Source organism: Stenotrophomonas sp. YJH_SMC_101-4, from assembly GCF_059370395.1.
In genome coordinates this window covers 618,540-675,137 of sequence record NZ_JCAFTP010000003.1, presented here as the reverse complement: position 1 = coordinate 675,137, position 56,598 = coordinate 618,540, and the positions used below count along the sequence as shown (strand labels likewise).

Sequence of the window (56,598 nt, the reverse complement as noted above, 5' to 3'; positions counted from 1 at the left end):
CTGCTGGTATGGGGCGATGTGCTGCACTTCCATGCGGTGCAGTTCGCGCACCCGGAGGCGGCATTCGAGGCCGATTCGGACCGCAAGGCGGCCATCGCCAGCCGTCGCGGGCTGCTGCAGCAGGCCACCGTCAACGGTTGGTGGGTGGCCGGTGCGCACCTGCCGTTCCCCGGCCTGGGCCATGTGCGTGGCGAGGGCAAGGCCTATGCGTGGGTGCCGGCGGAGTATTCGCCGTTGAAATGAGCCGATGAGCCCTTGTAGAGCCGAGCCCATGCTCGGCAACCTGGGCCTGGCCGCGCTGCGCGCGGCAGCCGAGCGTTGGCTCGGCTCTACAGGAAAACCGGAAGCCTTATTCCAGCCCCAGCCAGCCGCCGATCACGCCGCGGGCTTCGTCCACGCCGGTACGGTCTTCGCCGGAGAACACCTGCACGCTCACGCTGTCGCCATAGGCCGATTGCAGCTCCTTGCGCACCTTCTGCAGGGACTGCATCTGCTGGCTGCGGCTGAGCTTGTCGGCCTTGGTCAGCAGCGCGTGCGCCGGCAGGCCACGCTGCACGGCATAGGACAGCATCTGCCGGTCGTAGTCCTTCAGCGGATGGCGGATATCCATCACCACCACCAGGCCCTTCAAGGCTTCGCGGGTACGGAAATACCTGTCGATGAAGGCCTGCCAGTGCGCCTGCAGGTCCAGCGGCACCTTGGCGTAGCCGTAACCGGGCAGGTCGACCAGATGCGCTTCCGGGGTGACCTGGAAGAACACCAGCTGCTGGGTACGGCCGGGGGTCTTGGAGACACGGGCCAGGGCGTTCTGGCGGGTCAGCGCGTTGAGCGCACTGGACTTGCCGGCGTTGGAGCGGCCGGCGAAGGCCACTTCGGCCCCTTCGTCGGGCGGCAGCTGCCGCACGTTGTGGGCCGAAAGGTGGTAACGGGCGCGTTCGATGAGCAATGACATGTGCCTAGGATCGCATGTTGCGGCGCCGCGCGCCCGTGCCGGCGGCCGTTGCGGGCATTTTGCTGCACTGCTGCGTTGACCGTGTGCGGAAACGGCGTTGATAATCCGGGCGATGCCGGCGGCCACCGCCCGGCCCGGTCCATACGGAGCTTCAGCATGCGCCACGCTCGCGTTCTTGCCGTATCCGCCCTTGCCACTGCTGTAGTCGTTGCCGCTGCTGCGTTCGCGCAGACCACGTTGACCCCGCTGCCCGACAACGGGCCGATCCGCACCGCCTCGCTGGAAGTGGATTTCAGCAAGACCACCTGGGGCGACGCCAAGGCCGGCCAGACCAAGGCCTCGGCCTGCGCGGCCTGCCATGGCGCCGACGGCAATTCCACAGTGGAGATGTACCCGTCCATCGCCGGCCAGAGCGAACGCTACGTCGCCCAGCAGATGGCCCTGATCGCCAACGGCCAGCGCAGCTCCGGTGCGGCGGTGGCGATGGTGCCGTTCGTGCAGAACCTCACCCCGCAGGACATGCGCGACATCGGCGCGTTCTTCGCCACCCAGAAGGCCACCGCCGGCATCGCCGATGACACGGCGGTCACCGACGGCCCCTACAAGGGCATGAAGTTCTACGAGATCGGCCAGCAGCTGTACCGCGGCGGCGACGCCAAGCGCGGCCTGCCGGCCTGCATGGCCTGCCACGGCCCCAGCGGCGCCGGTAATCCCGGCCCGGCCTATCCGCACATTGGTGGCCAGCACGCCAGCTATGTCGCGCGCCGCCTGCAGGAATACCAGGCCGGCCAGACCAACGAAACCGACAAGGCGCACTTCCAGATCATGGCCACGGTCGCGCAGAAGCTGAGCGAGCAGGAGGTGCAGGCACTGTCGAGCTACCTGCAGGGTCTGCACAACAAGGCCGACGACGTGGCCGTTGCCACCACGCCGGCACAACCGGCTGCCGCCCCCTGACCACCATTGGTCGGCCGGGGCCGCCACCGCGGCCCTCGCCTGCGGTATGTTTCCTTCACGCCGGCGACCGCGCCGGCGTTGCTTTTTTCAACGGAGATGCGTGTCGATGAGGTTGATTTCCCGCCTGCTGTTGTCTGTGCTGGTGCTGCTGCCGCTGGTAGCCTGCGCCGCAACCCCTGCCAATGCCCCGCTGGTCGAGGGCAAAGACTACGAGCGCATCGCCCAGCCGGGCCCGTTCCAGCCGCTGGCCGGCAAGATCGAGGTGGTCGAAGTCTTCGGCTACACCTGCCCGCACTGCGCCCGTTTCGAGCCGCAGCTGGAAGCCTGGGCAGCCAAGCTGCCGGCCGACGTACGCTTCACCCCGGTTCCGGCGGCCTTCGGCGGCGCCTGGGACGCCTGGGCCCTGGCCTACTACGCCGCCGACGAAGTCGGCGTGGCCAAGCGCAGCCACGGCGCCGTGTTCAAGGCCCTGCACCAGGACGGCTCGCTGCCGATGCAGAACGTTTCGGCCGATGAGCTCGCCACCTTCTACAAGGCCTACGGCGTGACCCCGGACCGTTACCTGCAGGCCCTGCGCGGCGATGCCGTACAGAAGAAGGTCGATGCCGCCCGCGCGTTCGCCCAGCGCACCAGGATCCCGGGGACCCCGGCGCTGATCATCAACGGCCAGTACCTGGTGCGTGGCGACAGCTTCGACGACCAGCTGCGCATCGCCTCGGCGCTGATCGCTCAGGCCCGCGCCGCCCGCGGCCGCTGAACCAACACCCACCACCGACACGGCGCTATCGCCGCCGCGTGTCATCATTTCCCCCTGGCCGGCGCATGACGCCGGCCCCACCTTTCCAGATGCTGGAGACGTTTCCATGAAGATCCGTTACGCCCTCGCCCTCGCAGCGCTGCTGCCAATCCTGGCTGCCTGCAAGGCCGACGACGGCAGCACCAACACCACCGCGGCCCCGGCCGAACCGGCTGCAGCTCCGGCGACCACCGAACCGGCTGCGCCGGCCGCGGGTACCGAAGGCGCCGCACCGGCCGCTGCCGAAGGCGAGAAGGCCGCGGCTGAAGCCGCCCCGGCCGCTGCACCAGCCCCGACCACCGCCGCGCTGACCGGCCCGGCCCCGGTGGAAGGCGCCGACTACCAGGTGATCCCGAACGGCCAGCCGTTCCAGCCGGCCGCCGGCAAGATCGAAGTGACCGAGATCTTCGGCTACGTCTGCCCGGCCTGCGCCGCGTTCCAGCCGCTGGTCGGCCCGTGGAAGGCCGGCCTGCCGAGCGATGTGAACTTCGTCTACGTGCCGGCCATGTTCGGCGGCACCTGGGACAACTACGCCCGTGCCTTCTACGCCGCGCAGACCCTGGGTGTGCAGGAGAAGACCCACGAAGCCCTGTACGCTGCCATCCATTCGCAGAAGACCCTGAAGGGTGAGCGCGGCACCGATTCGGTTGACGACATCGCCAAGTTCTACGGTGCCTACGGCGTGGATCCGAAGCAGTTCGCCGCCACCATGGGCAGCTTCGCAGTGAATGCCAAGACCAACTCGGCCAAGCAGTTCGCCCAGCGCAGCCAGATCAGCGGCACCCCGTCGATCATCGTCAACGGCAAGTACCTGGTGAAGGGCAAGAGCTTCCCGGACATGCTGCGCATTGCCGACCACCTGATCGCCCGCGAACGCGGTGCGGCCCAGGCTCACTGATCCAAGAGAAGCGTTTCCCGGCCGTGAATTCCCCCCGTACACGGACCCTGCGCTTGCTGACGGCCAACATCCAGGCCGGCTCAAGTACCCGCCGCTACAGCGACTATGTGACCCGCAGCTGGTCACATGCGCTGCCGGCGGGTCGCAAGCGCAGCAGCCTGGACGCGATCGCCACCCTGGCGCGCGAACATGACATCGTCGGCCTGCAGGAGGCCGACCCGGGCAGCCTGCGCTCGGGCTTCACCAACCAGACCCACTACCTGGCCCAGCGTGCCGGCTTCAACTACTGGAGCCACCAGCCGAACCGGCGCATGGGTGGGGTCGCCTCCAGCGCAAACGGCCTGCTGAGCAAGCTGGAACCGGTGGAAGTGCAGGACCACGCCCTGCCCGGCCGTATCGGCGGGCGCGGCGTGCTGCTGGCCAAGTTCGGCGATGGCGCCGACGGCCTGGCGGTGGCGGTGGCCCATCTGTCGCTGGGTGCAGGCTCGCGGATGTCACAGCTGGGCTTCATCGCCGAGCTGTTGTCCGACCACCCGAACGCCGTGTTGATGGGTGACTTCAACTGCCTGGCCGAGCGCCCGGAAATGCAGGTGCTGTACCAGAAGACCCGGCTGCAGCCCCCGGGCTGCATCGTGCCGACCTTCCCCAGCTGGCGCCCCGACCGCGCCATCGACCACATCCTGGTCAGCAGTGGCCTGCAGACCCGCACCGTGGAAGCCGTACCGGCCGCGTTCTCCGATCACCTCGCCCTGGCGATGGCAATCGACGTCCCGGCTGACGCCCTGCGCTGAACGCTCCTGGCAGGTGCCAACCTTGGTTGGCACGCCGCTCTGGTGGGTGCGGACCGTTGGTCCGCACGCTCTCTGCCGCTACCCGGCCTGCACCACCGGCACCTTCAACCGCCGCGCGGTCATCGTGCTGCCCACCGAGGCCAGCACCGTGCAGCCGATCGCCAGCCACTGCAATCCATGCAGGTGCTCGTGCAGCAGCAGCATCGCCCACAACGCGGCCACCGCCGGTTCCATGCTGATCAGGATGCCGAACGTTTCCTTCGGCAGGCGCTTGAGCGCCATCATCTCAAGCGACATCGGAATCGCGCTGGAGACCAGCGCCACCAGCAGGCCGGCCGCCAGGATCTTCGGCTCGAGCAGCGCGGCGCCGGCATGCACCACGCCCACTGGCACCACCACCAGCGACGCGGCCAGCAGCCCCAGCGAGACCGAGTGCCCAGCGTGCAGATGACCGGCACGCTTGCCGAACACAATGTACAGGCCCCAGCACGCCGCTGCGCCCATCGCATACAGCACGCCAGCCGGATCCAGCGCCGGGCCACCGCCCAGCGGCAGCAGCAGCAACAAACCCACCACCGCGCAGCCCACCCAGACGAAGTCGATGGGGCGTCGTGACGACAGCATCGCCACCGTCAGCGGCCCGGTGAACTCGATGGCCACCGCGATGCCGAAGGGAATCGTGCGCAGGGCCATGTAGAACAGCAGGTTCATCAGGCCCAGGGTGAGCCCGTAGCGCAGGATGGTGATCGCGTCCACGCGGCTGGTCTTCCAGCGCCATGGCCGCCAGAACATCAGCAGCAACAGTGCCGAGAAGCCCACACGCAGCGCGCTGGTGCCCTGGGCGCCGATCAGCGGGAACAGGTGTTTTGCGTAGGAGGTGCCGATGGCCAGCGAGGTGACCGAGCCGAGCACCGCCAGCGCCGGCAACATCGGCGCGAGTCGTGAGGTCTGCATGCGCAAAGTCTATTGCGCCGGCGCCGAGCACTTGGCTCAATTGACAGCCTGTTCGTGCAACTTCTGCTCGCCATGGCCATCGCTCCCGTGCTCGACAGCTTCGATCGCGCCATCCTCGACCTCCTGCAGCGGAATAACACCCTGCCGCAGCGCGAAATCGCCGAGGCCGTGCACCTGTCCACCCCGGCCGTGCAGCGCCGCATCAAGCGCCTGCAGGACAGCGGCGTGATCGAGGCCAATGTGGCGGTGGTCGCCGCAGCCAAGGTCGGGCGACCGCTGACCATCATCGTCGAGGTGCGCGTGGTCAGCGAACAGCGCGAACGCGTGGCGCCGTTCAAGCGCCGCGTGCAGGAGGACCCCGCCGTGCAGCAGTGCTACTCGATCACCGGCGATGGCGATTTCCTGCTGCTGCTTTCGGCGGCGTCGATGGAGGAGTACGAAGCGATCACCGAGCGCCTGTTCGGTGGCGATGACAACATCGAGCGCTTCCGCACCTCGGTAGCACTGGGCACGCTGAAGCGGAGTTTCGAGGTTCCGCTGCTGCCGGTCCTGTAGCGTCGAGCCATGCTCGACTGCCTTTTGACCGCAAAACTGCAGCAGTCGAGCATGGCTCGACTCTACACTCCGAAACCATGAGCACATCGCCCTCCCCCGCCCACCGCCTGCGCCGCTGGTTGCTGCGCGGCCTGTGGCTGGCCATTGCCGTCGTTGCGATGATGGCGTTGTGGAACAGTCCCTGGGCCGCCGCACCGAAGATGCTGTGGGCAATCTCACGGATGCCGCCAGCCGCCGAACTGCCGGTGCCAGTGGACGGCGTGCGGCCACGCCAGATTGCCGATACCTTCGGTGCGCCGCGAGGCCGTGACCGCTCGCACGCCGGCATCGACATCTTCGCCAGCCGTGGTACGCCAGTGCGCAGCGCCACGGCCGGTGTCATCGCGGATGTCAGCGAACGTGGGCTCGGCGGGCGCCAGGTGTGGGTGATCGGGCCCGGACGCGAGCGCTACTACTACGCGCACCTGGAAAGCTGGGCCGATGGCCTGGCGCGTGGCCAGGTGGTCCAGCCCGGCGACCTGCTCGGCCATGTGGGCGACAGCGGCAACGCCAAGGGCACGCCCCCGCACCTGCACTGGGGCATCTACGGCGCAGACGGCGCCCGCGACCCGCTGCCACTGCTGCGCTGACCGCCATTGCGCACCCGCGCATCGATCTGTTCATGGTTTGTAAATAGGAATAGTTCGTATTACCATTTCTTTCGTTTCCGGTGGTGCCAGGACGGCCTGCCCGTCCTCTCCCTACCCGTAGCGCCTCGCCTCCTGGATGCCGGCCGATCGCGCGTGCTCGCCCAGGACCCCCATGAACCGTTCCGCCTTCCGTACCCCGCCGCCGCAGCGGCTGTCCGTTGCCGTGTTTGCCGTTCTCTGCGCCGTGGCCCCGGCCGCCTTCGCCGACACCGCCGCCGACCCGACCACGCTGGACAAGGTCGTCGTCAAGGGCGAACGCGCCGAAGGCTACTCGGTGCGCCGCACCTCGGCCGGTACCCGCTTCGATCTGGCGCCGCGCGAGATCCCGCAGTCGGTCAGCATCATCAGCCACCAGCGCATCGAAGATCAGAAGCTGGACGACATCATCGACGTGCTGGCCAACACCACCGGCGTCACCAGCACCCAGTCCGACAGCGAGCGCACCGAGTTCTACGCGCGCGGCTTCTACATCGATGCCTACCAGTTCGATGGCCTGCCGACGCAGATGGTGCAGAACTGGAGCTACGGCGATTCCGGCCTGGACCTGGCGCTGTATGACCGCGTGGAAGTGGTGCGCGGTGCCACCGGCCTGCTCAGCGGCGCCGGCAATCCGTCGGCGTCGGTGAACCTGATCCGCAAGCATGCCGACAGCGCCGAACTGACCGGCAGCGTCTCAGTGAACGTCGGCAGCTGGGGCCGCACCCGCACCACCGTGGACGTGGGCAGCGCGCTCAACGCCAGTGGCACGGTGCGCGGCCGGGTGATCGGCAGCTACCTGGACACCGACGGCCAGATGGACCGCTACAACCAGCGCAAGACGCTGGGCTACGCCGTCATCGACGCCGACCTGACCCCGGACACGCAGCTGAGCGTGGGCTACGACTACCAGCAGAAGCGCGCCAATGGCGCGACCTGGGGCGGCTTCCCGATGTGGTACGCCGATGGCAGCCCGACGAACTATCCGACCTCGTTCAATCCGTCGCCGGACTGGACCTACTGGGACACCACCAGCAAGCGTGCGTTCGCCACCCTGCAGCACGCCTTCAGCAACGGCTGGAAGTTCAAGATCGGCGCCACCCACGACCGCACCAAGGCCGACGACAAGCTGTTCTATCCGGCCTATACCGCATTCAACAAGACCACGGGCGCCGGCATCACGCCGATGGCCGGCTTCTACAACACCGAGCGCAAGGTCGACGGCATTGATGGCTACATCGACGGTCCGTTCCAGCTGTTGGGCCGCGAACACCAGTTCATGGCCGGCCTGAGCTACAACAAGCGCGAATTCGCCAACTACGGTGACTTCCAGATGGGCGGTCCCGGCACCGGCTGGAATCCCTTCAGCTCCTATCTCGACTGGACCGGCAACATCGCCCAGCCGAACTGGAACCCGCTGGCGCTGGCCAGCCAGGGCACCATCACCCAGAAGGCCGGCTATGCCGCCGCGCGCCTGTCGCTGGCTGATCCGCTGAAGCTGATCCTCGGTGCGCGCTACACCCACTGGAAGAGCGAAGGCGAGAACGACGACCGCGAACACAAGGTGACCACCCCGTACGCCGGCCTGGTGTATGACATCAACGACACCTACTCCGCGTACGCCAGCTACACCGAGATCTTCCAGCCGCAGACCGCGCGCGACCGCAACGACCGTTATCTCGATCCGGTAGACGGCAAGAGCTACGAGGTGGGCGTCAAGGGCGCCTGGTTCGACAACCGTCTGAACGCCTCGTTGGCGGTGTTCCGCATCGAGCAGGACAACGTCGCCCAGGTCACCAGCGAACCGATCATCGGCCGCCCGGGCGAGTTCGCCTCGATCGCTGCGCGCGGCACCGTGAGCCGTGGATTCGAGTTCGAAGTGAACGGCGAACTGGCCCCGGGCTGGAATGCGACCTTCGGTGCTTCGCGCTATGTGGCCAAGGACATCAACGGTGCCGACATCAACACCAACCTGCCGCAGACCGCGCTGAAGCTGTTCACCAGCTACACCCCGCAATCGCTGCAGGAATTGACCGTCGGCGGCGGTGCCAACTGGCAGAACCGCATCTACTACGCCGCAACGGTGGTGGGCCGCTTCGAACAGGAAGGGTATGCGCTGGTCAGTGCCTTCGTGCGCTACCGCATCACGCCGGAGTTCAGCGTGCAGGCCAACCTCAACAACCTGCTGGACAAGAAGTACTACTCGCAGATCACCGGCTACGGTGCGTACGGCGATGGCCGGAATGGCTCGCTGACGTTCACCTGGGCGTTCTGATCAGGCGCGGGGCACGATCGCCCCGCACCTGTAGAGCCGAGCCCACGCTCGGCTGATTCTCTGAGCCGAGCGTGGGCTCGGCTCTACACCAGCAAGGCAGCGCCGGAACTGACCGGCACTGCCACCGTTACATCAGAAGCGCAGGTCCGCGCGCAGGTACCAGTAGCGGCCACGCGGGATGTCATAGGTCGAAGCGTCGTAACCGTTCAACGAGCACGACAGGCAGATCGGCGGATCCTTGTCGAACACGTTGTTCAGGCCGGCCGTCAGCTGCAGCCCCTTCATCCAGTCGATCTTGTAGCCCACCTGCATGTCATGGAAGGTGGTGGCCGACAGCGTATTGGTGCCCGCAGCCTGGTTGCTGCAGACCGGAAACACGGAAGCGTCACCGCAGTTTTCGGTCAGTTCGGAGATATGCCGCACGGTCCAGTTGGCGCTCCAGCGATCCAGCGTCCAGCCGATGCTGGCATTGCTGGTCCATTCCGGAATCGAGCTGTCGGCCACTTCCACGCCCGGCTTCTGCGGCTGCTTCTGGCCCGCCGCACCGGTGGCTTCGTAGCGACCCACGAAGGTGTTCTTCCAGCCCAGCTTGAACTGACCGATCGAGCTCTGCGGCAACGTCCAGAACAGATCCACATCCCAGCCATCGGTCTTGATCGAACCCAGATTGGTCAGGCGGTTGTTGAAGCTGCTGACCGCGCCGGTGCTGGCACGGGTGATGCCGTTGCAGTAGATCGGGTCCAGCGTGTCCACGCACAGGTCCAGCTGGGTCTGCGCGTTGATTGCCTGGATCGCGCCGTCGATGGCATGGCGGTAGAAGGTCACTTCCACATCGAAGCGCTCCGACCACGAACTGTTGCTGCCAAACCATGGGCTCCACACGAAGCCTGCGCTGAAGCTGCGCGAGCGTTCCGGATCCAGCTCGCGGTTGCCGCCAGTGGTCACCGAGATCTGCGAGTTGGCCTGCTGGAACCCGGCCGGTACGCCCAGCGCAGCACAGTTGGCCGCGCTGCCACGCGGCGGCGTACCGCCCAGGCCCACAGAGCACGGATCGAACAGCTGCAGGTCGGCACGCGCGGCCGAGCCGTACAGCTCACCGATCGATGGTGCACGGAATCCTTCGGCATAGGTCGTGCGCAGCACGAAGTCATCGGTCACCTGCCAGCGCAGGCCGTACTTGGGCGTGAATTCACCACCGAAGGTGGAGTAGTCCGAGTAGCGCCCGGCCAGGCTCAGGTCCAGCTTCTTGCCGAAGGTCGAATCGGCGAAGATCGGCACGCTCAACTCCAGATACGCCTCGTTGACGTCATAGGAGCCCGAGGTCGGCTGCGACGGCACGCCGTTGTAGTGGCCGGCCACCGTCAGCGGATCGGGCTGGTACGAACCCTCGTACTTGCGATACTCGAAGCCGGTAGCGAACGACACCGGGCCGGCCGGCAGCGTGAACAGGTCGCTGGACAGGTTGGCGGTGAACAGGCTCAGTTCGTTCTGGCTGCGGTCACGCACCACCGGCTGGATCCACTTCAGCATGTCCGGGGTGATCGAACCGACACCGCCGAAGATGTTCAGCGGCACGCAGCCCGGCGTCGCCGCACAGACCGACGGATCGCCCAACGCCATGTTGACGTTGTAGATGTTGTAGCTGCCGTAGTTGGTCTGTTCGGCCTTGTTCTTGCTGTACATGCCGTTGACGTCCCAGTACCAGCTGCGGTCAGCCGCCTGGAAGTTGCCGACGAAGCCGGTGGCGAAATACGTGGTGTCCACTTCCTGCTTGAACACGCGCGCGCCGCCTTCCACCGGGCGGCGGCCGATCAGGCTCAGGTTGTCACCCGAGACCAGGTCGAAGCCGAACGGGTTGTACGGATTGAGCGCGGACACGGTGATGTTGTCGGCCAGCGGATTGCCGGTGGCGCCATCGGGGCCGAAGAACAGCGGCTCCGGGCCGGCCTGGTTGGTCGACTCACGACGGTTGCCCAGTGCCTTGACGTACCACTGCACGTTGTCGGTGATGTCGAAGCGGAACTGGCCGAACAGGCCCTTACGCTCCGAGGGCGTCAGCACCATGTTGTACTCGGCGAAATTGAACCGGTCGGCGCTGGTGAAGCAGTGATAGTCATCGGTGCGCGCGCAGCCGGCGCTGCCGTCGTAGCGCGGGTTGCTCACGCCGGTATTGGGCACGATGTTCTGCACCGCGCCGGTGTTCGGGTCGGTGAACATGAAACGACCCTGCGGAATGCCACCGCTGCCGAACGCCAGCCCGGTGCCGGGAATCGGGAAGCGCGACTGCTCGCGGTCCTTGGCAAACACCGGATCCTGCTTGGTCCAGCTGGCGCCCAGGAACAGGCTGAAGCGGTCGCCGCTCTTGCCCCATGCCAGGTCCACGCCCTTCTGCGTGCCATCGCCCTTGCTGTACTCGCCATAATTCAGGGTCACCTGGCCGCCATCGAAGTCACGGCGGGTGATGATGTTGACCACGCCGGCAATGGCGTCGGAACCGTACAGCGACGACGCGCCATCTTCCAGCACTTCGATGCGCTCGACGATGGCCAGCGGAATGGTATTGAGATCGGTGGCCGAGCCGACGCCGGATGCGGAGGACTCGTTGACCCAGCGGATGCCGTCGACCAGCACCAGCACGCGCTTGGCGCCCAGGTGGCGCAGGTCCACCTGCGCCGAACCGGCACCTACACCACTGCCATCGGGCGGGAAGCCGAAGTTGCCGGACGAGTTGAACTTGGCGTTGAGCGCCGAACCGGAACCGGTGAGCTGCTGCAGCACTTCGCCGATCGAGGTCAGGCCGGTGCGTTCGATATCGCCGCGCGTCAGCGTCTGGATCGGCACCTGGCCCTCCACCTCAGCGCGCTTGATGCGGGTACCGGTGACTTCCACCGCATCCAGGTTGGTGGTGGATTGTGCAGCGGCACCCAACGGTGCCAGGGTCATCACGCACAGCGCGACGGCAACCGCCAAAGGGCGGTGGTGCAGGTGATTCATTCGCTCTCTCTCCAAAGGAATGTCGGGACATGGGCCGCCGCACTCCCTCCCTGCATGGCGGCGCCGTCTCCTTTGTAAACAAGTGGTAAAAATCGCGGCGTGATGATCGACACTCTTTCACGCGGAATTGACGCAATTGCAGGCCGATTGCGTCAGATAGCTGCAGGTTATGACCGGACGATACTGTTCACCGCAGGCAGCCTTGATGCAGGCTGCGACAGCGCGCGCCGGTAGCTTCCGCAGCTCATCAAGTAGACAAGTCGGTGCCCCGTCCCTAGTTGCCTGGCGCGGCGACGCGCAGCCCATGCTGGCTTACGGCCAGCAGCACGCGTGCCATGTCTCCGTAGTCGGTGTCGTCGGCGGTCGCCAGGTGCACCCACGGGCGATGCTGCTGCGGCATCTGCTGCGCCTGCATCAGGTGCCGCTGCAACGCGGCAGCGTCCAGCGGCTGGCCATTCCAGAACACCGCCCCCGCTGCGTCGATGCGCAAATTGATCGGCTGGGGCGAAGACGCCGGCCAGGGTGGGCACGAGGTGCGCTGCTGGAACGCCAGCAGGCCAGTTGCCTGCGCCATCGGCAGCGTGGCAATCACCAATGCCAGCAGCACCAGCATCACATCCACCAGCGGTGCCAGATTGGGGGTGGCCATCAGCGAGGTCGCGCGTTGTGTCCCGTATCGCATGCCACGTTCCCTCGCAGTAGGAGCGGCCTGCCGATGGCAGGCCGCCCGTTGCCGGACTCACCGCACGAACGCAATGCGCTCCATGCCAGTGGCTTCGGCCGCAGCCAACATCCGCGCCATGCCTTCGTACTCGGCCGCCGGATCGGTGGCGATGCGCAGCTCCGGCAGGTTGCCGGCATGTTCGCCCGCCTGTGCCTGCAGGCGCGCCTGCAGTTCGCCGATCGCCATCGGCTGGCCGTTCCAGCTGAGCTGGTTGGCAGCGTCCAGGCGCAGCTCGATCGGCGGTGGCGGTTCGGGACGGTCGACCACCCGATCGGTGGCCTGCGGCAATTGCACGGCAATCGGCCGGGCCACGATCGGCGCGGTCACGATGAAGATGATCAACAGCACCAGCATCACATCCACCAGTGGCGTGACATTGATGTCCGCCAGCGGGCCGCTTCTTCCTGCGCTACTGAACGCCATGTGCCGCTCCCTGCAGCCGGGCCGTTCGCCCAAGGCCGACGTTACGACGCCTCCCATCCGCTGCGGCAGTGGCCTGCGCGGGGTCATTCAGCTGTCGTTGCCGACGCTCGGCGTGCACGCAATGCGAAACTGAATTCAGCCATCGCCCGCTATGCTGGTCGCCATGACCCGACGCACTTCAACTGCCCTGTCCCTGCTGCCCTTGGCCACCACGCTGCTGATCGGCTGCGCCAACGCCCAGTCCCTCGACGCCCAGAACGCGCAGCTGAAGGCTGCGATCGCTGCCGCCGAACGCGGCCAGTTCGATCCCGGCCAGGCCGCTGCACTCAGCCGCCATCCGGCTTACGGATGGCTGGAGTACGCCAACCTGCGCCGCAACATCGACACCGTCGATACCGCGCAGGCACAGGCCTTCCTCAAGCGCTATGACGGCCAGGCCGTGGCCAACACGTTCCGCAGCGTGTGGCTGCCCTCGGTCGCACGCCGCCAGGACTGGCCCACCCTGCTCGCCAACTGGGTGCCCACCGACAACGCCGGCCTGCGCTGTGCGCAGCTGACCGCGCGCCAGGTGACGGGCAAGGTCGATCCGCAGTGGATCAGCGAGGCGCAGGACCTGTGGCGCAAGAACGGCAAGTCGCTGCCGGACGGCTGTGATGCCGTTTTCGCCGTGCTGCAGGCGCAGGGTGGCCTGAGCGACGCCCTGCGCTGGGAACGCATCGATGCCGCCGCCGACGCCCAGCAGCCGGCCGTGATGCGCAGCGCCGCACGTGGCCTGCCTGCCACCGACCTGGCGCTGGCGAACAATTACGCTGCCTTTGTCGACAAGCCCAATGCCAGCGCGTTGAACTGGCCGCGCAACGAACGCAGCCGACGCATCGCCACCGATGGCCTGGCCAAGCTGGCCAAGGCCGACCCGGCCGCCACCGAACAGCAGCTGCCGCAGTATGCCCAGGCGCTGGGCCTGAGTGCCGAGCAGCAGGGCCAGGTGCTGTACCAGATCGCATTGTGGACGGTGGCGTCCTATCTTCCGGATTCGGCGCGCCGCCTCAATGCGGTACCCGAATCGGCCTATGACGAACGCCTGCACGAATGGCGCGTGCGCGAAGCGATGTCGCGCGGCGATTGGCCAGCGGCACTGACAGCGATCCGCAAGATGGCCGGCAAGCAGCGCAGCGACCCGCGCTGGCGCTACTTCGAAGGCCGCATGCTGGAGAAGACCGGCCAGGCCCAGCAGGCGCAGCCGTTGTTCCGCGAGGCCGCACGCGCACCGACCTTCCACGGTTTCCTGGCCGCCGACAAGCTGCAGCAGGGCTACACGCTGTGCCCGTGGAAGCCGAATGACAGCGCGCAGGCACAGGCAGTAGTCGCGCGCGATCCGGCCATCCAGCGCGCGATGGCGCTGTACCAGATCGACCGTGCCGGCTGGGCCGTGGCCGAATGGAACAGCGCGCTGTCGCGCTTCGATGACACCCAGCGCCGCCTGGCGGTACGCGTGGCGCAGGACAACGGCTGGTTCGACCGCGCCGTGTTCGCGCTCGGCAAGCAGCCGCAGGAACAGCGCCTGTACGACCTGCGTTTCCCGCTGCACCACGACGCCACCATCCGCCGCGAGTCGGCACGCAATGCCGTCGACCCGGCCTGGGTGGCTGCGGAGATCCGAGCCGAAAGCACCTTCACTCCGCGTGCGCGCTCGCCTGCCAACGCCATGGGCCTGATGCAGGTGCTGCCGGCCACCGGTGCCGGCGTGGCCAAGTCGATCGGCCTGACCGGCTACGGCGGCGCCGACAGCCTGTACGACCCGGACACCAACATTGCCATCGGCACCGCCTACCTGCGCCAGCTGATGAACAAGTACGACGGCCTGCCGTACGTGACCATCGCCGCCTACAACGCCGGCCCGACCCCGACCGCACGATGGCAGGGCCAGCGCCCGGGCTTTGACCCGGACCTGTGGATCGAGACGATCAGCTACAAGGAAACCCGCGAGTACGTGGCCCGCGTGCTGGCCTTCAGCGTGATCTACGACTGGCGCCTCAATGGTGATGCCCTGCCGCTGAGCGACCGCCTGATGGGCCGCCTGGTCGACAAGCGCAAGAACTTCAGCTGCGCGGCCAACGCCGACCAGGGCGGCGACTGATCGCCCGCCTTCTGTAGAGCCGAGCCCACGCTCGGCTGCTGTTCTGTCCGGTAGCGCTACCGCCTGAGCAGCCGAGCATGGGCTCGGCTCTACAAGTCGGGCATGCGATGATCCCGACCATGAAGATCTATCTTGTCGGCGGCGCCGTACGCGACCGCCTGCTGCAGCGCCCGGCCGGCGACCGCGACTGGGTGGTGGTCGGCGCCACGCCTGCGCAGATGGAAGCGCAGGGCTACACCGCAGTCGGCCGCGATTTCCCGGTGTTCCTGCATCCGAAGACCGGTGAGGAATACGCGCTGGCGCGCACCGAGCGCAAATCCGGCCGCGGCTATCGCGGCTTCGTGGTCGATGCCGATCCGGCGGTGACGCTGGAAGAAGACCTGCAGCGCCGCGACTTCACCATCAATGCGATTGCCTGCGACGAAGACACCGGCACGCTGGTCGATCCCTATGGCGGTGTCCGCGACCTGGAACAGCGCGTGCTGCGCCATGTCGGGCCGGCCTTCGTCGAGGATCCGCTGCGCGTGCTGCGCGCGGCGCGCTTCATGGCCCGTTTTGCACCACTGGGCTTCAGCGTCGCCGAAGAGACCATGGCACTGATGCGCGAGGTCGCCGCCAGCGGTGAACTGGACGCGCTGGTGCCGGAACGCGTCTGGCAGGAACTGCGCAAGGCGCTGGTCAGTGAACGGCCCTCCGCCTTCCTGCGCACGCTGCACGATGCGCAGGCACTGGGCCCGATCCTGCCCGAACTGGAAGCACTGTACGGCGTACCGCAGCGTGCTGAATTCCACCCGGAAGTCGACACCGGCATCCACCAGGAAATGGTCAGCGACATGGCCGCGAAGCTCGCCCCCGGCGATGACCTGGTCGGCTTCGCTGCCCTCACCCACGATCTCGGCAAGGGCCTGACCCCGCCGGAGGAATGGCCGCGCCACATCATGCACGAGCAGCGCGGCATCAAGCCGTTGAAGGCACTGTGTGCGCGGTTGAAGATTCCCACCGAACACCAGCAACTGGCCGAAGCGGTGTGCCGCGAGCACTTGAACGTGCACCGCATCGACGAACTGCGCGATGCCACCGTGCTGGAACTGCTGGGCCGCTGTGATGCGTTGCGTCGGCCGGAGCGCGTGGCGCGTATCGCACTGTGCTGCGAGGCCGACAAGCGCGGCCGGCTCGGCTTCGAGGACGCCGACTACCCGCAGGGCGAAACGCTCAAGCGCCTGCACCAGGCGGCGCTGTCAGTGCAGGCACGTGATCTGGATACCACGCACCTGAAGGGCCCGGCCATTGGCGAGGCGCTGGCCAAGGCGCGGGTGAAAGCCATCGCCGCCGCCCGCTGAAGCACCTGGTGATGCCGGCTGCTGGCCGGCAACCAGACAATCGCGGGATCAGTGCGCCATCCCACGGGTGATCGCCGCAGCCCGCTGCTTCAGCTGGGCCACGGCATCGGGAATCATCTCCATGCCCACGTCCAGGCCCGGGTTCAGCACCAGGCCGACGCCGTCGCCGATACCGGCCAGCAGCGCGTGCACCGCGATCGGCATGGCATGCGCAAACTGCGGCAGCTGCTCGTGCCACAGGCCCGCGCGCTCGGGGGCGGTGAACACCGCGAACATCGGCTCGCCGCTCTCGCTGGTCAGCACCAGCGGCGAGATGCTCTCGTCCCAGGCGCCATCTTCGCCAATGGCCTTGTCCAGCAGCACGAACGCCGTCGAGGTCAGCAGGCCGTCGAGGAACTGCGACGCGGTCAGCGTGCCGTCCTGGGCCTGCAGCAGGCGCTCCTCGAGGTCGTTGCGGGGTTCGAACGGGGTGTCGTGGTCCATGGTCGCTTCCGGTACGTGATTGCAGGGCAGACTTTAACAGGCCCGCTCCTCAACCGAGGAATCCATGCCGCCACAGCCAGCCCAACGCCGCCAGACCGGCCACCACCACCAGCATCAGCGGCAGGCCGAAGCGGTGCCGCCACGGGATCGGCACCCCACCCAGCTGCTGGTCCATGGTGTCGGTGTCCAGCACCCAGCCGTGCCCGCACCGGGTGCAGGCCAGCTCATAACGGCGGTGGTAAGTGAGGCCAAACAGCAGGTCGATGCGCGCCATCTTGTAGCGCAGCTGCGGGGCGAATTCGGTTTCCGTCTGGCAGCGCAGGCAGTGGTGCGCTTCGGTGGGGCCGACGATCAGCACCCGTTCCTGTTGGCCGATCAGGATCATGTCCGGTTGCCCTGGCAGGCGGGCTGGGCCAGCAGCCACGCTTGGGCGGCGGCCACAGTGGCGGCATCACCCTCGACGCGCTGGTCGGGTTCGATCTTCAAGCCATCGCCACGATCATTGCGGTCCCGCATCACGCTGGTGGTCAGCAGCAGGCGACTGCCATCGGCAAGGGTGTGCACGACATTGCCGGTGGAGACACCCGCGGTCGGCTGTCCGAAACTCCGCGCCTGCGGGCGGCCACGCCACGCCAGCACCGAGGCCTCGCCCGAACTGCCGGTGCGGGGCCCGAACAGCACCGCCACCGGTGCGCCAGGCTGCCGCACTACATGGCCGGACTGGCCGAAGTCCAGCAGCGGCCTGCCCGCCAGCTGCACCGCAGTCGCCGTCAACGTCCAGCGCTGCGGTCCTTGCGCGGTTTCGAACGAGCCGACGTCCTCGTTGTTCACCACCGAGGTGCGCAGCAGCGGGGCCATGCCCAGCAGCATCGGCCACATGGCGCCACCGCTGTTGTCCCGCAGGTCGACGATCCAGCCACAGCGCGCGCCGTCGTCCTTGCTGCGGATGACCTGCTGCCACCGCGCGGCACGCTGGATGTCCTGGCGGAATTTCTCCTGCGGCGTCGCGCCCGGCGTGGAGGCATAGCCCTCGATGACCACCCAGCCGATGCGCGCATCCACCGCATCGGCGGCCCTGGCCCGGTCAACGGCGGCGGCGCCGGCCTGCTGCGCATGCGCGAGGGATTCGCGCTGGCGCTGGGTCGTGGTCCACGCACCATGGTGGCCGGTGCTGAGCGCAATGGCTTCGCGCAGAACGGCCAGCCGTTGCGCGGGGTCGCCCTGCGCCGATTGCAGGCGTACGCGGGTGGCGGGCCAGTCCACCCGGTCGCGATACAGCGCCTGGCGTTCAAGCAGGTTGAGGATCTCGGCCTGGGCCTCCGGCGAGGGCACCTCGACCGCGCCTGGCGTATCGGCCATGGCGCCGGTGGCCAACAACACGAACATCAGCGCGCCGATGCGACGCACTCCCTTGCGAACCTGCATGCGACGCTTCCTTGTCGTTGAATCAGGACCGCAGCATAACCGGGGCATGATCGCTTGCGCCACGCGCGAACTGTCGTATCTGGCCCGGTCGCGCGTTGTGGCAAGACGGCTTGCATGCGGTCACCACATTGCAACTTTGCCCATGTCGTCGGGGCGCACAACGCGCCAAGGTGGCCCCGTCGGCGCCTCCTGCGCTGACCGGGATTGGCGTCCTGAATGAAGCTTTTCACGAGCGGGCTTGCAACGTCGTTGCCGGCCCGAACAATGCACCGTCCGTCGTTCTGCGGCGGGCGGTGCGTGGGGATCCCCGGATCCGCCGGCGTCATTCCTCGTGAAGAGCTTCACCGGCACGCCAACCCGCACCGCCCGCCACCTTGCATCCCGCAGGTGGCCTTGCCTTGTGAGGTTGCTGTCATGAACACGCCCTACCCCACCTATCCACGCCTGCATGCACTGCTCGGTGCTGCACTGCCCGGCCTGCAGCTGTCCACTACGGCAGCCGAAGCGCTGGAAGATGCGCTCACCGAAGCCCACGAACAGGCGCCGCCCTCCGCGTTCTTCGCGCGGTTGCGCGGCATGGCGCGTGGCCACGCAGCCGATGATCAGGTGTGGCGCGAACGGCAACTCAGCGGGGCGCGCGGTCGGGAACTGGCCGAAGCGACGCGCTGCCTGGCGGCAGTGTCTGCGTGTGGGGGCGTGTTGCTGGCGGCGCAGTCGGCGCGCGAGATGGATGATTTGCAGGCGCAGTGTCCGCCACAGGTGGAGGAAGGGTTGCTGCATGCGGTGGTGGTGCTGGCCGATCATGCCGGGGCGCTGGTGGAACCGGATGCGTGCGCACCACTGTTGTAGAACCGCGCCTATGCTCGGCTGCGCGGAGGTCATGGCGTCGGTGGGATTCGTGCCGACCAAGGTCGGCACCTACCAGAGCAACGTCGTGGTGTCGGTGGGATTCGTGCCGACCAAGGTCGGCACCTACCAGAGCAACATCGTGGTGTCGGTGGGATTCGTGCCGACCAAGGTCGGCACCTACCAGAGCAACATCGTGGTGTCGGTGGGATTCGCGCCGACCAAGGTCGGCACCTACCAGAGCAACGTCATGGCGTCGGTGGGATTCGTGCCGACCAAGGTCGGCACCTACCAGAGCAACGTCATGGCGTCGGCGGGATTCGTGCCGACCAAGGTCGGCACCTACCAGAGCAGGTCATGGCGGCGGAAAGCACCGTGCCGACCAAGGTCGACACCCACCAGAGCGGGTCATGACATCTGCACCGCGCGCTACCAGTCCGCACGCAGGCCGATGTTGCCTTCGATGATGCGGCGCTTCTCGTTGCGGTCACCGCCCAGCTCGCGCGTGTAGTCGGCCACGGCGTACGCGCTGATGGTGCGATTGAAGCGCCCTACCACGCCGACACCGGCTTCGAGTGCACGCGAGCGCTGCGAACTGATGATCGTGTCGTCGTCGAAGCGGATGCGGTCCTCGCCGGAGCGGCCATGCCAGTAATTGAGCTTGAAATACGGCTGCCAGCCGTTGTCGGCCAGCTGGTAATCGCCGGCCAGGCGCAGGCCGATGCGGCCGGTCCAGGCGTTGTCGTTGTCGAAACGCACGCTCGACACCTCATCGCGGCGGTCGTCCAGCGACGTGCGTTGCCAGATCACCTGTAGCTGCGGTTCCAGCCACCATGCGGACTGCCCAAACCGCAGCAGCGGCTTGCCGGCCTCCACAGACACGCTGGTGCCATCACCGCTCAAGCCGAAGCCAAGCCCGCGCGAGGAACGCACGCGGCCGTCGTAACGGCTCTGCATCGCCACGGCGTCGATGTAGCCACCACTGCTGTCGGTGAGCGTCCAGTACAGGCCCACGTGCTTGTCGTCCAGGCGGTTCTGTCCCACCTGTACGTTCTCCCAGCCCAGTGCCAGGCCGGTGGCCTTGCCCTGCGCGCGGGTGCGGCCGACGAACACGCCGATCTGGTTGCGGTGGTTGTCGGAGGCAGCGGCCCATACGTCGAGACCGGCCTGCAGGCCCATCACATCGCCATCGAAGCCCGGCTGCGCATCACCCTTCCAATGGATCTCGCTGCTCTGACCCACCAAGCGGCCCCAGGCGGTGCGGAATGCGCCCTGGTTGTACAGCAGGCGCTGCTCGCCCTGCCGCTCGTGGAAGGTGCCGAGGCTGGCCAGCGAGGTCTCGCGCAGGAGCGGCGGCACCACGGCATAGGTGGCAGTCTCCACGCGGTACAGCGGCACCACTGCGCCCTCGGCGGGGCGTGCACCCGGCGTCGGCGGGGCACCGGTTCCGGGCAGCGCACCGCCGGCCACTGGCACGTCCGGCACGGCCGGATCGCTGGGTGGCGCCACCGGCGCGGGTTCCGGTGGCGGTGGTGGCGGCGCGGTCTCGCCCGCGGTCAGGTCCGGATCGGTGGCGCCTTCGGGCGGCGGCGGCGGTGCCGGGGTGATCGGCGGCGGTGGGGCCACTGGAGGCGTCAGCGGTGGCGGTGTCGCGCTGCCGCCACCGTTGGGTGCTGGCGTCGGCCCGGTCACCAGCGTCGAACGCAGGTACCAGTTCTCGGCGGTACCGGCACTGACACCGCCCTTGAACAGGAAGTACTCGTAGGCACCGGCCGCAACCGGTGCGAACAGCGAAAACGCACCCGGCGCGGTGCGGCCGCCATTCAAGGCCTGCACCACCAGGATGCCATCGGCCAGCGTGGCGGCGCCGCTGCCGCCGGCATTGAGCACGCCGATGCCGGTGGTCCCGGTGGCAGTACCGCCGTCGACCACCAGACGGTCGCTGGTGGAGTTGTCCGCGCCCAGCACGGTACGCAGGTACAGGCCACCACCGTCTCCGCGGTAGTTGCCACGCACGGTGAACACGTCGCCAGCGCCGGTACCGGTCAGGTCGATGCGCCCGGCATTGACCATCTCCACCAGTGCACCACTGTTGAATGGGCGGATGGCATGCCCCCCACTGCCCGCGTAGACGGTACTGGTGTCATCCACCGTAAGCGTGCCGGTGCCGCTACCGCTGTCGCCCAGCACCAGATCGCCATCGAAGCTCAGCTCGGTGCTGTTGGCCAGGCTGATCGCCTCCCAGTTCTGGAAGCGGCCCACGCCCGTGGTCTTGACGTTGCTCAGGTTGAGCTGGTCGATGCCACCGCCACCGTCGAACAGCGGCACCGCACCGAGGTTGCCCTGGTTGAGGTTGCTGAGGTTGGCCACGTCGTTGTCCGGGCCCATGTCGATCGCGCCGTAGACGATGCCACCGCCATTCCAGTTGAAGGTGTCATTGCCGGTACTGAGCAGTACCTGCCCGCGCACGGTGCCATCGGTGATGGTCACGCTGTCGTTGCCGCCGCTGACGCTGATGTTGCCGCCGATGTAGGCGGTACCCGAGATGATGATGGTATCGGTGTCGAAACCGGTCACCACATTGCCATCCACGGTGCCGCCGGACTGGTCCCACAGGTTCTTGTCCAGCTTCATGTTGACGCGGCCGATGCGGCCACCGGTCATCCAGGCCTGGTCGCCATCCTCGAACGCGCCGATGATGCGGCCACCGCTCATGCGGAAGGTATCGATGTTGTCGCCCTGCTGCAGCGCGCCGACCGTGCCGCCACTCATGGCGAAATCATCGCGGCCACTGCCCTGCGCTACCAGGCCGGTGACGGTGCCGCCGGTGACGGTCATCTGGTCATCGCCACTGCCCTGGTCGACGCTGTCGATCGTGCCATCGCTCAACAGCAGCACATCATTGCCATCGCCCTGCTGCACGCCGCCGCTGATGCTGCCGGCCAGCATCTGCAGGCGATCGTTGCCGGCGCCGAACTGCACGCCACCGGTACCGCCGCTGATGGTGCCGCGGTTGACCACGCTGCTGTCGCCTGCACCTTTGAAGGCGATGCCCCAGCCAGCGGCTGCGCTGATCTGGCCGTCGTTGACGACGCCGCTGCCCCCCTGCAGATACAGCGCGTAGCCCTGTGCCGAGGAAATGCTGCCACTGGCAGCATTGTTGACCGTCACCACGGCGTCGGCATTGATGCCACCGGCGGTGCCGCTACCGACGGTGCCGCTGGCCGCGATGCTGCCCTGGTTGTTGATGGTGCCGCTGGCCGTCGGGGCGACGTAGATCGCATTGGCGTTGCTGCTACTCAGCTGTGCGCCGCTCTGCACGTTGATGGTAACGCCGGTGGCTCCGGCGCCAAGGGTGACTGGCGTTGCATCGGGGTTGGGCGCGGCCGCACTACAGGTGACGGTCTGCCCGGCGGCGGGGGCGGACGCATCGCATCCCGCCCAGGCTGCCGGGGCGGACAAGGCGAGCAACGACGGCGCCGCCAGGATCTGGACCAGGGAAACGGTCAAACGACGCCGGCGGAACCCGGGCGGGACGACATGGGACATACGGCACTCCTGGGTCGGGGATCAGGAACTGCGGATGCTATGTACGGCGCTACTCACGCAGTCTGCCACTGCCATGAATGGTTTCGATAGGTGAAATTGCAGGCAACCGGTCACGCTTTCGATGTGAAATCGGGAAGTGCTCACGCGCCCCGCATATCGATGAATGCGTTCACCATCATTGGCCCGCCAAGAGCATCCACGCATGGCGTGGATCTACTGCAATCCTGGCCCAGTAGATCCACGCCATGCGTGGATGAGCCGTTCGCTACTATCTTTGCCCGCGCTCAGATCTTCAGATAAATGCGACGTCGGTCCAGCCACCACGCCACGCCCCACCACAGCGCAACGAACACCAACGCCTGCAACATCGAGGCCAGCTCCAGCACCTGCGGCATCGCTGCAGCCAGCTGCTGCCACACCCACTCCCAGGCACCGGTCGCCAGCAGGATCACCGACATCACCGAGGCCCCCAGATAGGCGGTGATCGCATTGACACCGAAGCGACGGCCCAGTGCGGGCCATCCCTTGCGGTCGATCAGCGCGTGGCCCAGCCACAATGCCAGCGCGGCCAGGCCCCCGGTCCACAGCACGTAGCTGGGCGTCCACAGCTGCTTGTTGAGCGGCAACACCGTCGTCAGCAGCAGGCCGAGCACGGCGGTGATCGCACCCAGCGCCGCCAATGCACCGGCGCGGCCACTGCGCAGCAGGCCGCCGGCCAGCAGGCCCAGCACCGTGCTGGCCAACGCGCCGAGGCTGCTCAGCAATCCTTCCGGGTCATGGCCCAGACCGGTATCGGCCTGCCATTGGTAGATCCATGGCGCGAACAAGGTGGTGTCGAGACGGCTGGCCGGGTTGGTCCAGGGCGCAAGGTCACCCACGCCCAGCAGCAGCGCTGCATACCCCACCAGCAACGCCACCAGCACGGCCGCCTGCACGCGCGGACGCGTGTACACCGCCAGCAGGCCCACCACTGCCGCGCACAATGCAATGCGTTGCAGCACGCCCCAGATGCGGAAGTGATGGGTATCCAACGCCCACCAGATCAGCAGGTGCAGCAGCGCACCTGCCAGCAGGATGCGCAGCGCGCGCTCCAGCACGCCGCGCGCCAATGCAGGTCGCGCCGACACGTCCAGCGCGCGCGGCGCTACGCTGAACGCCATCGACACGCCCACCAGGAACAGGAAGAACGGGAACACCAGATCGGTGGGCGTGCAGCCATGCCATTCCGAATGGCGCAGAGGTGCGAACACCGCACTCCAGTCGCCCGGGTTGTTGACCAGCAGCATCGCCGCCACGGTGATGCCACGCAGGGCGTCGATCGAGCCCAGCCGGCGTGGCGGCGTCGCGTTCATCAGGCGGCCTCGTACTGTCCGGCAATCCAGGTGCCACGCACCTGCAGGGCATCATCCAGCAGCACCAGGTCGGCCTGGTAGCCCTCGGCGATGTGCCCCAGGCGGTCGTCGACGTTGAGGAACTGCGCCGGGTAAGTCGAGGCCATGCGTGCGGCTTCGGCCAGCGGCTGGCCGAGCAGCTGCACGGTGTTGCGCACGGCGGTGGCCATGTCCAGCGCCGAGCCGGCCAGCGAACCGGCGGCATTGCGCACCACGCCGTCGAGGGCGGTGATGGTTTCGCCGTAGAGCACGTAGCTGGGATCATCGGCACCGACCGGCGGCATCGCATCGGTCACCAGCAGCAGGCGGCCGCGCGGCTTGGCCGCCAGCGCCACGCGCAGGCTGGCCGGATGCACATGCACGCCATCGACAATGATGCCGATCCAGCTGTCGCGGTCTTCCAGCGCAGCGCCCACCGCACCGGGCTCACGGCCCTGCAGCGGCGACATCGCGTTGTACAGATGGGTGAAGCCACGCACCCCAGCATCCAGTCCGGCACGAATCTCTTCGTACGTGCCAGCAGTGTGGCCAGCAGCAACGATCACGCCACGTTCGACCAGCGCACGGATGGTCTCCAGCGGCACGCGTTCCGGCGCCAGTGTCAGCAGGGTCACGCCGTTGTCCAGCGAGGCGGCCAGCGCGATCTCTTCTTCGTCCGGCACGCGGAACTTGCTGGCATCGTGGGTGCCCTTGCGCGCCGGCGCGATGTACGGGCCTTCCAGGTGGATGCCGATCACGCCGGGCACGCCCTGAGCGATTGCTTCGCGCATCGCAGCGATTGCTTCGCGCATCACGTCCACATCGTCGCTGATCAGCGTCGGCAGCATCGCGGTGGTGCCGAAGCGCCGGTGCGCACGCGCGATGGTGCGCAGCGAGGCGACATCGGGCGTGTTGTTGAACAGCGCGCCGCCGCCGCCATTGACCTGCACATCGATGAAGCCGGGCAGCAGCCAGCCGCCGTCCAGATCGATCTGCTCGGCCGCCTGGCCCAGCTGCGGTGCAGCGTCAGGCAGCAGCGCGCTGATGCGACCGTCCTCGATCACCACCGCCAGATCGTCGCGGAACTCCTCGCCTGCCAGGATGCGGGCGTTGCGCAGGACCGTGGCCATCACACCGTCTCCGTAACCTTGTTCAGATGCGGCGGCAGATCCGGGTTGAAACCACGGCGCAGCGCCAGCGCGTTGATCGCGCGATAGAAGCTCTGCACGGTCAGCAGCGGGGCACACAGCGGATGCGGTGCGGCCGCCACCGGCAGGTTGCCACCGGCACCGGCCATCCACACCTGTGCACCGCGCGCGGTGAATTCTTCGACGACAGCACGGGTACCGGCGCCGGTCTCGTCGGGTTGGGCAAAGGCCAGCACCGGGAAACCACGGTCAACCAGCGCCATCGGGCCATGCTTCACTTCAGCCGAGCTGTAGGCTTCGGCATGCAGGCTGCAGGTTTCCTTGAACTTCAGTGCAGCCTCCTGGGCCGCGCCCAGGCCCAGGCCACGGCCGAGCACGAACAGGTTGGTCGCCTCGACCAGGCCTTCGGTCACCGCACTCCAGTCGCACTGCCAGGCCTCGCGCATCGCGTCCGGCAGCAGGTCCAGTGCGGCGCGAAGGCTGCTGTCCTGCTTCCAGTACGCAGCCAGCTGCAGCAGTGCGGCCAGCGACGCCAGGTAGCTCTTGGTCGCCGCCACGCTCTTTTCGGCACCGGCATGCAGCGGAATGACCGTATCGGCCAGCAGCGCCAGCGGCGAATCCTCGACGTTGACCAGCGCGATCACGCGCGCACCGGCGGCCTTGGCGGCCTCGGCGTTGCGCAGCAGGTCCGGGCTCTTGCCCGACTGCGAGATGACGATGAACAGTGCGCCGCGCAGCTGCAGGGGTGCGGCATAGACCGACCCCACCGACGGCGAGGCCGATGCGACCACCAGGCCCAGCTGGGTTTCCAGCAGGTACTTGCCATAGGTGGCGGCATGATCGGAACTGCCGCGTGCGCAGGTGACCACGAACGGGGGCGGCGCAGCACGCAGGCTGGCGGCCAGGGATTCCAGGGTGGCGTGGTTGCGCGAGAACTGGCGGGCAACCACGTCAGCCGCTTCAGCGGCCTCGGCGAACATCAGGGTGGAAGTGGGGTCTGACAGCGACATGGCAGGCTCAGGCAGGATCGGAAGGAAGGGGGCGTGCGCCGGCCGGGCGCATCGGCGCGGTCGAACCGCGCACCACCAGCTGCGGCACGAAGCCCTGGTTGTGCAGCGGTGCCGGCGCATCGTCGTAGGCGTCGCTGCGCAGCTGCGCGATCAGCAGGCGCGCGGCATGGCGGGCGATGTCCTCGGTGGCCTGCTTGGCGGTGGTCAGCGGCGGCCACGACTGGCGCGAGAACGGGCTGTCCTCGAAGCCGGCAATGGACAGGTCGTAGGGCACGTTCATGCCGGCCGACTTGGCGGCGGCCAGCACGCCGGCAGCGATTTCGTCGTTGGAACCGAAGATGGCGGTGGGCGGCTCGCGCAGCGCCAGCAGGCGGCGCGCGCCGCGGAAACCATCGTCGAAGGTGTAGTCGCCCTGCACCACCAGATGCTTGTCCACGGTCATGCCGTAGTCCTTCAGCGCGGCTTCGTAACCGGCATAGCGTTCGCCCGAGGAGCGGTGCGAGATGCCGCCCCAGAGGAAGCCGATGCGCTGGTGGCCCAGCTGGATCAGGTGCTCGGTGATTTCGTAGGCCGCCTCGCGGTCGTCGACGAACACGCAGGCACCGTCGGCGGGGTCTTCGGTGGCGGCGATGATCCGCACCAGCTTGATGCCGCGCGCAGTCAGCGCCTGGATCAGGTCGCGGCGCTCGGACATCGGCGCGGTCAGCACCAGCCCGGCCAGCCGCGAACGCTGCACCCAGTCGGCCAGCTCATCGGCCAATAGCGGCGAGCTGGAATCGCAGGGGTGGATCTGGAGGCCGAAACCGGTCTCGCGGCAGGCGGCCAGCACGCCGTTCTGCACGCCGATGATGTGGTACGGGTTCGGGTTGTCGTAGACCAGCCCGATCACGAAGGTGGTGCCGCTGCGCAGGTTGCGCGCCGACGGATCGGGCTCGTAATCGAGTTCAGCAATGGCACGCAGCACCCGCGCACGGGTGGCCTGCATCACCGAAGGCTCGTTGTTGATCACCCGCGAGACCGTTTTCAGCGAGACCTTGGCCTTCTCCGCAACGTCCTTGATGGTCGCTCTGCGCATGGGTTTTCCCTGGGGTTGGCTGCCGTCCATCATCGCCGATCAGGCCTTGTCCTGCGGCAGGCCGGCACGATGGCCGATCACCGAGTAGAACAGGATGTACAGGTAGCACGGCACCATCAGCAGCACGAACACCAGCTGGAAGTCGATGTGCTGCTTGAGCACGGCGAACAGCTGCGGAATGATCGCGCCGCCGGCAATACCCATCACCAGCAGGGCCGAGCCGGTCTCGGTGAAGCGGCCCAGGCCGCGGATCGCCAGCGGGAAGATGGCCGGCCACATCATGGCGTTGGCGAAGCCCAGCAGGGCCACGAAGGCCACCGATACGTAGCCGTGCGTAGCCCAGGCGCCCAGGCAGAACACCACGCCCATCACTGCCGAAATGGTCAGGTAGCGCGACTGCGAGACCAGGCCAGGGATCGCCAGCAGGCCGACCACGTAGCCGGCCAACATCGCACCCAGCGTCAGCGAGGTGAACATCTTGGTCTGGTCCAGCGGCAAGCCGAAACCGTGGCCGTAGGTGCCGATCGCATCACCGGCCATGACTTCCACGCCTACGTACACGAACAGGCACAGCACGCCCAGCCACAGATGCGGGAACTGGAAGATGCTGCTGCGCTCGGCTGCGCCGGCGGCCGTCGGGGTGGCGTTGGCCTCGGAGGACTTGATCTCCGGCAGCGGCGAGAACAATACGGCGACGGCCAGCAGCACCAGCAGGCCCGCCATGGCCAGGTACGGCGCATGGATCTTGGCGGCGAACTCATTGAGCAGGGCCACTTTGGTGACCGCGTCGGCCGCCTGTACCTGCTTGTCCAGGTCACCGATGCCATGCAGTACCAGGGTGCCGATCAGCACCGGCGCCAGCATGCCGGCGATCTTGTTGCAGATGCCCATCAGCGCGATGCGGCGTGCCGCCGTCTCGATCGGGCCGAGGATGGAGATGTAGGGATTGATCGCCGTCTGCAGCAGGGCCAGCCCGCTGCCGATCACGAACAGCCCGCCCAGCGCGCCGGGGTACCAGCGCTGCGTCGCGAATTCACCGAAGAGTGCCGCGCCGCCGGCCATCACCAGCAGGCTCAGGCTGAGGCCCTTCTTCATGCCGGTGCGGCGCAGGATCCAGGACGCTGGCAGGGCCAGGAAGAAATAGGACAGGTAGAACACCATCAGCACCAGGAAGGCGCCGACCTCGCTGAGTTCGAAGGCCAACTTGACGAAGGTGATCAACGGGCCGTTGAGCCAGGTGAAGAAGCCGATCAGGAAGAACAACACGCCGACGATGGCGATGGAGGTGGCCACGTTCGGGCGCGCGCTTGCAGCGGGGACGGCGGACATCAGGAGGGCTCCTGCGGCGACGGCCGCAGAACGCGGCGTCGGAGAGTGGCTGGGAACAACGTTGTCACATTCTTTCGATGGACAGCGGCGGTTTGTCAACTTCCACACGCAGCCCTGTGAACCTCGTGCTGCACTGCGCAACCCGATCGCAACGCATCGTGCTGAATGCGCCGGAGGCCTTGGCCCATGTGCGGCAACGGTTCCAACGTGAAACCCGCACTCACGCCATGTAAACGTTTACTGCATGTCGCATTCGTTGCGATGCAGCAACGAAAGTGTCACGAACTCGTTGACATCGTTGTCAGCGGGGTTACAGACTCCGCCCCAATCGCCGCCCCCGATCCCGGGGCCGGCCCCACCTGCAGCAGGAGCCCGCGTGACCGCCAGCCACCCCGCCCCGGCCCATGTCCTGTCCCGAGTCGCGCCCTCGTTCCTGGCCGCCGACGTCGGTGGCACCCATGTGCGCGTGGCCCGGGTCCAGGCCAGCGGTGATGCCGCCCACCCGGTGCAGGTGCTGGAGTACCGCAAGTACCGCAATGCCGACCATGCCGGCCTCAGCGCGATCCTGTCCGACTTCCTCGGCGAAGGCCCGCGGCCCACGCATTGCGTGGTCGCCAGCGCCGGCTACGCCCGCGAGGACGGCACGGTGATCACCGCCAACCTGCCGTGGCCGCTGTCGGCGCGCCAGGTGGAGGCCGACGTCGGCCTGCAGCGGGTCTACATCGTCAACGACTTCGAAGCGGTGGCCTATGCCGCCGCGCAGGTTGACGCCAGCGGCGTGCTGCACCTGTGCGGGCCGGACACCGCCACGCGCGGTCCGACCCTGGTGGTCGGCCCCGGTACCGGCCTCGGTGCAGCACTGTGGATTCCCACTGCGCATGGCCCGGTGGTACTGCCCACCGAAGCCGGCCAGCCGACCCTGGCCGCCAGCACCGAGCTGGAAATGGCCATCGTCCGCCACATGCAGCGCGACCGCGCGCACGTGTCGATCGAACATGCGATCTCCGGCCCGGGCCTGATGAACCTGTACCGCGCAGTGTGCGCACTGCAGGGACAGGCACCGACGCTGGCCAGCCCCGATGCGGTCACCGCCGCCGCCATGGCCGATACCGATGCGCACGCGCGCCAGGCGCTGGATGTGTTCTGCGGCCTGCTCGGCAGCACCATCGGCGACATGGCCCTGTTCTACGGCGCCCACGGTGGCGTCTACCTGGCCGGCGGCATCCTGCCGCAGATCCGCGAATACCTGCACGCCAGCACCTTCGTCGAACGGTACCTGCAGAAGGGACCGATGGGCGAAGCACTGGCACGCATCCCGGTGAAGGTCGTCGAACACGGCCAGCTGGGCGTGGTCGGCGCTGCAAGCTGGTACCTGCAGCAGCAGTCGGCCGCCTGACACCGCAACAGGCTTCAACGCAATCGCAGCACGCAGTACGTGGCACGCCAACGCACGGGACTTCGCCGCCGCCCCGCGCATGTCATCGCAACCGTAACCGAACACCGCCGCCGGCATCCAATCGAGTGATGAGGAGAGACATCATGAACACCCGCAAGACCCTGCTTTCGGCCGCCATCGTCAGCTGCATCGCCTTCAGTGCGCACGCGCAGCAGGCCGCCCAGACCGCCACCGACCTGGATACCGTGCAGGTCACCGGCATCCGTGGTTCGATGGAAAAGTCGCTGGATACCAAGCGCGAAGCCAATGCCCGCGTGGAAGTGGTCACCGCCGAAGACGTGGGCAAGCTGCCCGCGCACAACGTCGCCGATACCCTGCAGCGCCTGCCGGGCGTGAACATCAGCTCGTCCAGCGCCGACGAAGGCGGCTTCGACGAAGCTGACCGTGTCAGCCTGCGCGGTACCAGCCCGAGCCTGACCCAGACCCTGATCAACGGCCACACCGTCGGCACCGCCGACTGGTTCGTGCTCAGCCAGGGCAACAACGTCGGCCGCAGCGTCAGCTACTCGTTGCTGCCGTCGGAACTGGTGCGCTCGGTGGAAGTGAACAAGTCCTCGCAGGCCAAGCTGCAGGACGGCGGCACCACCGGTACCGTCAACATCCTCACCCGCAAGCCGCTGGAATTCTCCAAGCAGCTCACTGCGGAAGGCTCCATCGGCATGGTGCGTTCGGACCAGGCCAAGTCCAACGACCCGCAGCTGTCGGCACTGTTCAACTACAAGAACGACGAAGGCAACTTCGGCGTGATGGTGCAGGCCTTCAGCCAGAAGCGCGAGCTGCGCCGCGAAGCGCAGGAAATCCCGGGCGGCTTCTTCCAGATCGATCCGAATGGCACCGTGGCCAAGTCCAACCCGGACCTGGCCGGCGTGTACGCGCCGGGCCTGCTCGGCTCGACCCTGTTCGAACAGACCCGCGAGCGCAAGGGCGGCCTGGTGTCGCTGCAGTTCAAGCCGATGGACAACCTGACCCTGGGCCTGGAAGGCTTCAGCTCGGAACTGAAGGCGAACAACTACAACCGCAACTTCATGCTGTGGGGCGGCCGCATCCTCAACGACCGTACCGTTGAAGATGCCAATGGCAACAAGATCCTGATTCCGGGCCAGGCCCCGAATCCGGGTTACGTCGTCAAGGATGGCGTGCTGTCCAACGCCACCTTCGCCGGCCAGGCCGACCGCGACTACGCGGTGTACGACATGATCTACCGCGAGTCGAAGGCCAAGACCAACTACATCACCTTCGATGCCGACTGGCAGATCAGCGACAACCTGGGCATGAAGTTCCAGGCTGGCAGCACCAAGGGCACCGGCGAAACGCCGCGCCAGTACATCGCCGAAGTCAACCTTGCCCGTGGTGGCGGCGCCACCTGGGCAACCCACGGCAACGGCTCGCCGATCGACTGGAACGTCGGTGGCAACATCGGCCCGAGCGGCGTGACCGACTTCGGCACCTGGGGCAACCAGCAGGTCACCGCGATCGACAAGGAAAAGTGGGCCACGCTCGATTTCAACCAGTACTTCGCCGACGCTGGCGTACTGAACTCGATCGATTTCGGCGCCCGCTTCGGCGACCACAAGCGCGAGGCCAAGTCGCCGGAAGGCGCAACCCCGGGCGCGATCTGGAATGCGCTGAAGAACGGCGCTACCGCCAACTTCCCCGGCGGCTTTGCCAACGGCATCGGTGGCAGCTTCCCGCGTGACCTGTGGTACTTCACCCCGGGTGCGCTGAAGGAAGCGGTGACCAACAACTCCACCTGGCTGTCCGGCAATGACGGCCCGACCGGCCGCCACAACTACGGCGCCGAGTGGAAGGTGTCCGAGAAGAACTTCGCCGCGTACGTACAGGGCAACTTCAGCGGCGACCGCTGGAGCGGCAACGTCGGCCTGCGCTACGTCAACATCAAGCAGGATATCGATACCTACGCCGCCGCCACCGGCTCGACCGTGCCGGACGTGAGCAGCCTGTTCGGCGCGTGGACCCGCGAAGCTTTCGAGAACAAGCACAACCGCGTGCTGCCGAGCGCCAACTTCAAATACGACCTGCGCGACGACCTGGTGCTGCGCGTGGCCGCCTCGCAGACCCAGACCCTGCCGGACTTCTCGGCACTGGGTGCCTCGTCCTACGGTTCGGACCTGAACCGGACCGGCGGTGGCGGCAATCCGAAGCTGAAGCCGGTGGTGTCGACCAACTTCGATGCCAACCTGGAGTGGTACTTCATGCCGCGCGGCATGATGTCGATCGGTGCCTACTCGATGCGCCTGAAGGACTACGTGGCCTTCAGCACCGAAAAGGAGATGCTGTTCAGCGAGCTGACCAACCGTCTCGAGGAATACAACATCTCCCGCCCGCGCAATGCCGACGGCAAGGTCCGCGGTATCGAAGTGGCCTATGAGCAGCCGATCGGCGAGTACTTCGGTGTCAATGCCAACTACACCTACGCCGATGGCAGCACCGACCACACCTGGGCCGACGGCAGCGACAACCTGCTGGGCACTTCGAAGAACACCTACAACGTCGGTGCCTACTTCGAGAACGATACCTTCGGTGCACGCGTCAGCTACACGCGCCGTTCGTCGTTCCTGATCGGCCTGTCCGGCGCCAACCCGTACTACCAGGATGACTTCGGCACCCTGTCGGCGTCGCTGAGCTACAAGGCCACCGACTGGCTGAGCATCAGCTTCGATGCGCTCAACCTCAACAACCCGACCTACAAGTACTACCAGACCGCGGCCATCCCGACCTCGTTCTACAGCAACGGTCGCCAGTACTACCTCAACTTCCGCTTCAAGTACTGATCCAGCGGCGGCAGCATCGCCGAGTCGTGCACGCACGCCGGGCCTGGGTCATTCCGGGCCCGGCGTTTTTCATGTATAGCGTTCATCGCACCGTTCCAAGGAGTCGTACCGATGGTCAAGCCTTCCCGCGCCCGGATGCGCAGCGCACTGCTGCTGGGCAGCCTGCTCGCCCTGTTGCCGGCACTGCCGGCACTCGCCGCCGATCCCACGCCTGCCGCTGAAGCACCCGGCCCGCAGCTGCGCGCCGGCAGCCTGATGCTGATTCCCGCCCCGGCCAACGTGCAGCGCGGCCAGGGCAGCGGCATCACCGTGCGCGCCGATACCGTGCTGCAGGCCGAAGGCGAAGCCGCGCAGCGCGTCGCCAACCAGTTCGCCGACCTGCTGGCCCGCAGCGGTGGCCCGCGCCTGGCACTGGCCAAGGGCAAAGCCAGCGCCAAGGCCGGCAGCATCCGCTTCCAGATCGTGCCCACCTTCCGCGACAGCGGCGAGGGCTACACGCTGGACAGCACCGCACAGGGCGTGCTGGTGCAGGCTGGCAACGAAACCGGCCTGTTCTACGGCGCGACCACCCTCGCCCAGCTCGCCACCGGCGGCAGCAACGGCGTGCTGCCCGCAGTGCAGATCCAGGACGCGCCGCGCTTCAGCTGGCGCGGCTTCATGCTCGACTCCGCCCGTCACTTCCAGAGCCTGGACGAGATCAAGCACGTGCTCGACGCGATGGCCGCGCACAAGCTCAACACCTTCCACTGGCACCTGACCGACGACCAGGGCTGGCGCATGGAGATCAAGCGCTACCCGAAGCTGACCGAAGTGGGCAGCTGCCGCCTGCCGGCCGGTGACGGCGGCATCGATCCGGTCAGCGGCCAGGAGCATCCGTACTGCGGCTTCTACACCCAGGACCAGATCCGCGAAGTGATCGCCTATGCCGCGAAGCTGCACATCCAGGTGATTCCGGAAATCGATGTGCCGGGCCACGCGACTGCTGCGATTGCTGCGTATCCGGAGCTGGGCACCATCGATACGCCGTTGAAGCCGATCAGCGAATGGGGCGTGTTCCCGAACCTGTTCAACGTGGAAGACAGCACCGTCACCTTCCTCGAGAACGTGCTGGAAGAAGTGATCGCGCTGTTCCCGGCCAAGTACGTGCACGTCGGTGGCGACGAGGCGGTGAAGGACCAGTGGGAAGCGTCGAAGCAGGTGCAGCAGCGCATGCGTGCGCTGGGCATCAAGAATGAAATGGCCATGCAGAGCCACATCATCAAGCGCCTGGAAACCTTCTTGGAGGAGCACGACCGGCGCCTGATCGGCTGGGATGAAATCCTCGAAGGCGGGTTGCCGCCGCAGGCCACGGTGATGTCGTGGCAGGGCACCGAAGGCGGCCTGGCTGCGGCCAGCGCCGGCCATGACGTGATCATGTCGCCGGTCGGCTACCTGTACCTGGATTACCTGCAGACGGCCTCGCCAAATGAACCGCCGGGCCGTCCGACCCAGGTCAACCTCGGCAAGCTCTACAACTTCGAGCCGGTGCCGGCCGAGCTGGCCGCCGACAAGCGTGGGCACATCCTGGGCCTGCAGGCCAACATGTTCACCGAGCACACGCGCAGCTATGCACGCCTGCAGCACAACCTGTTCCCACGCCTGGCCGCGGTGGCCGAGACCGGCTGGAGCACGCCGGAGCATCGCGACTTCCGCGATTTCCTCGCGCGCCTGCCCTCCCAACTGCAGCGCTACCGTGCCTGGGGCCTGGCCTATGCGCAGACCCCGTTCGAAGTGGGCGTGGACTACACCGACAACCGCGCGGCCGGCACAGTGACCGTGTCGCTGGCCAATCCGCTGGGTTATGAAGTGCGGTACAGCACCGATGGCCAGCCAGTGACTGCGCAGTCGCCGCTGTACCAGCAACCGCTGACCGGGACGCTGCCGACCACCGTGCAGGCCGCCGCGTTTTACCAGGGCCAGATGCTGGCTGCGAAGCCGACCATCGCTGAGTTCACCGCGCAGTCGCTGCTCAGCCGCCGCAGCGATGAGCTGCTCAGCTGCGTAGGCAAGAAGGGGCTGGTGCTGCGCCTGGAAGACGATGGCCCGCGCGAGGGAACGCGTGCGGTGTTCAACGTCGACATCTTCCAGCCGTGCTGGCGCTGGCCGCAGGCGCAGCTGGACGGCATCGGCAACGTGGAAGTGCGTGCGGGGCGTATTCCGTACTACTTCCAGCTGGCCCACGACGAGCCGAAGCGCCGCTTCGAAAAGGCCCGGAGCGCACACGGTGAAATGCTGATCCGCCGCGGTGATTGCACGGGCAAGGTGCTGGCTCAGGTGCCGCTGCCGGCGCAGACCGATGCCGACGGCTTCGTGACCCTGCGCGCGGCGCTGCCGAAGGGCACCGCTGGCAACGGCGATCTGTGCATCAACTTCACCGGCGACACGCGCCCGGCGATGTGGGTGCTGGATGAGGTCACGCTCAGGTAGGTGCCAACCTTGGTTGGCGCTTTGCGGCCGGATCCACGCATCGCGTGGATCTACTGTAGAGCCGGGCCCATGCTCGGCTGCTTTTCAACCGGAAAGCCGAGCATGGGCTCGGCTCTACAGGAACCTCACCCGCGCCAGCGCAGCAGCAGGTCGCGCAGCGGGGTCAGTGCGGTGGCCATGCCGGCGAGCACACCGATCGTGTTGGCGATGGCATCCATCGGGTCGGCCATGCGGTTGCTGGTCAGCGCGCCCTGCGCGAACTCGATGCCGATGCCCATCAGCACCAGGCCCACGCCCACCCACAGCAGCGGGCGGCCCCGACGGAACAGCTGCACCGCGCTGCCTGCCAGGATGAAATAGGCGAGGAAGTGTTCGCCCTTGTCGCTGTTTTCCGGCAACGGAATCGGCGGTGGCGGGATCAGGCAGACCACAATCACCAGCAGCACGGCCAAACCCCACAGCACGGCCCACAACCGCGGCCGCCGCAACGGCTTGATCACCGGCAACACCTCGCTCACAGGCGCCAGCTCAGGTCACCCAGTTCGAAGGCCGGTTCGAAATCGACGCCACGCTGCAGGCCGATGGCCTGGAAGCGCTCGCCCATCTCGGTCGGCAGGGTCAGCTTCTTCACCTGGTCGCGCAACTGGATGCGGCCGACCTCGTCGGTGCGTTCCTCGGCCAGCAGCAGCACCTGGTCCAGGCCATTACCGAGCAGGAAGCTGGCCTGGCTGCAGTAGCCAGCCAGCTCGAAACCGCCGTGCATGCCGGCCTCGGCCATCGCGGTGAAATCCACCGACGCCGTAATGTCCTGCAGGCCCGGCCAGCGGTGCACGTCGTTGTGCACGTGGTGGCGGTAGAACGCGCGCACGGTGCCATCGTCGCGGTCGTGCTGGTAGAACTCGCCGCGGTTGTAACCGTAGTCGACGAACAGCATCGCGCCACGCTGCAGGCCGCCGGCCACCGCCTGCAGCCAGTACGGCAGCTGCGGCAGCACCTCGGAGCGGTAGCCTTCGGCGAAGGGCTTTTCCAGGTAGCGCTCGATGTGGCGCACCGCACCGTTGAGCAGGATATCGGCCGGCTGCGCACCACGGATGAAGTTGCCTTCGGCATCCAGCTCGACGGTTTCCTCATAGACCTCGCCATCGCGGATCAGGAAGCGCGGCGTCGGCAGCGCGTCGATCACCTCGTTGGCGAACACCACGCCTTCCCAGTCCTCTTCGAACGGGCGGTCGACCCAGTCCACGCGCGCGGCCAGCTCGGCCGGCAGGTTCTGCTGCAGGCGCTGCTGCTGGCGCTCGCGCAGGTCCGCGCTGGGTTCGAGGATGGCATAGCGCGACGGCAGCGCGTCCAGTTCGGCCAGGCGCAGCAGCACGGCCTCGGCAAAGGCGCCGGTACCGCCGCCCAGTTCCAGCATCCGCGCCTGTGCACCCAGCTGCGCGAACACCGGCGCCAGCGCATTGGCCACGCTGCCGGCGAACAGGCTGCCAAGCTCGGGCGCGGTGGTGAAGTCACCACTGCCACCGAACTTGCTGGCGCCGGCGCTGTAGTAACCCCAGCCAGGGGTATACAGGCACAGCTCCATGAAGCGCGAGAAGGGCATCGCCCCGCCCTGGGCAAGGATCTCGGCGCGCAGGGCGGCGGCCAGCTGGTCGCTGTGGGCCAGGGCATCGGCTTCGGGCAGGGGGAAGGTGGGCTGCATGGCGTCTTCGAATGCGGTGACAATGGTGCACAGGATAGCCGAGCCTTGGAGGACCCTCGATGAGCGACACCCACCCCGTGGTCCTGATCACCGGCAGCGCGCGCCGGATCGGTGCGGCCATCGCCCGCCAGTTCCACGCCTGTGGCTGGTCGGTGGTGCTGCATGCCAACACCTCCAGCGCCGAGCTGCAGCAGGCCGCGTTCGATTTCGACAACGTGCGCCCCGGCAGCGTGCTGGCCCTGCAGGCCGACCTAAGTGACGCCGACGCCCTGCCCGACCTGGTGGAACAGGCCGTCACCCACTTCGGCCGCCTGGACGCGCTGGTCAACAATGCCTCCAACTTCTTCCCCACCCCGCTCGGTCAGGTCACCGCCGAGGCAATGGACGAGCTGTATGCGGTCAACGCGCGCGCGCCGCTGCTGCTGTCACAGGCGGCGGCGCCCTACCTGCGCCGCCAGCAGGGCTGCATCGTCAACCTGACCGACCTGCACGGCACCGACCCGATGCGGGACCACATCGCCTACACGATGGCCAAGGCCGCGCTGGAGATGGCCACCCGCTCGCTGGCGCTGGAGCTGGCGCCGAAGGTGCGGGTCAATGCGGTGGCGCCCGGCGCGATCCTGTGGCCGGAACAGGGCAAGGACGATTTCGCCCGCGAGGCGCTGCTGGCGCGCACGCCGCTGGCGCGGATCGGCACGGTCGAGGAGATTGCCGAAGCGGTGTACTGGCTGGTGGCCGAAGCCAGCTTCGTCACCGGCCACACCCTGCGCGTGGATGGTGGGCGCACCGTCAGCTGAAATGTTGCCGGCCAGCGGCCGGCACCACCGGTAGCGCCGGGCCATGCCCGGCGAGCGCAGCGGCAACAACAACCCATCATTCCAGCTCCACCACCTCGAACGCTTCGCCAAACTGCGTGTGCGCACGCCACAGCGTGGCCAGGTCCAATCCGCTGACCGGGTCGATGAAGTCCGGGGCGATGTCGGCCAGCGGCTTCAGCACGAAGGCATGCTTCAGCTCCGGGCGCGGAATGCGCAGGTGGCCGGGGCCTTCCACCACCAGGTCACCGTAGAACACCACGTCGATGTCCAGGGTCCGGTCGGAGAAGCGCGGCCCGCTGCGGTCGCGGCCGTGCGCGTCTTCCAGCGCGTGCAGCCAGTCGTCCAGTTCCTGGAGCGGCAGGTCGGTGTCGATCGCCACGGCGTTGTTGAGGAAGGCCGGGCCGTCGAAGCCGACCGCGGCAGTACGGTAGGCCGGCGACACCCGCAGCGCGCCGAAGCGCTCGCGCAGGGCCGTCACCGCGGCGTGGAGGTAGCGGCGGGGCTGGACGTTGCTGCCCAGGCTCAGGAGCACGGTGGTCATGCGGTTCAGGTGACGGCACTTGGGGGGCGTGGACATGCCGTCGTCACGGCGGCCTGCCTACAATCCGGGACGCACATGATAGGGCACCGACATGACCTATTGCGTTGGAATCGAGGTGGACGAGGGCCTGGTCTTCGCTGCCGACACCCGGACCAATGCCTCGCTGGACGATGTGCGCGTGCACCGCAAGCTGCACGTGTTCGAGTACCCCGGCCAGGCAGCCTACGTGCTGATGGCGGCTGGCAACCTGGCCACCACCCAGCTGCTGGTGTCGCGCCTGGGGCGCGACGCCAGTGAACGACGCACGCCCAACCTGCACGACATGACCCACCTGTTCGAGGCTGCCGAGTACGTTGGCCAGCTGCTGGTGGACAGCCAGGTGCACAGCAGCCACAACGAACATGGCCACGATGGGGTCAACACCCAGGCCACGCTGATCTTCGGCGGCCAGATCGCCGGCGAGCGGCCCGGTCTGTACATGATCTACCCGCTCGGCAACGCCATCGCCGCCTCGCCGGAGACGCCCTACCTGCAGATCGGTGAGTCCAAGTATGGCAAGCCGATCCTCGACCGCATTCTCAGCCCGGCCACCCGCCTGGAAGACGCGGCGCGCACGGCGATCGTCTCGCTGGACTCCACCATCCGTTCCAACCTGTCGGTGGGCCTGCCGATCGATCTTGCGCTGCTGCGCCACGGCGAGCTGCGCATCGGCCAGCAGCTGCGGCTGGGCGCGGATTCGGCGTTGTATGCCGACATCCATCAGAACTGGTCGCGGCGGCTGGAACAGGCGGTGGACGCCCTGCCGCGGTTCCCCTGGGAAACCGTCCTGTAGAGCCGGGCCCATGCTCGGCTGTCGAGGTCAATACGAACAGCAGCCGAGCATGGGCTCGGCTCTACAGAACTCCCAGCGGCATCAACCCAGCGCTTCGGCCACCGCGCGGAAGACCTGCTGCATCTGCAGCGGCTTGCGCAGCACATGCACCTCCACACCGGCCGGGAATGCATCGGCCGAGACCGGCACCGCAGGGTCCTCCAGCACCAGCGCCGGGCCGCGATAGCCCAGTGCCGCCATCTCGCCCAACAGCTGGCTGGCCGGCAGCAGCTTGGAGCCGGCGTCGGCGATCACCAGTGCCGGCAACGCCTCCTGCTGCATCCAGCGCAGCGCAGCCGGGCCGTCGGACGCCAGCTGCAGCTGGTAGCCCTGGCTGGACAGCGCATTGCCCAGCAGCGACAGGCGCGTGGCTTCGCCATCGACCACCAGGATCGACTGGCCACTGCCCAGTGCCACCAGCTGTTCGATCGGCTCACTGCCATCAATGGCGTCGTGCATCGGCAGGCGCAGCTCGAAGCAGGTGCCCTGCCCCGGCTGGCTGCTGACGTGGATGCTGCCGCCGGCGCCTTCAACAATGCGTTTGCAGGAGATCAGGCCCAGGCCGGTGCCATCGGCCTTGGTGGTGAAGAATGGATTGAACAGATGCGACAGTGTGTCCGCATCCATGCCGATCCCTTCGTCAGCCACCCGGATGTGCATCCAGTCCACGCCATCGCGCTGGCCGGCATGGCTGGCGGTCAGGCTCAGGCGACCGCCGTTGGGCATCGCCTGGATCGCGTTGAGCGCCAGGTTCAGCATCACCTGCTGCAGTTCGGTGTAGTTGGCGTCGACCACCAGGCCTTCGTCCTGCACCTGCAGTTCCAGGCGCACCGCATCGGGCACGTTGCTGCGCAACAGCAGCGCCACCGCATCGAACAGGCCATCGATCTCGATGCGTTCGCTCGGCTTGCGCGAACCGCGCACGAACGACAGCATCGATTCGGCCATCTCATGGCCACGGCGGCCGCACTCGGCGATGACATCGGCCAGATGGTGCAGCTGCGGATCGTCGGTTCGCGCCTTCAGCAGGTCCGGCATGATCAGCAGCGGCTGCAGGATGTTGCGCAGGTCGTGACTGAGGCCGGCGGCGAGCAGCGACAGGCTTTCCAGGCGCTGTGCGCGCATCAGTTCGGTTTCCACCCGTGCACGCTCGATCGCGCTGCGTGCATCGCGGATCGCACGCGCCACTGCCGACGGCAGGCGCGCCGGCAGGTGCTTGATGATGTAGTCATTGGCGCCCTTCTGCAGCGCCGCCACCGCGTTCTCCTCACCCATGGTGCCGGAGACGAAGATGAAGGGCACTTCCGGTGAGGTTTCGCGCACGATGCGCAGCGCGTCGTCACCGGAGAATCCCGGCATGCTCAGGTCGGACAGCACGATGTCCGGCTGGAACGCGACCAGTGCCTGGCGCAGTTCAGCCTCGCTCTCGACACGCTCGAAACGGGCCTCCAGGCCCGCATCAAGCATCTGTTCGGACATCAGCTCGGCATCTTCCGGTGAGTCCTCCACCAGCAGGATGCGCAGCGCCCCCAGGGCGGGACCGGTCAGGGGCATGGGCTCACTCGAGTTCCGGTGCCTGGTTGATCAACGCCCAGAACTTTCCCAGGGTCTGCACCGCGCCGAAGAACTGGTCCACGTCCACCGGCTTGACCACATAGGCGTTCACGCCCATGTCCCAGCTGCGGGCCAGGTCACTTTCCTCGCGCGAGGACGACAGGATCACCACCGGCAGGCGCTTGAGCTCTTCGTGCTCGCGGATCTGCCGCAGCACTTCCAGGCCATCCATGCGCGGCATCTTGATGTCCAGCAGCAGCACCGCCGGCAGGCCTTCCTCACGGTTGGCAAAGGCACCACGGCGCAACAGGTAGTCCATCACTTCCACGCCATCCTCGACGTGCACGATGGGGTTGGCCAGACGCGCCTCTTCCAGGGCGTCGATCGCCATTTCGGCATCAGCCGGGCTGTCTTCGGCGAGAAGAATGGTGCGCAGAGTGGTCATGCAGAAGGCCCTTGTTTGTCCGCATCGATCGCGGGAGGCAGGTAGAAGTGGAAGGTGGCGCCGACGTCCGGTTCAGCCTCGGCCCAGATACGGCCACCATGACGGGTGAGCACGCGGCGCACGCTGGCCAGGCCGATGCCGGTACCCGGGTAGTCGCTGGCCTTGTGCAGGCGCTGGAAGACACCAAACAGCTTGCCGGCGTAGGCCATGTCAAAGCCTGCACCATTGTCGCTGACCGTGAACTGATGACCGCCGTCAGGCTGCGGCTGGTAGTCCACGCGGATCTTCGCCGGTTCGCGGTTGCCCGAATACTTCACCGCGTTGCCGAGCAGGTTCAGCCAGACCTGGCGGATCATGTTCTCATCGCCCACCACGATCGGCAGCGGTGCGATGCTCCACTCCACGTGGTGCGCATGGCCGCTGTTCTCGGCCTCGGCCTGCAGGTTGGAATCGAGCATGGCGCGGGTATCGGCCACCAGCGACTGCATGTCCACCGCCTGCTGGCGCATTGCCGCGCGGCCCAGCCGCGAATACACCAGCAGGTCGTCGATCAGTGCCGCCATGCGCCGCGCCGAACTGGAGATCACCTCCAGGTAATGGCGGCTCTTGTCATCGGCGGCGTCGCCCAGATGGCGCGACAGCTTGTCGGAGAATCCGGCCACGTGGCGCAGCGGCGCGCGCAGATCGTGCGAGACCGAATAGCTGAAGGCTTCCAGTTCCCTGTTGACCTCGGACACCTGCGCAACCTTGCCTTCCAGCTGGCGGTTCAGTTCCTCCACCCGCAACTGCACGGCACGCTGCACGGTGACGTCACTGATCGTGAGCAACACCACTTCGTCGTCGGTGTCCGGCAGCGGCATGCGCCGCGCGTTGAGCAGCATGTAGCGCACCATGCCATCGGCGGCACGCTGTTCATGCTCGAAGTCCCACAGTTCGCGGCCGCGCAACAGCACATCGGACAGTCGCTGGCGCATCACGGGATCCTTCCACGCGCCGTCGCCGACAGTGTCCAGCAACAGGCCATCGGCGCGTTCATCCTGCAGCCCGTACAACTCGGCGAAGGCAGGGTTGTGCAGCTGCACGCGCAGGTCGCGGTCGAGCAGCACGATCGGTTCACGCACGGTCTGCAGCACCGAGGCTGCACGTGCGGCCGAGCGCAGCGACTGCCGTTCGGCATACAGGCGGCGACCAATCTGCCGCTGCAGCAGCCACAGCACCAGGCCGAGCAGCGACAGCTGGATCACCAGCGAACTCCACGACACCAGCTCGGTCTGCTTGCGCTGGCGGGCAGCCTGCTCGGCACGCTGTGTCAGCAGTTTCTGCTCGCTGGCCTGCAGTTCCTCCACCAGGCCACGGATCGGATAACGCGTGCTCAGATCCTGCACCAGCTCGCGCTGATCACTGTTGGGCTCGGACTTTGCCAGTTCGCGGGCAAGCGCCATGCGCCCTTCCAGCATCGACTCGATGCGGCCGATGCGGATCAGCTGATCAGGATTGTCGCGGGTCATCCGCCCCAGTTCGGCCAGGCGCCCGGGAAGGTCATTGGCTTTGGCCATGCGCTCGCGCAGGCCAGGTGCGTCCACGCCCTTGGACAGGGTCAGCGCGGCCGATTCGACATCGCGTACATCGGCCTGCAGCTGTTGCAGCGCCACACCGACAGCCTGGGTATGGTTGACCCACGCCATCGCATCTTCGCTGTCCTGCTGCAGTTTGCGCAGGGTCAACCACGGCACCACGATGATCGCGGCAGCGGCCAGCGCCAGGGCCGGCAACCGCCAGCGGTCCCAGATGTCATCACTGAAAACCAGCGCCATAGTTCCTCGTCAGCACAGCCGCAAAGCGTCTGCCGTTACCGGCCCCACTGCGGCGGAACCGGCAATATAGCGCAGGCGGTCACAACTCTGGAATTTCCAGCGCGGTTGGCTGAACGGGTTCGGAATTCGATGCTGTAGAGCCGAGCCCACGCTCGGCTGCCTTGGAGTTCCAGCCGAGCATGGCTCGGCTCTACAGGTCAGTGGGCGCCCCGCATGGGGCGCCCACCGGGGTCAGCGCTTGGCAGCAGCACTGACCTTCAATGCAGCGGCATCGACGCGGGTCACGCCCTTGATGCCCTTGGCGGTGGTGACCGCCTTGTCCTTCTCGGCCTGGGTCGCCACGGCGCCACTGAGGCTGACCACGCCGTTCACCGTTTCCACCTTGATCTCCGTGCCCGGAACGTTGCTGCTGGCCAGCAGATCAGCCTTCACCTTGGTGGTGATCCAGCTGTCGGTCACCGGCTCGTTGGAATCATGGCGGTCGGCGTGGGTCATTGCCGAATGATCGGTCTTGGGGGGACTCTTCGCGGCCGGATCCTTGGCGAATGCGGCCGAGGAGGACAGCGCCAGGGCCAGCGTAAGGGCCGAGGCAATCAGCGTGCGGGTCGTATTGCTCATCGTGTCGTACTCCTGCGGAATGTGCTGCCAGTCTGGACAAGTAGGCGTAGAGCACGCGTGGCGCTGCGGTCACGCTGCCGTGAATCGACCCGCATTCAACGGCAACGGTTCAGTTTGGGGTTGCCGTCGCGGGTCGTTTACCCTGCCCTTCCCACTGCCGGAGCTCTGCCATGCGCCCCGACCTGCATCTGGCCCTGATCGGCTACGGCCTTGCCGGCCGCGTCTTCCATGCGCCCCTGATCCAGCACACGCCGGGCCTGGTGCTGCACAGCATCGTGAGCTCGCAGCGCGACACGCTGCTGCGCGCGTTCAGCGACGTGCACGTGCGTTCCACGCCGCAGGAGGTGTTCGACGATCCAGCCGTGGATGCCGTAGTGATCGCCACGCCGAATGAACAGCATGCGCCGCTGGCAATCGCGGCACTGGCTGCGGGCAAGCATGTGCTGGTCGACAAGCCGTTCGCGCTGGACGTGGCCCAAGCGGAAACGGTATTGGCTGCGGCACGCGATGCCGGACGCATCGCCACCGTGTTCCAGAACCGGCGCTTCGATGCCGACTTCCTCACGCTGCAGGCGCTGCTTGCGGACGGGACGCTCGGCAACATTGCCGAGTGCCATGCGCACTTCGATCGCTACCGTCCACAGGTACGCGACCGCTGGCGCGAACAGGATGGCCCCGGCAGTGGCCTGTGGTACGACCTGGGCCCGCACCTGCTGGACCAGATGCTGGTGCTGTTCGGCTGGCCCGAGGCGGTCGATGCCGATCTGGCCGTGCAGCGCGAAGGTGGCAGCGGCATCGATTACTTCCACGCGGTGCTGCACTACCCGCGGCATCGCGCGATCATCCATTCCGGTTCGCTGGTGGCGGCGCAGACGCCGCACTTCAGTGTGCATGGCAGCAAGGCAAGCTGGATCAAGCACGGCCTGGACGTGCAGGAGGCGCAGCTGCGCCGCGGTGTGGCACCCGGTGCGCCAGGCTGGGGTATCGATCCGCGGCATGGTGAGCTGGTGCGCTGCGATGCCGAAGACAACGTGCAGCGCACGACGGTCGACAACCTGCCCGGTGACTACCGGCGGCTGTATGCACAGTTCGCGGCGGCGATGCATGGCGACGGAGAAGCCACGGTCAGCCCGGTGCAGGCATTGCAGTTGATGCGGCTGCTGCAGGCCGGCATGGACAGTGCGCGCGAAGGGCGGCGAATCGCGTTGGGGTGATCGGCAGGGCTGCGCCCTGCACCCGCAGAAGCGGTAGTGCCGGCCGCTGGCCGGCAACCTCAACAGCAACAGCAAAGCCGGCTATCCGTGGGATGGCGGGGTGGGTCCGGTTGCGGGGGACGCCGTAAACCCTTCCCTGGGGGCTTGGCCGCGGCATCCATGCCGCGGACACCCCCGCAACCGGACCCACCCCGCCTTCGACAGTTTCCCGCGGCTGTTGGTGGGTGCCGACCGTTGGTCGGCACAGTAGATCCACGCCATGCGTGGATGGCGTGGAAATGATCGGAATGCGCTCGTGTGGCCTCATGGGGGCGGAGCCCTTTCCTGCGGAAAGGGCTCCGCCCCCAGCAAGGCTTACGACTTCTTGATGGCGTGGCCGCCGAATTCATTGCGCATCGCCGACAGCAGGCGGTCGGTGAACGAATTCGATTCGCGCGAACGCAGGCGTTCCAGCAGCGACAGCGTGATCACCGGTGCCGGCACGTCCAGCGCGATCGCTTCGGCCACGGTCCAGCGGCCTTCGCCGGAATCCTCCACATACGGCGCGATGCCATCCAACGACGGATTGCGCTTGAGTGCTTCGGTGCTCAGGTCCAGCAGCCACGAGCGCACCACGCTGCCGTGGCGCCACACCTCGGCCACCTGGGCCAGGTCCAGCTCCATCTCCTGCTTGCGCTCCATCAGCGCGAAGCCTTCGGCGTAGGCCTGCATCATTCCGTATTCGATGCCGTTGTGGACCATCTTGGTGAAGTGGCCAGCGCCGGACGGGCCGACACGTGCCCAGCCGCGATCTTCGGCCGGTGCCAGCGTGCGCAGCAGCGGTGCGATCTGCTCCACCACCGAGGCTTCGCCACCGACCATCAGGCTGTAGCCTTCCTGCAGGCCCCACACGCCACCGCTGGTGCCGCAGTCGACGTAGCCCAGGTCATCCTCGGCCAGCGTCTTGGCGCGGCGGATCGAGTCCTGGTAGTTGGAGTTGCCGCCGTCGATGACGATGTCACCCTCGGCCAGGTGCGGGGTCAGCTGGCCCAGCGTCTGGTCGACGGTCTCGCCGGCCGGCACCATCAGCCACACCACGCGCGGTACCGGCAGCGCAGCCACGGCAGCTGCCAGCGAATCCACCACGTCCAGGCCGGCCTCGGCGGCGCGCTGGCGGGCGCCTTCGCCCGGGTCGTAGCCAACCACGCGGTGGCCGCCGCGATGCAGGCGCTGGGCCATGTTGGCGCCCATGCGGCCGAGGCCGATCATTGCAATGTCCATTGTTTCACCTTCAGTTGGGGTCTAGGGTCAGGCTGCCTGGCCTGCCGGTAGCCGCGCAGTGGCGCAGCTGCGCCTCGCGCCAACGCCGGTAGAGCGTGGTATGCAGATTGTGCACCGCCAGGTCGATCGAAAACGGCGTTCGTGGGTTGCGATCAAGCAGGCGGGCGACGTGGTAGCCGATGGGACGTATACCGCGTGGGTGCACATAGATCACGAACTGCTGGTAGAACGGATCGTCCAGCAGCTGGTCCATTCGTGCCAGCGTGGCGTGGTAGCGCGGTTCCAGCCGTGCACGAAGGTCCGGGTCGCGCTCGAACAGCAGGCGCTCGAAGTAGCGCTGGCCGATCCGCGGGATGTCCTGCGCGAGTTTCCATAGTTCGACATTGCGCTGGTCGTACCAGGCCAGGCCGCCGTGGGTGGCCAGGGCCTGCGCAGCGTCCGCGCCCACGTCAACCACCACGAAGTTCTCGGCCTGGTTGCTCAGGTCGTCCAGCGTGCCCTTGTCGTACACATTTTCGATGAAACCGGGCACGCCCACGAACGCCTGTTGCCCCATCGCCGAGGTGCGCACCGCCTTGCCATCGGCGAAGAAATCGCCGGAATGAGCGCCGAGCAGAATGCTGTCGGTACCGTGCAGGGCGAGGAACGTGCCGATCGACAACTCCTCTGCGGCAAATTCGGCGTCGAATGCAGCATCGCCATACAGCTCGCGCTGGGCGGACAGCTGCGCGACCTGGCGGCCGACTCCGCATTCGGCGCGCACATTGCCGCTGTAGAACGCCTGCAGCGCCTGGCTGTTGCTCGCAGTGGGCACGAAACCACGGCCGAAACTTCGCGTGCGCTGCCAGCCTTGCGCGCGCGGCCCCTGCAGGCCGAAGCCGATCCAGCCCAGCTGCGGGCCGGAAAAGCGGAATTCTGGATTGCCCTGCAATGCAGTAGCGGCACGTTGCGTGGCTGCACCCAGCTGGAACGCATAGGCGCAGACCGTGGCCGGATCGTCCAGCAGCTGCTGCAGCAACGCCTGGCGCGCTGTAGCAGACATGTCTGCCGGCCAGCGCACGTGCAGGTCGCCGGCAGCCTGCGACTCGGCCAGCGACGCGCGCGTACACACTGCGCCGCCGTGGACCTGCGGCGTACTGAGCGCGGCTTCATCGAAACGCCAGCCCAGCCGCTGCAGCAGCCCCTGCGTACAGTCGGCGGCTGTGGCCGCCATGCCCAGCACGGGCGCCAGCAGCAGGGCCGCGCCCATCAACCCGCCGTGCACGTTCAGCCCTGGTCCGTGCGGGCGGGTGCGGGCTCAGGAACTGCAGAGGGCGGCGGCGGCAACGGTGATGGCATGCCCGCAGCCGGCGGCAGGTACTGCTGCAGGCGCTGGAAGAAGCGGCGATAGAAATCGGCGTCGGTGACCGTGCTGCTCGCCACTTTCACCAACGAATCGTCGTTGCTGCCGAACGGCAGCGATACCGAGCCCAGCGCACCGACACCGACACTGGCTGAGGTCGGGCTCTTCTTCAGCGCATAGCGGTCCTGCACCGCACTGACGAACACCAGCGTCTGGTTGCCACGCGGCGCGCAGGAGATGCGCAGCACCAGCTGCTCATGGTCGTCTTCGCGCGGCTGGAAGTTCTTGTTGCCTTCCACCTGTGCGTCATCGGCACGGGCGATGGCATAGCCCTGGCTGAGCAGGGTGCGTCGCGCGGCTTCACAGGCTTCGCCCGGGCGGCCATCGACGGTACGCGAGAACGTGTCGCCGGAGTCGAAGGATTCGCGCAGCAACGTGCTGTCGGCGGTGCGGCCACCACAGGCCGACAGGATCAGGGCACTGCCAAGCGCCACAACAGCACTGGAAAGACGGGAGGCCCGCATGGGTACTCCTGCGAGGACGGTACCGCCAAGGGTAGTCCTGCGGCCGTGTGCGGCGGGTCGAAACCGGCATGACCGCGCCACCCCGTTGCTGCCTGTTCATGCACAAAAAAGGGACGGAGGGGATTAAGTCGTTTGTGGCATGTGGCTCGCCGGGCATGGCCCGGCGCTACCGGGACGGAGGCACCCAAACGAAAAGGGGCCGGCAATGCCGGCCCCCCTGCGATATCGCATGCCGTCGCCGGCTCAGTCCGCCCAGCGACCGGCGCCGGTGGACTGCGGCAGCACCTGCGCCGACAGCGGGCGGTCGCTGGCCAGCAGGTTCACCGCATCGGCCAGGATCGAGGCCGACTCGCGCAGCAGCGGGTCAGGACGCTTCTCAGCAGCCTTCTCGCGTGCGGCATCCTTGACGATGTCGCGCTCGTTGCCCGTCAGGCCGTCGTCGTTGCTGTCATCGGCCAGCGGGTCCAGGGCCAGGCCCAGTTCCTTGCGCATTGCCTGGCGCTCCTTGCGCTGGGTGTCCTGGCGCTCACGCTCGGCGCGGCGGGTGGCCTCGTTGAGCGAGATGTACTTCTTCGCGGCCTCGGTGCGGAACTGCTGCACGTCCTCGTTCCACCACTGGAATTCCTTGTCGGCGGCAATGCGCGCGTCATGGCGGGTTTCCAGCTTCGGCAGCAGCGGCGCGAAGTTGCCGTACTGGGTGTGCGGCACGGCAGCGATGCGGGTCCACGGCAGCGCGTTGTCGTAGGTGCTCTCGCCGAACTCGGTGGCATCGACGCTGGCCGGGAAGGCCAGGTCCGGCACCACACCCTTGTGCTGGGTGCTGCTGCCGCTGATGCGGAAGAACTGGGCGATGGTCAGCTTGACCTGACCGAAACGCTGGGTCTCACCGCTCGGCCAACGGTCGAGGTCGACGATGTTCTGCACCGTGCCCTTGCCGAAGCTGGTCTCACCGATCACAAGGCCACGGCCGTAATCCTGGATGGCACCGGCGAAGATCTCCGAGGCCGAGGCCGAGCCGCGGTTGATCAGCACCGCCAGCGGGCCATCCCATGCCACGCCCTGGTTGCGGTCGCTGTTGACGGTGACGCGGCCACCGGACTCGCGCACCTGCACCACCGGGCCCTGCTCGATGAACAGGCCGGTCAGTTCAATGGCTTCGTCCAGCGAACCACCGCCGTTGTTGCGCAGATCCAGCACCACGCCATCCAGCTTGTCGTTCTTGAAGCCGGCCAGCAGCTTGGCCACGTCGCGGGTGGCCGAAGCGTAATCGGCCGCATTGCGGCGACGGCCTTCGAAGTCCTGGTAGAAGGTCGGCAGCTTGATCACGCCGACCTTGCGTGCCGGCTCGCCGTTGGCGGCCGGAATGGTCATGGTCTCGCCCTTGGCAGCCTGTTCGGCCAGGCGCACCTTCTGGCGGGTCAGCACCAGGGTGTGGTGCTTGCCGTCGGCACCTTCAGCGGCCGGAATGAATTCCAGCTTGACCTGGGTGTCCTTGGCGCCACGGATCTTGGCCACGACATCGTCGATGCGCCAGCCGATCACGTCCTCGACCAGGCCGGACTTGCCCTGGCCGACGCCGACGATACGGTCACCCGGCTTCAGCGTGCCGTCCACCGCAGCCGGACCACCGGCGATGATCTCGCGGATCACCACCACGTCGTCCTGGCGCTGCAGCTGCGCACCGATGCCTTCCAGCGACAGCGACATCGCCTGGTTGAAGTTCTCGGCGGTGCGCGGGGTGAAGTAATCGGTGTGCGGATCGACCGCGCTGGTGTACGAATTCATGAAGAACTGGAAGACGTCTTCGCCCTTCAGTTCATTGACCGACTTCTCCAGCGTCGCGTAGCGCTTGTCCAGCGTCTTGCGGATGTCGTCCGGCTTCTTGCCGGCCAGCTTCAGGCGCAGCCAGTCGTTCTTCACCGACTTGCGCCACAGCTCATCCAGTTCGGCGCTGCTGGCCGCCCACGGCACCTTCTTGCGGTCGTATTCGAAGCGCTCGTCGGTGGTGAAGTCCGGCTCCTGCTTGAGCAGCTTGCGCGCATAGGCCACACGTTCGCCGACGCGCTGCTTGTAGACCGCGAACACCTGGAACGCCGGCTCCAGCTCGCCGCCACGGATGGCCGAGGAGATGTTGGCTTCGAACGGCGCGAAGCGCGCCACGTCGGCCTGGGTGAAGTACTGCTTGCCGCCGTCCAGCGTCTCCAGGTAGCGCTTGAACACGTCCTTGGAGGTGGCCTCGTCCAGCGCGCGCGGGCGGTAGGCGTAACGGCTGTCGGACAACAGGCCGTACACCAGCTTGGAGGTGGTCACCTGATCGGCGGTTGCCGCGGCGGGCAATGCCGGCGAGTCGGCCTTGGCCGCCAGCGCCAGCGGCGCAACCAGCGCCAGGGCCATCAGGAATGCGGGGGCTTTGAATTTCATTGACGTGCTCGAAGGCGCCTTGCCAAGGGGGAGACTGCGTGGTGTTCAGACACCACGACAGTGCCGAAAGTTGCCGGGTTTGTCACCCGGCCGCGCTCGGTGGAAAACCAGCCTAGCGGGGCCGGTGTAGCAAATTGTGAATGCATGTAGAGCCGAGCCCATGCTCGGCTGGCCGGCAGCAAGCAGCCGAGCATGGGCTCGGCTCTACGGCAGGCAGAGGTGTGCGGACCAACGGTCCGCACCCACAGGAGAAGCAGCTCCCACCCGCCGGCAGGATGTCAGGAAACGCCGGCGCCCTTGGCCTGGACGTCGGCGTGGTACGACGAGCGCACCATCGGGCCGGAGGCCACGTGGCTGAAGCCCAGTTCGTAGCCGTAGACTTCCAGCGCCTTGTAGTCCTCGGGCGTCCAGTACTTCAGCACCGGGTGGTGGTGCGCGGTCGGCTGCAGGTACTGGCCGATGGTGATCATGTCCACGTCGTGCGCGCGCAGGTCACGCATGGTGGCCTTGATCTGTTCGAAGTCTTCGCCCAGGCCCAGCATGATGCCGCTCTTGGTCGGCACGTCCGGGTGCTGCGCCTTGAAGTTCTTCAGCAGGTTCAGCGACCACTGGTAGTCCGCACCCGGGCGCACGTTGCGGTACAGGTCAGGTACGGTCTCGATGTTGTGGTTGAACACATCCGGCGGGTTCTGCGCCAGGATCTCCAGCGCACGTTCCATGCGGCCCTTGCCGCGGAAGTCCGGGGTCAGCACTTCGATGCGGGTACCCGGCGACTTTTCGCGGATGGCGGTGATGCAGTCGACGAAGTGCTGGGCACCGCCGTCACGCAGGTCATCACGGTCGACGCTGGTCACCACCACGTACTTCAGGCCCATGTCGGCCACGGTCTGGCCGAGGCTGGCCGGCTCGTTGGCATCCGGCGGCTTCGGGCGGCCGTGGGCCACGTCGCAGAACGAGCAGCGGCGCGTGCAGACTTCACCAAGGATCATGAAGGTGGCGGTGCCGTGGCCGAAGCACTCGTGGATGTTCGGGCAGCTGGCTTCCTCGCACACCGTCACCAGGCGGTTCTCGCGCAGCTTGGCCTTCAGGTTCTGCACGGCATTGCCCGAAGGAATGCGCACGCGGATCCAGGACGGCTTGCGCAGCACCGGCGCGTCGGCGAACTGCACCGGCGAGCGGTTGATCTTGTCACCGCCCAGCTGCTTGACCCCGGCCTGCAACGGCGCGGCGGTCGGAGAGTCGCCCTGCACGATCTGCAGGGGAATGGAACGGGCGGTGGTTTCAGTCATGGCAGTTCCGGGGGGCGGTCAGGCGGCCGCAGAAAGATCAGGCAGTTCGGGCGTGGGCTGCAGCAGCAGGCCGAACTGGCGGGCCAGGTGGTCCAGCAGCACCGGCTTGACGGCCTCCATCCCGGAGGGCCCGCCCAAGTCTACTACCGAGGTCACCTGCAACCCCTGATAGCCACAGGGGTTGATGCGGTGGAAAGGTTCCAGGTCCATCGACACATTGAAGGCCAGGCCATGGAAGGTGCAGCCGCGGCGCACGCGGATGCCGAGCGCGGCGATCTTGGCGCCACCGACGTAGACGCCCGGGGCGCCCTCGCGGCGTTCGGCACCGATGTTCCACTCGGCCAGGGTATCGATGATGGCCTGCTCGATGCGGCATACGTAGTCGCGCACACCGATGCCCAGCCGTGGCAGGCGCAGCAGCGGATAGACCACCAGCTGGCCGGGGCCGTGATAGGTCACCTGGCCACCGCGGTCCACGTGCAGCACCGGGATCTCGCCCGGCGCCAGCACGTGCTCGTCCTTGCCGGCCTGGCCCAGGGTGAATACCGGGTCATGCTCGACCACCCACAGCTCATCGGCGTCGGCCTCGCTGCGCTGGTCGGTGAAGCGCTGCATGGCGCGCCACACCGGCTCGTACGCCTGGCGGCCGAGGTCGCGGACCAGCGCCGGACGCGGCGCGCGGTCTTCCGGGGCGGCTTCGGCCGGGCAGCTGTCGGCTACAGCGTCCACTTCACTTCCGGGTGGTCGCGCAGCGCCTGGTGCGCCAGGTCGTACTGTTCGCGGCTCTCGGCCTTGAACACGATGCGGACGGACACGTACTTGCCGTTGGAGGAATGCTTCCAGCTGATGCGTTCATTGACGACATCGATGCCGGCAGCCAGCAGCAGGCGGGGGAGCTCATGTTCCAGGCCGCGGTTGGCCGGGCCCATGGCACTGAGCTCGAACTGGCCGGGGAACTGGAAGCCGTGGTCGGGGTTGTCGGACTTGATTTCCATGCCCCCCATTATCGGGCCGCAGGGCAACAAACCCAAGAGTATTCATCAACGTCAAACAGTGCACCGGTGAGTCGCTGCGTTGCAGCTGAACGGCCGTTCAGCATTGGCCCCGGCCCCGTGGCGCACCGCAGGACAGGGCAGGATTGTCTTCACGAGACAATGTCGTTTTCGGAACAGACAAGTGATCCGAACGCGCTCGTTCCATCACGTTCGCGCGAGTACCGTGTCGCAGCATATAACGACAGACAGAAACAACTTCTCACATGAGCCCCCCTTCCCAACGCCGCCTTGCAGCCCTCGGGCTGTCAGGCCTGCTGGCTGCTGCCCTCCCCCTTGCCGCCCAGGCGGCCGAACAATGTGGTCCGGACGCAATGCGCGACCACCCGCCGCAGGTCAATTTCCGCGTCGACAATGACCTGTTCGGCGGCCGCCACCAGGACCAGGGCTACACCAACGGTGCACTGTTGACCCTGGTCTCGCCCAATCTGGTCGATTACACCGACGACCCCTGCCTGCCGCGCATGGCGCGCTGGGTGAACCAGTACCTGGAAGGGCTGCACCCGGGCAAGTTCGAACAGCAGAACATGATCTTCAGCATCGGCCAGGGCATCTTCACCCCGACCGATTTCAGCCGCAGGGACCTGATCGAGGACGACCGCCCTTACGCCGGCGTACTGATCGCAAACTTCGGTTTCAATGCGCGCAGCGGCGACCGCCTGCAGACCACCCAGCTGACGCTGGGCGTGGTTGGCCCGTGGGCACAGGGCAAGCAGGTGCAGAACGCCGTGCACGACGTGCTGGGCGACGAGAAATTCAAGGGCTGGGACAACCAGCTGCACAACGAGCCGCTGTTCATGCTGACCCACGAGCGCATGCGCCGCTGGCCGGGCGATGCCAGCGTCAATGCCGACGGCTGGGGTTGGGACGCCATCAGCCACTACGGTGGATCGATCGGCAACCTGGAAACCAAGGCCAACCTCGGCGGTGAAGTGCGCTTCGGCTGGAAGCTGCCGGACGACTTCGGCAGCACGCCGTTGCGCCCGGCCGGCGAGAACACTGCGCCGACCCGCGGCGGCCGTCCCAATGGCTGGTCCTGGCACCTGTTCGCGACCTCGGACGCTGCCTGGGTGATCCGCGACATCACGCTGGACGGCAACACGTTCCGCAACAGTCACAGCGTGGACAAGCGCCATGTGGTGGCTTACGGCGGCTACGGCGTGGCCGTGATGTACGGACGCTGGAAGTTCGCTGCGGCGCGTTACCACAGCACGCGCGAGTTCAACGGCCAGCGCGAAGCACCGGTGTTCGGCAGCTTCACCATCAGCCGGTCGCTGTAGGTAGGTGCCGACCGTTGGTCGGCACGCCGGTTGATGGCAACGACAGTCGAGCATGGCCCGACTCTACAGAACGAAAAGGCCGGCATTCGCCGGCCTTTTCCTTCACCACGCCGGGGCGCGGATCATTCCGATTCCCACCACATCCAGAAGCTGTCCCACAGGCGCTTGAAGAAGCCGGCCTGTTCAACGGCAGCCACCGCCACCAGCGGCGCTTCAGCCACCAGCTTGCCATCCAGCATCACCTTCACGGTGCCGATCTGCTGGCCGGCGGTGAACGGTGCTTCCAGGGTCTTGGGCACATCGATGCTCGGCTTCAGGTCGTTGTAGCGGCCGCGCGGCACGCTCACCAGCATCGGCTGCGCCACGCCCAGCTGCACCTTGTCGGTGGTGCCCTTCCAGACCTTGTGCTCGGCTACGGCCTTGCCCGGTTCGTACAGGCGGTGGGTCTCGAAGAAGCGGAAGCCCCAGTTCAACAGCGCCAGGCTGTCATCGGCACGCTGCTTTTCCGACTGGCCACCCAGCACCACGGCCACCAGACGCTGGTCACCACGCTGGGCCGAGCTCATCAGGCAGTAACCGGCTTCCGAGGTGTGACCGGTCTTGATGCCGTCCACGCTGCCATCGCGCCACAGCAGAAGGTTGCGGTTCGGCTGCTTGATGTTGCCGACCTGGAATTCCTTGATCTTGTTGTACGCGTAGGTTTCCGGGTAATCGCGCACCATCGCGCGGCCCAGCAGTGCCAGATCGTAGGCGCTGCTATGGTGGCCCGGAGCGGTCAGGCCATGGGCGTTCACGAAGTGCGAATTCTTCATGCCGATCTTGGCGGCATAGCTGTTCATCAGAGAAGCAAAGGCTTCCTCGCTGCCGGCCACGTGTTCGGCCAGGGCGATCGCGGCGTCGTTGCCGGACTGGATCGCCATGCCTTTTTCCATGTCTTCCAGGCGCGCGGTCTGGTTGACCGGGAAGCCGCTGTAGCTGCCATCGGTACCGGCGCCACCTTCGCGCCAGGCGCGCTCGCTCATCATCACCTGGTCATCCGCACGGACCTTGCCGTTCTTGACCTCGGCGGCGATCACGTAGGACGTCATCACCTTGGTGATGCTGGCCGGAGCCAGCTGTTCGTGGATGTTTTCACCGGCCAGCACCTGGCCGGTGGCGTAATCCATCAGCACCCAGGCCTTGGACACGCTGGGCGCGGGCGCCGGCGGAGTGGCAACAGTGGCCGGGGCGGCAGCGGCGGCAGGCGTCGGCGTGGCCGGGGTCGGCAGCGGCGTCTGGGCGGAAGCCAGGCCCACCACCAGGGTGGCGGCCAGGGCGGTGGCGGCGGAACGGAAATTCATTGGACAGCAGGCTCCAGGGGACGGCCGGGAATGGAGGGTGGAACGTAACGGCCATTGTAAGGCCGGGGGAGCATGGGCCGGCAGCACCGGCCCGGGCGGATCAATCCTTGATGATCTGCGGCGAACCCAGGCCCAGACCGGCGATGCGGCCGGCAAGTTCCGCAGCACTGGCATGGTCGCTGGCGGGAACGCGCAGGCGGAACAGGGTGCGGCCACCGGCAGCGATGTCACTGATGGTCGCGCCGACGATGCCGGCGGCGTTGAGCTGGCCCATCGCGCGGTTGGCATTGTCGCGGCTGGAGAAGCTGGCGACCTGCACCATCACCGCGCCCACCACCTGCTGCGACAGGCTGGGTACGGCCGGCGTGGTCGATGCGCTGCGCACCGGTGCCGGTGCCACCGCGCGCGGAGTGGTGCTGGCCACGACAGCCGGAGCGGGCACCGTGCTGCGCACCGGCGGCGCGCTCGGCGGCAGGCTGCTGACCGCCACATCCGGCACGGTGCTGGCCACGCCCTGGGTGGTGGCCGGCTGGCCACGCGCAGGCATGCTGTCGCCCGGCAGGCGCTTGACCAGGCGATCGATGTCGCTGTCGGCTGTGGCGCGTGCAGCCGGCGTCGGGCGCGCGCTGGCCACGGTGGTGGTTGCGGCCGCTTCGGCAGCACGACGTTCGCGGCGCGAGGGCTTTTGCGCCAGCAGGTTGCCCTCGCCCGGCTGCAGCGCGCGCACCTCGACATTGCCGGTACCGCGCTGGGTGATGCCCAGGCGCACGGCGGCGGCGTAGCTGAGATCGACTACGCGGCCATCATGGAACGGGCCGCGATCGTTGACGCGCACGATCACCGACTCGCCGTTGTCGAGGTTGGTCACGCGGGCGAAGCTGGGCAGCGGCAGCGTCTTGTGCGCGGCGGTGAACTGGTACATGTCGTAGACCTCACGGTTCGAGGTCAGGCGGCCGTGGAACTTGGCGCCGTAGTACGACGCGGTGCCGCGCTCGACATAGTTGCGGGTGTCATCAAGCACTTTGTACGACTTGCCCAGCACCACATACGGCGACTTGTTGCCGATCGCCGAGCGCTCCTCGGCGGTCACTTCCGGCTCGGGAATG

The 56,598-nt window shown here is 67.0% G+C and carries 49 protein-coding genes (2 of these 49 running past the window's edge); 19 read left to right on the top strand and 30 right to left on the bottom strand.

Annotation, left to right across the window (positions count from 1 at the left end; translation table 11 throughout):
* Positions 1-243: the final stretch of an MBL fold metallo-hydrolase gene (locus AC5P8D_RS13950; RefSeq protein WP_049409091.1), read on the top strand. Its footprint begins 732 nt before the window's first position; the window shows 243 of its 975 coding nt (coding positions 733-975); its start codon lies beyond the left edge, outside the window; the stop codon is at positions 241-243.
* A gap of 106 nt (positions 244-349) precedes the next feature.
* Here the strand turns inward: AC5P8D_RS13950 and yihA are convergent, their stop codons facing one another.
* The gene (yihA, locus tag AC5P8D_RS13945; protein ID WP_014038472.1) at positions 350-952 is read right to left on the bottom strand and encodes a ribosome biogenesis GTP-binding protein YihA/YsxC; all 603 of its coding nucleotides are present in this window, start codon (positions 950-952) and stop codon (positions 350-352) included.
* Positions 953-1,108: 156 nt separating this feature from the next.
* Here yihA and AC5P8D_RS13940 point away from each other — a divergent pair, with 156 nt between their 5' ends.
* The 4 genes from AC5P8D_RS13940 (at position 1,109) to AC5P8D_RS13925 (ending at position 4,394) form a co-directional block, all read left to right on the top strand.
* On the top strand, positions 1,109-1,909 hold the full coding sequence (locus AC5P8D_RS13940; protein WP_010480905.1) for a c-type cytochrome: 801 nt from the start codon (positions 1,109-1,111) through the stop codon (positions 1,907-1,909).
* Positions 1,910-2,015: 106 nt separating this feature from the next.
* Positions 2,016-2,666: a thiol:disulfide interchange protein DsbA/DsbL gene (locus AC5P8D_RS13935; protein WP_010480907.1), complete on the top strand. Its 651-nt coding sequence runs from the start codon at positions 2,016-2,018 to the stop codon at positions 2,664-2,666.
* Positions 2,667-2,772: 106 nt separating this feature from the next.
* Positions 2,773-3,603 carry a thiol:disulfide interchange protein DsbA/DsbL gene (locus tag AC5P8D_RS13930; protein ID WP_010480908.1) on the top strand — a complete coding sequence of 277 codons (831 nt, stop codon included), beginning with the start codon at positions 2,773-2,775 and terminating at the stop codon, positions 3,601-3,603.
* Positions 3,604-3,656: 53 nt separating this feature from the next.
* The gene (locus AC5P8D_RS13925) at positions 3,657-4,394 is read left to right on the top strand and encodes an endonuclease/exonuclease/phosphatase family protein (RefSeq protein ID WP_008267450.1); all 738 of its coding nucleotides are present in this window, start codon (positions 3,657-3,659) and stop codon (positions 4,392-4,394) included.
* Positions 4,395-4,472: 78 nt separating this feature from the next.
* Here AC5P8D_RS13925 and AC5P8D_RS13920 read toward each other — a convergent pair whose 3' ends face one another.
* Complete coding sequence (locus AC5P8D_RS13920; protein ID WP_029379718.1) at positions 4,473-5,348, bottom strand: EamA family transporter; 876 nt, start codon at positions 5,346-5,348, stop codon at positions 4,473-4,475.
* A 72-nt stretch (positions 5,349-5,420) separates the two neighbouring features.
* Between AC5P8D_RS13920 and AC5P8D_RS13915 the strand changes: the two genes are divergently transcribed.
* The 3 genes from AC5P8D_RS13915 to fhuE all read left to right on the top strand — a co-directional run bounded on the left by AC5P8D_RS13915 (position 5,421) and on the right by fhuE (position 8,843).
* Entirely contained in the window at positions 5,421-5,903 is a 483-nt protein-coding gene (locus AC5P8D_RS13915; protein WP_143994242.1) for an Lrp/AsnC family transcriptional regulator, read from the top strand.
* Between the two features lie 77 nt (positions 5,904-5,980).
* Positions 5,981-6,532, top strand: a complete 552-nt coding sequence (locus AC5P8D_RS13910; protein ID WP_109814541.1) for a M23 family metallopeptidase — start codon at positions 5,981-5,983, stop codon at positions 6,530-6,532.
* A 172-nt stretch (positions 6,533-6,704) separates the two neighbouring features.
* A complete protein-coding gene (gene fhuE, locus AC5P8D_RS13905; protein WP_495203413.1) occupies positions 6,705-8,843 on the top strand; it encodes a ferric-rhodotorulic acid/ferric-coprogen receptor FhuE in 2,139 nt (712 codons plus the stop codon).
* Between the two features lie 132 nt (positions 8,844-8,975).
* Here the strand turns inward: fhuE and AC5P8D_RS13900 are convergent, their stop codons facing one another.
* The 3 genes from AC5P8D_RS13900 to AC5P8D_RS13890 all read right to left on the bottom strand — a co-directional run bounded on the left by AC5P8D_RS13900 (position 8,976) and on the right by AC5P8D_RS13890 (position 12,984).
* Positions 8,976-11,837, bottom strand: a complete 2,862-nt coding sequence (locus AC5P8D_RS13900; protein ID WP_010480916.1) for a TonB-dependent receptor — start codon at positions 11,835-11,837, stop codon at positions 8,976-8,978.
* Positions 11,838-12,111: 274 nt separating this feature from the next.
* Positions 12,112-12,519: an ExbD/TolR family protein gene (locus tag AC5P8D_RS13895; protein WP_054172506.1), complete on the bottom strand. Its 408-nt coding sequence runs from the start codon at positions 12,517-12,519 to the stop codon at positions 12,112-12,114.
* Between the two features lie 57 nt (positions 12,520-12,576).
* A complete protein-coding gene (locus AC5P8D_RS13890; RefSeq protein WP_143994229.1) occupies positions 12,577-12,984 on the bottom strand; it encodes an ExbD/TolR family protein in 408 nt (135 codons plus the stop codon).
* 151 nt (positions 12,985-13,135) lie between these two features.
* On the opposite strand from AC5P8D_RS13890, the gene AC5P8D_RS13885 reads away from it, so the two are divergent.
* On the top strand, positions 13,136-15,121 hold the full coding sequence (locus AC5P8D_RS13885; protein WP_495203412.1) for a transglycosylase SLT domain-containing protein: 1,986 nt from the start codon (positions 13,136-13,138) through the stop codon (positions 15,119-15,121).
* 119 nt (positions 15,122-15,240) lie between these two features.
* Positions 15,241-16,461, top strand: a complete 1,221-nt coding sequence (locus tag AC5P8D_RS13880; RefSeq protein WP_197618467.1) for a multifunctional CCA addition/repair protein — start codon at positions 15,241-15,243, stop codon at positions 16,459-16,461.
* A 48-nt stretch (positions 16,462-16,509) separates the two neighbouring features.
* On the opposite strand, the gene AC5P8D_RS13875 is transcribed toward AC5P8D_RS13880, so the two are convergent.
* The 3 genes from AC5P8D_RS13875 to AC5P8D_RS13865 are packed head-to-tail and all read right to left on the bottom strand — an operon-like array spanning position 16,510 to position 18,369.
* Positions 16,510-16,944, bottom strand: coding sequence for an SseB family protein (locus tag AC5P8D_RS13875; RefSeq protein ID WP_049481533.1), 435 nt, complete (start codon positions 16,942-16,944; stop codon positions 16,510-16,512).
* A 49-nt stretch (positions 16,945-16,993) separates the two neighbouring features.
* Complete coding sequence (locus AC5P8D_RS13870; protein WP_049481531.1) at positions 16,994-17,329, bottom strand: hypothetical protein; 336 nt, start codon at positions 17,327-17,329, stop codon at positions 16,994-16,996.
* Entirely contained in the window at positions 17,326-18,369 is a 1,044-nt protein-coding gene (locus AC5P8D_RS13865) for a S41 family peptidase (protein ID WP_049481529.1), read from the bottom strand. The genes AC5P8D_RS13870 and AC5P8D_RS13865 overlap by 4 nt, the downstream gene beginning before the upstream one ends.
* 414 nt (positions 18,370-18,783) lie before the next feature.
* On the opposite strand from AC5P8D_RS13865, the gene AC5P8D_RS13860 reads away from it, so the two are divergent.
* A complete protein-coding gene (locus AC5P8D_RS13860) occupies positions 18,784-19,218 on the top strand; it encodes a hypothetical protein (RefSeq protein ID WP_049481528.1) in 435 nt (144 codons plus the stop codon).
* A gap of 31 nt (positions 19,219-19,249) precedes the next feature.
* Positions 19,250-19,726: a hypothetical protein gene (locus AC5P8D_RS13855; protein ID WP_329760091.1), complete on the top strand. Its 477-nt coding sequence runs from the start codon at positions 19,250-19,252 to the stop codon at positions 19,724-19,726.
* Here the strand turns inward: AC5P8D_RS13855 and AC5P8D_RS13850 are convergent.
* The 6 genes from AC5P8D_RS13850 to AC5P8D_RS13825 form a co-directional block, all read right to left on the bottom strand.
* Positions 19,645-22,764 carry an autotransporter family protein gene (locus AC5P8D_RS13850; protein ID WP_495203411.1) on the bottom strand — a complete coding sequence of 1,040 codons (3,120 nt, stop codon included), beginning with the start codon at positions 22,762-22,764 and terminating at the stop codon, positions 19,645-19,647. The two genes, AC5P8D_RS13855 and AC5P8D_RS13850, sit on opposite strands and share 82 nt — an antisense overlap.
* Before the next feature lie 284 nt (positions 22,765-23,048).
* Positions 23,049-24,116, bottom strand: a complete 1,068-nt coding sequence (locus AC5P8D_RS13845; RefSeq protein WP_495203410.1) for an acyltransferase family protein — start codon at positions 24,114-24,116, stop codon at positions 23,049-23,051.
* Complete coding sequence (gene nagA / locus AC5P8D_RS13840; protein WP_049452808.1) at positions 24,116-25,264, bottom strand: N-acetylglucosamine-6-phosphate deacetylase; 1,149 nt, start codon at positions 25,262-25,264, stop codon at positions 24,116-24,118. The genes AC5P8D_RS13845 and nagA overlap by 1 nt, the downstream gene beginning before the upstream one ends.
* Entirely contained in the window at positions 25,264-26,292 is a 1,029-nt protein-coding gene (locus AC5P8D_RS13835) for an SIS domain-containing protein (RefSeq protein WP_019338836.1), read from the bottom strand. Before AC5P8D_RS13835 ends, nagA begins: the two co-directional genes overlap by 1 nt.
* Positions 26,293-26,299: 7 nt before the next feature.
* A complete protein-coding gene (locus AC5P8D_RS13830) occupies positions 26,300-27,367 on the bottom strand; it encodes a LacI family DNA-binding transcriptional regulator (RefSeq protein ID WP_006391719.1) in 1,068 nt (355 codons plus the stop codon).
* A 39-nt stretch (positions 27,368-27,406) separates the two neighbouring features.
* A complete protein-coding gene (locus tag AC5P8D_RS13825; protein WP_495203409.1) occupies positions 27,407-28,696 on the bottom strand; it encodes a sugar MFS transporter in 1,290 nt (429 codons plus the stop codon).
* Positions 28,697-29,072: 376 nt separating this feature from the next.
* On the opposite strand from AC5P8D_RS13825, the gene AC5P8D_RS13820 reads away from it, so the two are divergent.
* The 3 genes from AC5P8D_RS13820 to AC5P8D_RS13810 all read left to right on the top strand — a co-directional run bounded on the left by AC5P8D_RS13820 (position 29,073) and on the right by AC5P8D_RS13810 (position 35,410).
* The gene (locus AC5P8D_RS13820) at positions 29,073-30,092 is read left to right on the top strand and encodes a glucokinase family protein (RefSeq protein ID WP_019338839.1); all 1,020 of its coding nucleotides are present in this window, start codon (positions 29,073-29,075) and stop codon (positions 30,090-30,092) included.
* A gap of 143 nt (positions 30,093-30,235) precedes the next feature.
* A complete protein-coding gene (locus tag AC5P8D_RS13815; protein ID WP_495203408.1) occupies positions 30,236-32,944 on the top strand; it encodes a TonB-dependent receptor in 2,709 nt (902 codons plus the stop codon).
* A gap of 111 nt (positions 32,945-33,055) precedes the next feature.
* Complete coding sequence (locus AC5P8D_RS13810) at positions 33,056-35,410, top strand: family 20 glycosylhydrolase (RefSeq protein WP_099560002.1); 2,355 nt, start codon at positions 33,056-33,058, stop codon at positions 35,408-35,410.
* A gap of 125 nt (positions 35,411-35,535) precedes the next feature.
* Here AC5P8D_RS13810 and AC5P8D_RS13805 read toward each other — a convergent pair whose 3' ends face one another.
* Together AC5P8D_RS13805 and AC5P8D_RS13800 are read right to left on the bottom strand one after the other, a co-directional pair.
* On the bottom strand, positions 35,536-35,928 hold the full coding sequence (locus AC5P8D_RS13805) for a VanZ family protein (protein ID WP_010480949.1): 393 nt from the start codon (positions 35,926-35,928) through the stop codon (positions 35,536-35,538).
* Positions 35,925-37,109: a class I SAM-dependent methyltransferase gene (locus tag AC5P8D_RS13800; RefSeq protein ID WP_010480950.1), complete on the bottom strand. Its 1,185-nt coding sequence runs from the start codon at positions 37,107-37,109 to the stop codon at positions 35,925-35,927. Before AC5P8D_RS13800 ends, AC5P8D_RS13805 begins: the two co-directional genes overlap by 4 nt.
* 59 nt (positions 37,110-37,168) lie before the next feature.
* On the opposite strand from AC5P8D_RS13800, the gene AC5P8D_RS13795 reads away from it, so the two are divergent.
* Positions 37,169-37,906, top strand: coding sequence for a pteridine reductase (locus tag AC5P8D_RS13795; protein ID WP_495203407.1), 738 nt, complete (start codon positions 37,169-37,171; stop codon positions 37,904-37,906).
* 76 nt (positions 37,907-37,982) lie between these two features.
* Here the strand turns inward: AC5P8D_RS13795 and folK are convergent, their stop codons facing one another.
* Positions 37,983-38,468 carry a 2-amino-4-hydroxy-6-hydroxymethyldihydropteridine diphosphokinase gene (folK, locus tag AC5P8D_RS13790; RefSeq protein WP_019336898.1) on the bottom strand — a complete coding sequence of 162 codons (486 nt, stop codon included), beginning with the start codon at positions 38,466-38,468 and terminating at the stop codon, positions 37,983-37,985.
* Between the two features lie 91 nt (positions 38,469-38,559).
* On the opposite strand from folK, the gene AC5P8D_RS13785 reads away from it, so the two are divergent.
* Positions 38,560-39,300, top strand: coding sequence for a proteasome-type protease (locus tag AC5P8D_RS13785; protein ID WP_495203406.1), 741 nt, complete (start codon positions 38,560-38,562; stop codon positions 39,298-39,300).
* 81 nt (positions 39,301-39,381) lie between these two features.
* Here AC5P8D_RS13785 and AC5P8D_RS13780 read toward each other — a convergent pair whose 3' ends face one another.
* The 4 genes from AC5P8D_RS13780 to AC5P8D_RS13765 form a co-directional block, all read right to left on the bottom strand.
* Positions 39,382-40,893 (bottom strand): hybrid sensor histidine kinase/response regulator, encoded by a 1,512-nt coding sequence (locus tag AC5P8D_RS13780; RefSeq protein WP_010480961.1) that lies wholly within the window; start codon positions 40,891-40,893, stop codon positions 39,382-39,384.
* A 4-nt stretch (positions 40,894-40,897) separates the two neighbouring features.
* Complete coding sequence (locus AC5P8D_RS13775; protein WP_005411057.1) at positions 40,898-41,338, bottom strand: response regulator; 441 nt, start codon at positions 41,336-41,338, stop codon at positions 40,898-40,900.
* Positions 41,335-43,152, bottom strand: a complete 1,818-nt coding sequence (locus AC5P8D_RS13770) for a sensor histidine kinase (RefSeq protein ID WP_043401644.1) — start codon at positions 43,150-43,152, stop codon at positions 41,335-41,337. Before AC5P8D_RS13770 ends, AC5P8D_RS13775 begins: the two co-directional genes overlap by 4 nt.
* A 231-nt stretch (positions 43,153-43,383) precedes the next feature.
* A complete protein-coding gene (locus tag AC5P8D_RS13765; RefSeq protein ID WP_010480966.1) occupies positions 43,384-43,770 on the bottom strand; it encodes a BON domain-containing protein in 387 nt (128 codons plus the stop codon).
* A 170-nt stretch (positions 43,771-43,940) separates the two neighbouring features.
* Here AC5P8D_RS13765 and AC5P8D_RS13760 point away from each other — a divergent pair, with 170 nt between their 5' ends.
* The gene (locus AC5P8D_RS13760; RefSeq protein WP_191850022.1) at positions 43,941-44,984 is read left to right on the top strand and encodes an oxidoreductase; all 1,044 of its coding nucleotides are present in this window, start codon (positions 43,941-43,943) and stop codon (positions 44,982-44,984) included.
* A gap of 354 nt (positions 44,985-45,338) precedes the next feature.
* Here AC5P8D_RS13760 and gnd read toward each other — a convergent pair whose 3' ends face one another.
* From gnd to AC5P8D_RS13725, 7 genes are all read right to left on the bottom strand, one after another.
* Positions 45,339-46,244, bottom strand: coding sequence for a phosphogluconate dehydrogenase (NAD(+)-dependent, decarboxylating) (gnd, locus tag AC5P8D_RS13755; protein ID WP_305730635.1), 906 nt, complete (start codon positions 46,242-46,244; stop codon positions 45,339-45,341).
* A 10-nt stretch (positions 46,245-46,254) separates the two neighbouring features.
* Entirely contained in the window at positions 46,255-47,493 is a 1,239-nt protein-coding gene (locus tag AC5P8D_RS13750; protein WP_305730636.1) for a hypothetical protein, read from the bottom strand.
* Positions 47,494-47,510: 17 nt separating this feature from the next.
* Positions 47,511-48,110 (bottom strand): DUF2242 domain-containing protein, encoded by a 600-nt coding sequence (locus tag AC5P8D_RS13745; protein WP_049452827.1) that lies wholly within the window; start codon positions 48,108-48,110, stop codon positions 47,511-47,513.
* A gap of 243 nt (positions 48,111-48,353) precedes the next feature.
* Positions 48,354-50,531, bottom strand: a complete 2,178-nt coding sequence (locus AC5P8D_RS13740; RefSeq protein ID WP_010480977.1) for a carboxy terminal-processing peptidase — start codon at positions 50,529-50,531, stop codon at positions 48,354-48,356.
* 278 nt (positions 50,532-50,809) lie between these two features.
* Positions 50,810-51,820, bottom strand: coding sequence for a lipoyl synthase (gene lipA, locus AC5P8D_RS13735; RefSeq protein WP_010480979.1), 1,011 nt, complete (start codon positions 51,818-51,820; stop codon positions 50,810-50,812).
* A gap of 18 nt (positions 51,821-51,838) precedes the next feature.
* Positions 51,839-52,549, bottom strand: a complete 711-nt coding sequence (lipB, locus tag AC5P8D_RS13730; RefSeq protein ID WP_010480980.1) for a lipoyl(octanoyl) transferase LipB — start codon at positions 52,547-52,549, stop codon at positions 51,839-51,841.
* Positions 52,537-52,815, bottom strand: a complete 279-nt coding sequence (locus tag AC5P8D_RS13725) for a YbeD family protein (protein WP_005411067.1) — start codon at positions 52,813-52,815, stop codon at positions 52,537-52,539. The genes lipB and AC5P8D_RS13725 overlap by 13 nt, the downstream gene beginning before the upstream one ends.
* A gap of 263 nt (positions 52,816-53,078) precedes the next feature.
* Between AC5P8D_RS13725 and AC5P8D_RS13720 the strand changes: the two genes are divergently transcribed.
* On the top strand, positions 53,079-54,152 hold the full coding sequence (locus tag AC5P8D_RS13720) for a lipid A deacylase LpxR family protein (RefSeq protein ID WP_029379720.1): 1,074 nt from the start codon (positions 53,079-53,081) through the stop codon (positions 54,150-54,152).
* Positions 54,153-54,274: 122 nt separating this feature from the next.
* On the opposite strand, the gene AC5P8D_RS13715 is transcribed toward AC5P8D_RS13720, so the two are convergent.
* Positions 54,275-55,492, bottom strand: a complete 1,218-nt coding sequence (locus AC5P8D_RS13715; protein ID WP_010480982.1) for a D-alanyl-D-alanine carboxypeptidase family protein — start codon at positions 55,490-55,492, stop codon at positions 54,275-54,277.
* A 100-nt stretch (positions 55,493-55,592) separates the two neighbouring features.
* Positions 55,593-56,598, bottom strand: the 3' portion of a protein-coding gene (locus tag AC5P8D_RS13710; RefSeq protein WP_049480367.1) for a septal ring lytic transglycosylase RlpA family protein. 272 nt of this gene lie beyond the right edge of the window; the window shows 1,006 of its 1,278 coding nt (coding positions 273-1,278); its start codon lies beyond the right edge, outside the window — the gene reads right to left on this strand; its stop codon occupies positions 55,593-55,595.

What these genes read in the sequence shown, in the direction of transcription:
- folK (WP_019336898.1), bottom strand. Translation starts at nt 38,468, where the DNA reads ATGACCACCGTGCTCCTGAGCCTGGGCAGCAACGTCCAGCCCCGCCGC.
- AC5P8D_RS13740 (WP_010480977.1), bottom strand. Translation starts at nt 50,531, where the DNA reads ATGAAATTCAAAGCCCCCGCATTCCTGATGGCCCTGGCGCTGGTTGCG.
- AC5P8D_RS13910 (WP_109814541.1), top strand. Translation starts at nt 5,981, where the DNA reads ATGAGCACATCGCCCTCCCCCGCCCACCGCCTGCGCCGCTGGTTGCTG.
- AC5P8D_RS13935 (WP_010480907.1), top strand. Translation starts at nt 2,016, where the DNA reads ATGAGGTTGATTTCCCGCCTGCTGTTGTCTGTGCTGGTGCTGCTGCCG.
- AC5P8D_RS13920 (WP_029379718.1), bottom strand. Translation starts at nt 5,348, where the DNA reads ATGCAGACCTCACGACTCGCGCCGATGTTGCCGGCGCTGGCGGTGCTC.
- AC5P8D_RS13725 (WP_005411067.1), bottom strand. Translation starts at nt 52,815, where the DNA reads ATGGAAATCAAGTCCGACAACCCCGACCACGGCTTCCAGTTCCCCGGC.
- AC5P8D_RS13885 (WP_495203412.1), top strand. Translation starts at nt 13,136, where the DNA reads ATGCTGGTCGCCATGACCCGACGCACTTCAACTGCCCTGTCCCTGCTG.
- AC5P8D_RS13750 (WP_305730636.1), bottom strand. Translation starts at nt 47,493, where the DNA reads ATGGGCGCGGCCCTGCTGCTGGCGCCCGTGCTGGGCATGGCGGCCACA.
- AC5P8D_RS13830 (WP_006391719.1), bottom strand. Translation starts at nt 27,367, where the DNA reads ATGCGCAGAGCGACCATCAAGGACGTTGCGGAGAAGGCCAAGGTCTCG.
- AC5P8D_RS13845 (WP_495203410.1), bottom strand. Translation starts at nt 24,116, where the DNA reads ATGAACGCGACGCCGCCACGCCGGCTGGGCTCGATCGACGCCCTGCGT.
- AC5P8D_RS13880 (WP_197618467.1), top strand. Translation starts at nt 15,241, where the DNA reads ATGAAGATCTATCTTGTCGGCGGCGCCGTACGCGACCGCCTGCTGCAG.
- AC5P8D_RS13720 (WP_029379720.1), top strand. Translation starts at nt 53,079, where the DNA reads ATGAGCCCCCCTTCCCAACGCCGCCTTGCAGCCCTCGGGCTGTCAGGC.
- AC5P8D_RS13825 (WP_495203409.1), bottom strand. Translation starts at nt 28,696, where the DNA reads ATGTCCGCCGTCCCCGCTGCAAGCGCGCGCCCGAACGTGGCCACCTCC.
- AC5P8D_RS13745 (WP_049452827.1), bottom strand. Translation starts at nt 48,110, where the DNA reads ATGCGGGCCTCCCGTCTTTCCAGTGCTGTTGTGGCGCTTGGCAGTGCC.
- lipA (WP_010480979.1), bottom strand. Translation starts at nt 51,820, where the DNA reads ATGACTGAAACCACCGCCCGTTCCATTCCCCTGCAGATCGTGCAGGGC.
- AC5P8D_RS13810 (WP_099560002.1), top strand. Translation starts at nt 33,056, where the DNA reads ATGGTCAAGCCTTCCCGCGCCCGGATGCGCAGCGCACTGCTGCTGGGC.
- AC5P8D_RS13765 (WP_010480966.1), bottom strand. Translation starts at nt 43,770, where the DNA reads ATGAGCAATACGACCCGCACGCTGATTGCCTCGGCCCTTACGCTGGCC.
- AC5P8D_RS13780 (WP_010480961.1), bottom strand. Translation starts at nt 40,893, where the DNA reads ATGCCCCTGACCGGTCCCGCCCTGGGGGCGCTGCGCATCCTGCTGGTG.
- fhuE (WP_495203413.1), top strand. Translation starts at nt 6,705, where the DNA reads ATGAACCGTTCCGCCTTCCGTACCCCGCCGCCGCAGCGGCTGTCCGTT.
- AC5P8D_RS13760 (WP_191850022.1), top strand. Translation starts at nt 43,941, where the DNA reads ATGCGCCCCGACCTGCATCTGGCCCTGATCGGCTACGGCCTTGCCGGC.
- AC5P8D_RS13870 (WP_049481531.1), bottom strand. Translation starts at nt 17,329, where the DNA reads ATGATCCTGATCGGCCAACAGGAACGGGTGCTGATCGTCGGCCCCACC.
- AC5P8D_RS13850 (WP_495203411.1), bottom strand. Translation starts at nt 22,764, where the DNA reads ATGTCCCATGTCGTCCCGCCCGGGTTCCGCCGGCGTCGTTTGACCGTT.
- AC5P8D_RS13800 (WP_010480950.1), bottom strand. Translation starts at nt 37,109, where the DNA reads ATGCAGCCCACCTTCCCCCTGCCCGAAGCCGATGCCCTGGCCCACAGC.
- yihA (WP_014038472.1), bottom strand. Translation starts at nt 952, where the DNA reads ATGTCATTGCTCATCGAACGCGCCCGTTACCACCTTTCGGCCCACAAC.
- AC5P8D_RS13875 (WP_049481533.1), bottom strand. Translation starts at nt 16,944, where the DNA reads ATGGACCACGACACCCCGTTCGAACCCCGCAACGACCTCGAGGAGCGC.
- AC5P8D_RS13900 (WP_010480916.1), bottom strand. Translation starts at nt 11,837, where the DNA reads ATGAATCACCTGCACCACCGCCCTTTGGCGGTTGCCGTCGCGCTGTGC.
- AC5P8D_RS13855 (WP_329760091.1), top strand. Translation starts at nt 19,250, where the DNA reads ATGGCGTCGGTGGGATTCGTGCCGACCAAGGTCGGCACCTACCAGAGC.
- AC5P8D_RS13775 (WP_005411057.1), bottom strand. Translation starts at nt 41,338, where the DNA reads ATGACCACTCTGCGCACCATTCTTCTCGCCGAAGACAGCCCGGCTGAT.
- AC5P8D_RS13770 (WP_043401644.1), bottom strand. Translation starts at nt 43,152, where the DNA reads ATGGCGCTGGTTTTCAGTGATGACATCTGGGACCGCTGGCGGTTGCCG.
- AC5P8D_RS13795 (WP_495203407.1), top strand. Translation starts at nt 37,169, where the DNA reads ATGAGCGACACCCACCCCGTGGTCCTGATCACCGGCAGCGCGCGCCGG.
- AC5P8D_RS13715 (WP_010480982.1), bottom strand. Translation starts at nt 55,492, where the DNA reads ATGAATTTCCGTTCCGCCGCCACCGCCCTGGCCGCCACCCTGGTGGTG.
- AC5P8D_RS13835 (WP_019338836.1), bottom strand. Translation starts at nt 26,292, where the DNA reads ATGTCGCTGTCAGACCCCACTTCCACCCTGATGTTCGCCGAGGCCGCT.
- AC5P8D_RS13915 (WP_143994242.1), top strand. Translation starts at nt 5,421, where the DNA reads ATGGCCATCGCTCCCGTGCTCGACAGCTTCGATCGCGCCATCCTCGAC.
- nagA (WP_049452808.1), bottom strand. Translation starts at nt 25,264, where the DNA reads ATGGCCACGGTCCTGCGCAACGCCCGCATCCTGGCAGGCGAGGAGTTC.
- AC5P8D_RS13895 (WP_054172506.1), bottom strand. Translation starts at nt 12,519, where the DNA reads ATGCGATACGGGACACAACGCGCGACCTCGCTGATGGCCACCCCCAAT.
- AC5P8D_RS13815 (WP_495203408.1), top strand. Translation starts at nt 30,236, where the DNA reads ATGAACACCCGCAAGACCCTGCTTTCGGCCGCCATCGTCAGCTGCATC.
- AC5P8D_RS13930 (WP_010480908.1), top strand. Translation starts at nt 2,773, where the DNA reads ATGAAGATCCGTTACGCCCTCGCCCTCGCAGCGCTGCTGCCAATCCTG.
- AC5P8D_RS13890 (WP_143994229.1), bottom strand. Translation starts at nt 12,984, where the DNA reads ATGGCGTTCAGTAGCGCAGGAAGAAGCGGCCCGCTGGCGGACATCAAT.
- AC5P8D_RS13865 (WP_049481529.1), bottom strand. Translation starts at nt 18,369, where the DNA reads ATGCAGGTTCGCAAGGGAGTGCGTCGCATCGGCGCGCTGATGTTCGTG.
- AC5P8D_RS13860 (WP_049481528.1), top strand. Translation starts at nt 18,784, where the DNA reads ATGAACACGCCCTACCCCACCTATCCACGCCTGCATGCACTGCTCGGT.
- AC5P8D_RS13785 (WP_495203406.1), top strand. Translation starts at nt 38,560, where the DNA reads ATGACCTATTGCGTTGGAATCGAGGTGGACGAGGGCCTGGTCTTCGCT.
- AC5P8D_RS13940 (WP_010480905.1), top strand. Translation starts at nt 1,109, where the DNA reads ATGCGCCACGCTCGCGTTCTTGCCGTATCCGCCCTTGCCACTGCTGTA.
- gnd (WP_305730635.1), bottom strand. Translation starts at nt 46,244, where the DNA reads ATGGACATTGCAATGATCGGCCTCGGCCGCATGGGCGCCAACATGGCC.